The following is a 48,109-nucleotide window of genomic DNA, read 5'->3' on the forward strand; positions in this document are numbered from 1 at the left end:
CCCGGACATGTCCAGGGGCCAGGATCGCAGAAGTCCGCGGGGCGTCACTCGTACTCGCGCAACAGGTCCTCGATGCGGCGGTTCGCGACCTCCTGCCGGCCGTCGATGCACTTGGCGTACCGACTCAGCAGCACTTCCACGCTGTTGCCCGCCCGTTCGGCAACCTCCGTGGCGTCCACGCCCGCGTTCAACCAGGTCGACAGCGCCGAGTGCCGCAGGTCGTACGGCCGCCGGGCGAGCGGCGACGCAGCCACGGCCGGCGGCAGCGCCAGTAGCCGAGCCTCCTGCCAGGCCCGGTAGTAGGAAGACGAGGAGACCACTCCCCCGCCCTCGCTGAAGAACAGGCGCCCGTCGCCGGCGGTCCCGAAGGTGTCGAGGTGTTCCCGGAAGATGCCTACCAGGTGCGGGGGAATCGGGACCCGCCGCACGTCCTCAGCCGGCCGGTTCTTCAGCCTGTGGTCGTCGTGGCTCTCCCCGGAGTCGGTCCACTGCTTTCCGACGCTGGGACGCGTACGGTGCAGCAGTGCGGAGCCCCAACCTGTAGCGGGCAAGGTGAGGTCCGTATCGGCGAGGCCGACCGCTTCGGCCGGACGCAGGCCCCCGAAGTACATCGCGGCGAACAGGCCCACCAGGCGCCGGCCGCGGGCACGCCGGTAGCCGCCGATGTACGACACGGCACACAGCAGGCCGCGCGCCTGGTGAGGGTTGGCGACGACCCGGGGATCTACCTCGCTGGAAACCTTGGGCTTTTGCCACCGGACGCCGGAGAGCGGATTCTCTGGAAACGCGCCCAGGTCGACCGCGTAATGCATGGCGTTGACGAGCGTCCGTCGCTTCCGGCGCACGGTCTCAGCCGCCGCGGCGGTACCGTCCAATTTGAGCTTGAGGGAATCGAGCACGGCACGGCCGATCACCGGGTCACCGAGATCTATTGCGGGCAGGCAAGGAGCCAGCCCGATTCGCGGCCAGCGTACGGGCCCCGATCTCTCGCCCCATGGCAGCTCCCGTGCAAAGCCGCTACACCGACCTTTCGCGCTTTACTGGCGGCCCAAGAATCCGGCGAGCTGAGCGTGACGCTTGAGAGTGACTCGAATTGCATCCTTAATTGACGATGGGCGCGTGTTTTCGGTAGAGAATGCTTTCAACTCCACGATCACCGAGTTTTGCTGACTGTTGGGGCGTGACACGAGCACATCCGCCCTGACCCGGCTACTTGGGGTTTTTACCTCTTGCTCGGACTTCGCCTCAAATCCGATGGATCGCAAACAGAGCGCGATGCGCGCTCCGAGCTGAGTGGGTTTGGTTGTGACACTCTCGTACCACTCCCGCGCCTTCGTGGCACGCTCCGATTCACGCTCGCGGAGTGGACTATAAGCGGAAGGGTCCCAATTCTCGCCGATGATGGAAGCGAAGTGGGACTTCTCGAAGCGCTCCAAGTATGACCTGCTCGGCTCAAATTTGGGGTCTTCGAGGTCCCGGCAGAGCGGATGGAGGTCTGCTGCGGCGATTGGGACGAGCCGAACATCGAAGTAGAGGCGGGCGCGGTTCAGTTCTGATAGGGGTAGCGTCTGCCGATCGTCCTCGTTCAATTCCCGGTAGAAGGCATTCCAGTCGAGCTTATAGCCGTCGCGGGCGTTGGTGAACCCAGCCACACGCGTGATCCGCAGTCCGTCTGTTACTGGCCAGAGCATCACGACCTGATACCGGGAAATATCGTGAAGCTGGGTCGTATATGAGGCCAACTTGTCGCCGACCATTTCGATGGATTTCCCAATGGTCGGCGCTCTGTCGGCGATTGCGTCAACGTCCGACTTGAGCACTTCATAGTCGGCTAGGGGCTGACTTTGATTGTGAAACGCAAATGTCTCTTCAAGAATATCCGCCCAGTCATCCCTGGAAGGGCCGGCGAGCTCGAAGTCTGGTCTTAGCAGTATTCTCTCGTTGCGCGAGGTTGCCTTCGCAAGGTCTTCTTGAAATTCTCGACTTGTGGTCAGCCACAAAAAGAGGATCGGCCGTTGCCGCAATTCTCCCCTATCGAGAAGACTTAGCCTTTCTACGAACTGGGAAGGCAGGGCTGTCTTTTCGGCTACGCGCTCTTCGAATTGGTCTACAACGGCAATGATGAGCTGACTCTTGTCGCGATACCCTTCAACTGCGCGCAGCTCTTCAAGTAGTGTGGCTTCGGATGCGATCGCTGCGCGAGTTAGTTCGATCACCTTGCATTCAGGTAGGTGCGTTGCCAATTCACGGGCTGCCGAACTCTTCCCTGACCCGCTTCGGCCAAATATGGGGAGGAAACGAATGCCGCCCGTGATCTGCATACTGGCGTGGGCCCGCTGCACTTGCTCAAGAAGCGGCCTATCGGGACGCAACCGGCCACGGAAAGCGGGGTCAAGGTCTTCGTAACGTGAGGGAAGGCGAGCCACCATGGCGGAAGTGTAGAGGACGGAGGACTCCATTGCTGGGCCGTCTATGGGCCGTCCGACGGCAACCGACGACGACAGATGAACAGTCGCCGACGCTCCTTCCCTGATCAGGGGAGGTGCTCCGAACGCCGGCGCAGGTGCTCATCCCCGCACATCAGTTGAGGAAGTACACGCGTCGCGTGACGACCGTCACCTACCGACGACATCGACATCCGCCAGGACGACGAAGGCCAGGTCTGGGCTGTCCACGAGCGAGATCAAGGACGCCCGAGGGAAACTGAACTGGAGAGCGCTTCTTCCGCGCGGACGGATGCTCGCGCGTCAGATCCCGAGGCCCTGAAGTGTGGCCTCCACGAGCTTGACCGCCTCGGCGCTCTTCTTCGCGGACGCTGACAGGTCGTCCCATGCGGCCTGGGCCGTCTTCGCGTCGACCGCGTCGAGCGGCGGGATCAGGACCCTCTCGAGGTCGGGCTCGTAGAGCGCGTCGACGACTGACCCGCAGGCCAGCGCAGCGATCTGCTGCTGGACGATATCCGAGGCCATCGAGGTCCAGATCCAGCCGGTGTGACCGCTGTCCTTCGGGATCGCGCGGCCGACGTGACCGGAGGCGAACCAGTCGGCCCGCTCCTCCAGTACCACGGAGGGGTAACCAAGGGATTCTTCAGCCCGACCGTCGGCCTGGAAGGTGATCCACCCCTTCCCTAGGCCGTACCCGGAGCCCTTGTCGACCGATCGAGCGGCGACGTTCTTCGCGCCGACGACGTCGAGCTGCAAAATCTGCCGGCCTGACAGGAACGGCGTTCCCTCATCGGGGCCGACGTAGTAGAGCTTCAGCCGCCCTCCCGGCTTGAGGATGTCGGCCGCCTGGCCAAGCTCGACCCCACCCTCGGCCGCGAGGCGGTCGCGGAGGTCGCCGACGTGCTGAGCGTGGTACGCCGCATCGAGCCGGGTTCCGAGGCCGCTGGCCTTCACCGTCCAGCCTTCCCGGAACGGCTTAGCCGGCTCGCTGGGGTACTTCTCGTTGATGCTCTCGATGACAGCGCGCAGCGCAATGCGGGCGGCCCCACGGGTGTCAACCGCCTCGCGCATCAAGCGAGCGACCTCGTCCCGGATCGAGTCGATGAACGGGATCGGGACGTTGGAGACCTGGTCGGTGGTGATGTGGTCGATGACTGAGCCGTTGAGGTCGCCCCGGAGCAGCGCCTGGCCGGTTGGGGACTGGAGCACAGCCAGCGTGTAATAGCGATCCACCTCATCGGCGATGGTCACTCGGATCATGTCGTGCGATAGGACGAAGCGCGCGAGGTAGTCGTCGGCAATGGTGAGCGGCCCGAGGTTCCGGCCGGAGCATGTCTGGAGCAGATCGCCGGCCTGGATCCGGTAGTCCTCCAGGTCCTCCGTGCGGGTGAGCGAGAGCCGGTCGGCCTCGGGCGGCAGGAACTCGAACACGTCATAGGGGCGCAGGTAGGACACGTACTCCTCGCCCGGCGCGGCGTAGGCCCGCTTGAACCTAGACGGGGCCCGCACGTCGGCGTAGTCGCCGACCGCGCGCAGGTCCACCTCGGACGCGTTCTGCAGCACGACCTTGATGCGTACGGCGGGCGCGGCGAAGTAGCGGGCATCAAGCCGATTTCCCTCGAGGAGGGCGGAGGAGCGGACGGGAGTGAGCTTCATCGCTGCTCCCCCAGCCACTTCCGGTAGGCATCGGCTACCTCGGGCAGCTCGTCGTCGACCTGGCGGTCGGTCAGCTCTACCTCGCGGAGAACTTCGCTGCCGGTCTCCTGGTCGATCTCGGCGATGGTCTCGATCCGCTTGACCAGCGCGTCGGAGCCGTCCGCGGTCCGCCGCCAGATGACGTTGCCGCGCTTGTCGTGACCGATCTTCTCCGCGACGGCCATGAACAGAGGATAGTCGAGGCCGTTGGCCTCCGCCGCAGCCTCCTCCTCGGCCGAAAGGCGGCGCATGAGCACCATTGAGGTCTGCGTGTCGTTGCCCGGTTGGAACAGGTCGCGGTGCATGTCGACTACGGCCAGGATTTGGGCCTTCTTCAGAAGCCAGTTGCGGACGTAGGCGGTGCTCGGGTTGTTGAGGATGCCGTTCGGGATGACCATCGCCATCCGGCCGGTGCCGGGGGCGAGCAGCTGCAGTGCGCGCTCGATGAACAGTATCTCCGGCGGCTGGGACTTCTGCAGGATCCGGTTGCCGTGCTTGTCGAGCCGGATCGACCAGATGCCATTTTCGTCCTGGTCCCACACGGCCGCGAGGTCGTACTGAGAGAGGATGTCTTCATCGTCAATCGGGATTTTCGCACCGAACGGCGGATTGGACACGATGACGTCAATCGAACCCAGGGGCACGGCCTCGCGCAGGTTCCTGGACCACTTGTGGGGGTTCTCGAGGGTGTTGGCCTGGAACAGACCGCCGGAGCCGTCGTTGTTCATGACCATGTTCATCTTCGCGGCACGGACGAGCGCGGGGTTCAAATCGACGCCGAAGACGCACTGGCGGAAGTACTCGTCCCTGCGGCGGTAGAGCTCCTCGCGCTCAAAGTCGGTGCCCTGCGCGGGGTCGTCCCACTGCTCGCGCTCCGTGCGCTCGATGTACTCGAGCGCGTGGTTCATCCCGGTGATCAGGAAGCCGCCGGTGCCGCAGGACGGGTCGAGGATTCGCTCCCCGGGCTGCGGGTCGAGCATGGTGACCGCCATGCGGCAGGCGTTGCGCGGCGTGAAGAATTCCCCTCGGTCACCGCGCAGGTTCGACCCTACGATCTCCTCGTAGGCGACGCCCTTGACGTCGACCGGTGACCGCAGCAGAGAGTAACCCTGCAGCTCGGTGACCACGTACGCGACGACCTCGGGCTTGAGGTCGATGTCGGTGTCTTTGGCATCAAATATCATCGGGTACTTCTTGACGACCCGCTGCTCGAAGAGCCCCTGGATGCGCTTCTTCGCGGCAGATGCGACCGTCGAGCTCCCGCGCTCGGAGGGCGTCGCGAAGAAGTTCAGTTTCGGTGCCCGCTCGTCCTCGATCTTGGTGAAGATCAGCTTGAGCAGCTCCCAGAACGCCTCAGTCTTCTGCTTGCCCTCGTGCGCCGCGATGTAGTTGTGGCAGCGCCGGAACGCGAACAGTAGGTTGTCGGCCGTGGCGACCTTCAGGTCCTTGCGGCTGGGCCGTTGGGCGTCAGCCTCAGTCTGGCCGAATGCGGGGATGTCGATGATCTCCTCGAACGTCCAGCCGCCCTTGCCGTCGCCACGCTTGGCGAAGCAGAACCGGTCGGTGCCGTTCGTCCACATCCCATACTGGGCGTTGAGGCACGAGGCCATGTACGACTGGAGCTGACCGACGCCCTCAGTGCGGTGGGTCGGCTTGACGTCGGCCTTCTTGGTCTCGACCAAGATGTACGCGTTCGCCTGGGTGTGGTCAGCGCCCTTGCCAAAGACTACGATGTCGACGCGCTTGCGCGCCGACCCGACTCTGATGGTGAACTCCGGGGCGCAGTTGGCCGGGGCGTACTTGTACTGCCGGACGAGGGCCTTCTCAATGTTCTGCCGGACATACTCTTCGGGCGTGTCGTTGACGAACTTCCCGGTCAGGAAGTCGGCAACCTTGCCGTCCGGGACGGACCCGACCGGTGTCACTGACGGGGTGGGCACGGGCGTCACGACTGACACGTGTTTCCCTTCTTGGAGTCGCCGGCTGCAAGCTCACATCTTGCCGTACGAAAGAGGTCGTGCGCACGAGGCCCCCCGAGAGCAGGTCGACGAGACCTGGCTCGACCAGCTCTGGGTCATCGTGGACTATGCGCGGACGGCTGAAGGTCGGACGAAGCTTACGAGCCTGCCGACCAGCAGAGATAGGCAAAGCAGAGAGGGCCTCCGGAGCCGTGTGCGAAGGTTCAAATTCTGCCGGTGGCCCCTCGTGCGAGGCGCCACCGGCCTTGAACGCGGTCCGTCGAGTTGACCCCCTGGAGGGAGCGGAGCGCGGCTTCGGTCGTCAGATGGCGACCACGTGGACGTCCGTCGGCGCGAGGGCCGTCAGGTAGGCCTGGATGTCCAACGGGTCGGTGGTGAAGATCAACAGCATCGTAATACGCGTATGACGACAGCGGCGAGTGGCGGTCGGCGGAGGTGCGGCGCGTGCGCCACTTCCGGCGGGGCCATGCACACGGGCGTTCGCCTCCCGCCCACGCAGCGGTTCTGCGGTCCGTCGGCATCTCGGGACTGTCCGTGGCGCCGAGGCTCTGATCAGCACGCGCTCGGCCTCGTCCAGCACCTGCGGGCTGCTGCCGTCCGCATCGACATTGCGCTGCTCACGGCCCACCCTCGCACGGCGCGTTGTTTCCTCCGTCAGTAGCGGATCTCGACGACGCGCCCGTCCGCATCCCGTTCAGGCGCCTCCGGGAGCCGCTTCGCTGCCCCCAGCGCGATCCGGTGGGCCGACCAGGCCGCGGCGGCTGCGTCGAGCACGTCGTCCACGGGGACGCGGTCCGCCTCGCCGAGTTCGTCCGGGAGCACGAGGCCGGCTTCGGCGAGCAGCGCGCGGCGCTGGTTCTGGCCGCGCCAGGTCTTCTTGGCGTACGCCGGCGGCACTCCGCCGGCCAGCGCGGAGAAGGACACCTCGGGGTGCACCTCGTGGATGCGCTCATCGGCGAGCCAGCACGCCCGCGCCTCCAGCAGCTTCGGTTTCAGCGCCCACGCCTGCTGGCTCAGCCGGTTACCGGTGAGCTCCTGGCACCGGCCGGCGGCTGCCCCGTAGTCCTGCTCCTGCCACACCAGCCTTGGCGCTACCGGGAACACGCTGCTGCGCCGCGCTCCGAGCAACGCCCTGGCCGCGCGGTCCGCGGCGCGCCAGCCCTTCTCGACCAGGCCCAACGCCATGTCCACCGCGACCGCGTCCACCTCGGCGGCGCGCTCGATCAGCCTCTCGAGCCGGAGATCCACCAGGCTCCCCGCGTACGCGCCATCCTTGAGCCTGATCCCCACCCACCCCTGCTTGCCGCAGGCGTCGACCCCGAGGACGTGCATCCGATCCCCTCCTGCGTTTCCTACGGTTTTACGCCCTACTGCCAGGCACGCACCAGATCCTCGGGCCCCCAGTGCGCCGCGAGCGGCAGGTCGGCGGCGACGCCGCTGCGGGACACCGCCACCAGCGGGGTGTCCGGGCCGGCGCCTGGTACCGCCAGTACGTCCCGGGCCAGCGCGTCGTACTCGCGCCGGCCGAACCGCCGGGACTCCAGCCACTTGATGGAGCCGACGAAGTACACAGCGCCCGCCGCCGGTGCGCGGTCCGCGCCGACCAGGTCGATCTCGGGGTTGTTCCGGCGGTTCCACCAGCCGCCGACGGCCTCTGTCCCCGGCCATCGCTCATCGGGCAGCAGCCGCAGCAGCGACTCCCGGATAAGCGGCTCGACCGCGCGCCCGCGCCAGGTCGTCCAGGACCGCTCGATGCGCTCCAGGGCCAGATCGCCCCGGCCGCGCTCGATGAGCGGAAACCCCCGTCGCAGGAAAGCCAGCCAGAAGCGCAGATACGGGTCGGCGATGCGGTAGCGCTTGTTCCTGGTGTCGGCCTTCGCGGACAGCGGCAGGTCGGCCGCGAGCACCCGCTTGGCCAGCAGTGTGTTCAGCAGCGGGGACAGCGTTCCCGAGGGCAGGGCATTCGTCCCCCCGGCCGCTGCCGCGATGGCGGAGAAGGTCCGCTCGCCGCTGCCCACCGCCTCCAGCACCGCCCGCGAGTGCGAGGCCTCGGGGAACTCCCCCAGCAGCGACAGCTCGCCCGCCACCAGCAGAGGGGACAGCGGATTCGCCACCGCCTCGCGCAGGAAGTCCGTCCTTCCCATCCCCGGCCGCCACGACTGGACGATCTCCGGGAAGCCTCCGGTGATCAGCAGCGCGTCCACCGCGTCCGCCGCACCGAGCCCGGTCATGGCCCGCACATCGCCCAGGTGCAGCGGCCGTACGGTCATCTTCGTCGCCCGCCCGAAGAACGGACGGCCGTGCGACTGCAGCGCCTCCATCACCGACATGTCGCTGCCGACCAGGATGAGCAGGACCGGCTTGGCGGACAGGTGGCGGTCCCAGACGGTCTGCAGAGCCCCCTCGAACTCCGCGTCCTGCTCGACCAGCCACGGCACCTCGTCGATCACGGCGATGCTGGGGGTGTCGTCCGGAACCGCGACGGCCAGTGAGCGCAGGGCCTGGTTCCAGTCCGCGGCCTGCAGTCCGGCCACCAGCTCAGCACCCGGCAGGGCGGACTGGGCGATCGCGGCGGTGAAGTCCGCCCGCTCGGCCACCGCGTTGCGGCCCCGGGTCGCCTGGAAGACCACGTACGGCACCCGGGACCGGTCGCAGAACTCCTGGACCAGGCGGGACTTCCCCACCCGGCGCCGCCCGGTGATGATCACGGCTCGTCCGCGGGTGGCGCCTGCGCCGTCGACCACTTGGCCGAGCTGCCGCGCCAGCAGATCCAGGTCGGCCGCCCTTCCTCTGAACTCCACGGGCATTCCCTCGTAGGGCAGTTTCGATGTTACGTAGATTGCATCTTACTTAGCTTGCCCGTTTCGGCTGCGGGTCATGCGGCAAGGTCGGCCAGCATCCGTTCCGGGGCCGCGAGGATCGAGAAGTGGCCCTCGCCCGGGTGGATGTGCAGGCGGGCGTCCGGGATCGCCTCCGCGAAGCGGCGGGCGTGCGCCAGCGGGACGGTGGTGTCGGCGTCCCCGTGGTGGATCCAGGTGGGGACGTCGACCGACTGCAGGTCGAAGCCCCACGGCCTGGTCAGCACCCGCAGGTCCTGCCCCACTCCCCCGCTCCCGCGCTCGAACGCCCGCACATAGTTGGCCAGGAGGGACGCACGCGCCTGCGGCCCCGCAAGGGCCCGGCGGTCGACGGCGGGCATGCCACTGGTCGCCAGCCGCACGAACAGCCCCGGCGCGCGGCGCGCCGGCACGGCCAGGCGTCCCAGGAACCAGCCGCCGAAGGCGGGGGCGTGCCGGGCGATCGCCAGCGACACGCGCTGCCCGCCCGTCATCCCCCGGGTCGTCCAGGACGGCGGGCCGAGCGGCGCGACGAGCAGCAGGCCGCGCACGCGGTCGGGCAGCAGGGACGCGCAGGCCGCCGCGAACGCCCCGCCGCCCGAGACGCCGAGCAGCGCCACCGTGCCGACGTCCAACGCGTCCATGACCAGGGCCGCCTCCTCGGCCCAGTCCGCGACCCGCCGCAGCCGGCGGGCGTCGGTGCCGCCGGTCCCCGGACGGTCCGGGGCGATGACGCGCAGGCCCAGCGCCCGGGCCGCGCCCGCGACGTCGTACGCGGACAGCCGGGAATCGGCCAGCCCGTGGCAGTACAGCACCGCGGGCGCGTCCGGCTCGCCCACCACCTCGACCGCGGTCACCCCGCCGTCGGCGCGGCGTACGTCGGTCCTCGTGCCGTCTCGCATGGGCGCCCGTCAGGCGGCCTCCACGATCTGCTCCGCCCAGATCGTCTTGCCGTCCGGCCCGTGGCGGGTCCCCCAGCGCTCCGCGAGCTGGGCGACGATGAACAGGCCGCGCCCGCCCTCGTCGAAGGTGCGGGCCCGGCGCAGGTGCGGAGAGGTGTCGCTGCCGTCCGACACCTCGCAGGTCAGGCTGCCGCGCTCCAGGATGACGCGCAGCCGGACGGGCGGCCTCGCGTAGCGGATGGCGTTGGTGACCAGCTCGCTGACGACGATCTCGGTGGTGAAGGCCGCGTCAGCCACGCCCCAGGCGGCGAGTTGGCGCGCCACGTGGTCGCGGGCCTCCGCGACCACCGAGGGGTCGGCGGGCAGGTTCCAGGTGGCGACGTGGTCCGCGTCCAGGACATGGGTCCGGGCGATGAGCAGCGCCGCGTCGTCGGTGGGCTGCTCGTCGCGCATGGCCTTCACCGCGGCTTCGCAGGTGGCGTCGAGGTACGCCTCGGGCTGTGCGAGCACGCTCAGCAGCCGCTGCAGTCCGCTGTCGAGGTCGCAGCCGTGGGAGCGGACGAGGCCGTCGGTGTAGAGGGCCAGCAGGCTTCCCTCGGGAAGGTCCATCTCGACCGACTCGAACGGCCAGCCGCCGAGGCCCAGGGGAGGGCCGGGCGGAAGGTCGATGATCCTGGTGCTGTGGTCGGGCATGACGACGGCGGGCGGGATGTGCCCGGCGCGGGCGAGCACGCACCGGTGGGCGACGGGGTCGTAGACCGCGTACAGGCAGGTGGCGCCGACCTCCCCCGCGCTGTGGCCGGTGCCCGGCGCGCCCGGGCCGGCTCCGTCGTCCTCGCCCTCGACGCGGAGCCGGAGCACGACGTCGTCGAGGTGGGTGAGGAGTTCGTCGGGCGGCAGGTCCATGTCCGCGAGGGCGCGCACGGCGGCGCGCAGCCGGGCCATGGTGGCCGAGGCCTGCAGCCCGTGGCCGACCACGTCCCCGACGACCAGCGCGACACGGGCTCCGGACAGCGGGATCACGTCGAACCAGTCGCCGCCCACGCCGACGCCGGACCCTGCCGGCAGGTAGCGGCTCACCACGTCCGCCGCCGCGATGTCGGGCAGGTGCCGCGGCAGGCAGCTGTGCTGCAGGGTCAGCGAGGTCTCCCGCTCGAGGGTGTAGCGGCGGGCGTTGTCGACGCACACCGCCGCGCGGGTCGCGATCTCCTCGGCGAGGACCAGGTCGTCGGCGTCGAACTGCTCGGCCCGCTGGTGGCGCAGGAACAACGCCGCTCCGAGAGCGCTGCCCCGGGCGCACAGCGGCACCGCGATCGCCGAGTGGATGCCGTACTCGCGCGCCAGGGCCCTTCGGTGCGCGTCGTGCACGAGCCACTCGTCCACCTCGTCGCCGTCCAGGAGCCGGGCCCGCACCGGCTGGACCGCGGCCAGGCAGCGGGCGGGCAGCGCCACCGGCGGATAGTTCTCTCCCTCCCCCGTCTTCAGCGCGCTCTCCGGACAGCCCTCGAGCACGGACCGCTGTGCGACGCGGCGCAGCGGAACGAAACCCGTCATGGGCGCCCTGGGGGGTTCCTCGCCCCGCAGGACGGCGTCGAACAGATCCACGGCGGCGTAGTCGGCGAACTGGGGGACGGCGACGTCAGCCAGTTCCTCGGCGGTGCGTGCCACGTTCAAGGTGCCGCCGATGCGTTTGCTGGCGTCGCTCACGAGGGCGAGCCGGTCTCGGGCGATCATGACGCGCTTCAGGCGCTCCTCACGGTCCAGCCGGAGCCTGCAGACCTCGAGGCTGACGCCGAAGGACACCGCCACCGCCGAGACGACGACGGCCCGGCCGCCCGCGGAGAGCCCGTCGAGCAGGAATCCGTAGATGACGACGACGGCCGCCAGGCTCAGCGCGCCCACGATCAGCGTGCGCCGGAACGAGAGCAGCGCCGCGGCCACGAGGGGGATCAGCACCGAGTATCCCGACCACCGTACGAGGCCGCGGCCGGCGGTTTCGAACTGCAGGACCGAGATCAGCCCGAGGGAGAGGACGAGAAGCCAGAACACGCCGCGCCCGTCCCGCCACAAGGAAGTCATATCGCCTCCCTTCCAGTTCTCCAGACTCCCACAGGCCGGGACGCCGCGCCTGCGCCGCCGGGCGGAGGCCTCCCAGGTCAGCGGGCGCAAGCGGCGCGGGCGGCGACCGCGACGGCCCCGTCCCGGGTGGGACGGGGCCGTCGGTGGCGGGGGGTCAGCCCGACCTGGGAGGCGGCTGGGCGGGGGACTTGGGGTGGGCGGGGGGCTGCTTGTGCTGGGGCTTTTCGCCCGTGCCGCCGCCCGAGTCGCCGCCCGGTCCGGTGGACTTGGGCTGGGCGGGGGGTTGCTCCGGCTGCTGCTGCTCTGGTTGCTGGGGCTGCTCAGGCTGCCGGGGCGCTTCGGGCTTCTGGGGCTCGGAGGACGGCTTCTGCGGCTGTTCCGGCGAGTCCGGGGACGCGGGCTCCTCCTGCTTCGGGGACTCCTCCTTGTCCGGGGACTTCTCCTTGTCCGGGGACTTCTCCTCGCTCTTGGGGGGCTCGTCCTTCTTCGGCTCCTCGCTCCTCGGGGACTTCTCCTTGTCCTTGGGCGTGTCCTTGTCCGGGGACTTCTGCTCGCTCTTGGGCGGCTCGTCCTTCGGCGACTCCTCCTTGGGCCGCTCCTCCTGCTTCTTCTCCTCCTCCGGCGGCGGCGCCGTCTTGCCGGGGGGCTCCAGCTGCGAGCCCGTGGAGGGCGCCGGCAGCACCGGAACCGCGGAGTCGGAGGGCTGGCCCCTTGGAGGCTCGACCTTGTGGTCGCTCTTGCCCTCGACCGTGCCGCTGGGCCGCTCGAACCAGCGCTTGCCGTCCTGGTCGTAGAGCGTGAGCGTCTTCATCGGCTTCTCGGACGGAACGACCGCCACGAGGCCCGCCGCGCGGAAGGTCTCCCACTGCCGGCCGCTGTACGTCGGCGTGCCGCCCACGGCGTCAGGAGCGCTCATCGGGTTGCCGCAGGTGCAGCGGACCACCGGAACGCCGTGGGCGTCCACCATGACGGGGGTGCCCGCCTGGAGGATGGCCTGGTACTCGGTGACCTCACCGTCCTTGAAGCCGTGGCTGGTGACGCGGGTGTCCCAGTTCAGCTGGACGGGCGTCAGCGAGCGCAGGTGCGAGGGGATGTCCTGCTGCCCGATCTTCAGGGTGTCGGCGAAGGCCTTGCCGCGTTCAGGGTCGCCCGTGAGGTAGGCGATCTGCTTCTCGACGTCGCAGGCGGACTCGTTCTGCTTGCCGCTGTAGAGCCCCGGGTGCGCGCCGCTGACCTTGAGGGTGCCGCCGGGGGCCGAGGACTCGTTGGGGGTGATGGTGGGGGTGACCGCCTTGCCCGGCTCGCCCGCCGTGGACGGTGTGAAGGGATCGGGCCCGGCCGCGGAGGCGTTCTGCAGGAAGATCTCACCGCCGCCCTTGGTGCCGCCGAGGAAGGAGAAGGCGAAGATCACGGCGACCGCGACGACCATCGCCGTGCCCGCGGTGAGGAGGGTGCGGCGCGTCCGCCACCACGGGGAGGGGGGTCCGCGGTGCCGGCCGGGTTCCCCTGGTTCGGCGCCGTGTCCCGTGCCGTCCGGTGGGCCAGGTGGCCCCGGTGGTCCGGCCGGTGGCGGCGGGGCCGGGGGTGGCGCGGCCGGTGGGGGCGGGAGCCCCTGTGCCGCCGGCGGGTGCTCTCCCGACGGCCTGCCGGACAGCGGTCCGGCCGGAGGGCCGGTGGGGCGTTCGGGCGGAGGAGGTATGGAACTCACGGCACTCTCCCCAGAGGTAGGGCTTCGGGAATGGAGACGGATTCCCGTACGCCCTCCCACCCATTATGTGCGGCCTCACCTGGAGAGTGAATCGGCTGCGGGAATTCGGAAGGGCCGATGGTTCACGGGCATTTCGGGAGTGCGGCATCCGCGAAGCGCCTGCTTTCGACCAGCGAACCGGGGACCTGCGCCGCGGCGCAGGTCCCCGTCCTTTCGCAGCGGGACGTCCGCACCGGCGCTGACCTGCTGCGCAGGTGGCTCCGCGGATCCGGGACGAGAATCGGTGCATGGAAGCAGTGGGATACAGCAGCGCGAACACCGGCCTGTTGCTGATCGACCCGTACAACGACCTCCTGTCCGAGGGCGGGAAGCTCTGGCCCCGCGCGAAGGCGGTGGCCGAGCAGGTGGGGCTGCTCGACCACATGCGGCAGGTGCTCGCGGCCACCCGTGCCCGGGGCATCCGGACGTTCTTCGTCGCACACCGCCGTACGGCCCCCGGGGACTACGCGGCGTGGGAACACCTCTCCCCCGCCCAGGAGGCGGCCGTCGAGCAGCAGGTCTTCGCGCTGGGCTCCTGGGGCGGCGAGTTCCATCCGGACTTCCAGCCGGTAGACGGCGAGATCCTGGTGCACGAGCACTGGTCGTCCAGCGGTTTCGCCAATACGGACCTCGACTTCCAGCTGAAGCAGCACCGGGTGTCGCGCATCGTGCTGACCGGCATGCGCGCCAACACCTGCGTCGACACCACGGCGCGCTTCGGGCAGGAACTCGGCTACCACGTCACCTTGGTGCGGGACGCGATCGCCGCCTTCAGCACGGCGGAGATGGAGGCGACCTTCGACGTCAACGCGCCGGCCTACGCGCACGCCGTCCTCACCACGGAGGAGTTCCTCACCGTGCTGCCGCCCTGCGCCGAGGAGTACGGGGCAGGGCGGTAGCGACGCCTGACGTCAGGGCTGCGGGGTGAGCCAGCGGTCGTACCAGGCCAGGCTGCGGCGCAGCAGGTCCAGCAGGTGGCCGCGTCCGCTGATGCCGTGGCCCTCGCCGGGGTAGACGGCGAACTCGTGCGGGACGCCGTGGTGGCGCAGGGCGCGGTGGAGGAAACGGCCCTGGGAGACGGGCACATTGGTGTCCTCCTCGCCGTGGAGGATCAGGACCGGGGTGCGGATGCGGGAGACGTACGAGATCGGGCTGACCCGGTCGTGGAGGTGGGGTCCCGGACCCTCCCAGCCGATGCTGCCGCTGCCCGCCGACTCGACGACGGGTCCCTGCTCGCCGGTCGCGCCCAGCATGCCCCAGTCGCTGATGCCGGCGCCCACGATCGCGGCCTTGAAGCGGTCGGTCTGCGTGACGGCCCAGGCGGCCAGGTAGCCGCCGTGGCTCCAGCCGCCGATGCCGAGGCGGTCGGGATCGGCGACGCCCTGGGCGACGAGGAGGTCGATGCCCTCGGTGATGTCGGTCCATTCGGCGCCGCCGACGGCTCCGTCCACCGCGGTGGCCGCGAAGGCGTGGCCGCGGCCCTCCCCGCCGCGGGGGTTGGGGAGGAAGACGGCGTAACCGGCGGTGGCGAAGAGCTGGCCGGGGGGCAGGTCGATGTGGAACTGCCATTCGTCGGTGTAGCGCCCGTACGGGCCGCCGTGCGCGATGGTGATCATCGGGAAGGGGCCGTCCGCGCGGGTGCGGCCGGGCGGCAGGAGGAGCAGGCCGTCGAGGGCGAGCCCGTCGGAGGCCTTGTAGGAGAGGCGTTCCTGGCTGCCCCAGGGGATGTCGCGGAGCTCGGGGCGGGTGTCGCTGATCCGGGTGAGCGGGCCGTCGGGCGGTCCGGCGTGGACGTTCTTGGGCTCGTACGCGGTGCCCGCGAGCACGGCGACCGTCTCTCCCGTGCGGCTCGCGGTGAGCGCGTGGACGATGCCGGGGCGGGTGTGCAGGCGGCAAAAGCGCCGCTCGCCGGGGTCCAGCCGGAACAGCGCGGTGTCCAGGCCGTCGGCGAAGACGGCCAGGGGCGGGCCGTCTTGGACCTGGAGGAGTTCTCTGGGGCAGACGGTCGTGCCGGCGGTCAGGTCGCGTGCCTCGGGCGGTGCCTGGTGTCCCGGGTCGGCGGGGACCGCGCGGTCCAGGACGGCCGGGGAGCCGACCAGCCCGGGCGGGGTGGTGGCCAGGTGGGCGAGGTGCCAGCCGTCCTCGGCCCGCCACCAGACCGGGCAGCGCGCCGCGTGCCCGGCGGGGCCGAGGTCGTGGACGGCGCCTGCGGCGGTCTCGACGAGATGGAGCCGTGCGGTCAGTGCGCCGGGGTCCTCCTCCGCGCAGTCCCAGCTGAGGACGGCCAGCATGCCGCCGTCCGGGCGCTCGGCCACCTCGACGACGTGCCGGTCGCCGAAGGCGTCGACGGTGCGGACGGCGCCGCTGTCGAGGTCGAGCAGGCGCAGGCGGGCGGAGGGCTCGGGACCCGTCCGCTCGGTCCACACCATCACGTCGTCGCCCCCGTCCTCGGCCTCGTCCGGTTCGCCGGCGGCGATCAGGGCGACGGTGCGGCCGTCGGCGAGCGGCAGGTGGTTCTCGATGCCGCCCGGCCAGGTGGTGAGGGCCTCGGCGGGGCCGTCCGGTCCGCCGTCGGCGGCGAGGCGTACGCGGTGCAGCTGCCCGGCGGTGGTGAAGAAGACGGACGCCGAGTCCGGGGCCCAGCGCGGCGCGCCGATCCAGGTCGTGCCGTCGGTCAGCTGCCGGGGCGGTGCGCCGCCGTCGGCGGGCACCGCCCACAGGACACTGGCCGGGCGGTCCGCGACGGCGAGGGGCCGCGCCGTGTGGACGACCGTGCGGCCGTCCGGGGAGACCGCCGGGAACATCGGTATGACGCTGTCCACGACCGCTCGTGCCACGACGTCGCTCTGCGCCGCCAACACGCCTTGTTCAAGGCTCATGTGATGTGCCGCCCTTTCCGTAGGCGGCCCCATCCTGCCCCAGGTCCCCGGCGCGGGCGGACGGGATCGAGGAACGCGCGTCGCGCCGCACGCCGGCGGGCGGCGCTCGCCGGCGTGCCCTTGCCGAGACGACTCCGGCTGCCGGGGGCGCGCTCGCGCGCGGGGACGCCGGCGGCACCGGACGCGGGTGCGGACGCCGGTGCGGGCATCGGCGGGCAGCCCGCGTGCGGCTTCAACCACGAGCCGGGTCGGCTCCCGAGCGGCTCGCCGGGCTCTCCGCCCAACCCGCTCGAAAATAGCTCGACTGTTCGATTAACGCGTTACCCTGGACGCATGACGGCACCGCTCCAAGGATCGCTCTTCGACCAGACCGACGAGTTGCTGCTCGGTCCGCTGGACGGCCTGCGGCGGACGGAGCTCGGCGGCGGGGCGTGGCTCGACCAGCTGCCCGGATGGCTGCACGGGGCCGACGCCCTGTTCGGGGAACTGGCCGGTTCGGTGCCGTGGCGGGCCGAGCGGCGGCAGATGTACGAGCGGGAGGTCGACGTGCCCCGGCTGCTGGCCTTCTACGGGGAGGGCGACCGGCTGCCGCACCCCGTGCTCGACGAGGCCCGGGCCGCCCTCGACGCCCACTACGCGGACGAACTCGGCGAGCCCTTCGTCACCGCGGGGCTCTGCTTCTACCGGGACGGCCGGGACAGCGTCGCCTGGCACGGGGACCGGACGGGCCGGTCGGCGACGCAGGACACGATGGTCGCCATCCTGTCCGTGGGCGACCCCCGCGACCTGGCGCTGCGCCCCCGCGGCGGCGGCGCGGCCGCGATGCGGCTGCCCCTCGGACACGGCGACCTCGTGGTGATGGGCGGCTCCTGCCAGCGGACGTGGGAGCACGCGATCCCCAAGAGCGCGCGCGCCGTGGGGCCGCGCATCAGCATCCAGTTCCGCACGCGCGGCGTCCGCTGAGGCCCCGACGCGGCCTGGGCCGCGTCGTCACATGAGCGGCGTCCGCCCACGCAGCGCGCCGTCGTCCCCGGTTTCCCCGGTCGCCGTGGCGGCGCCGACCGTCTCCGTGTGCGTGTCCCTGATCGAGCGGGCATGACGTTCCCCTCGGGATGCGGGTTCGCTGGCCGACTCACCACAAGGCAGTACGTTCGGGATGCAAACGGAAACGCGAAACCCGCCCGTCGCCGCGCCCACCACCCCCGACTGCGGGACGGTGACGCAACCAGCCCTTCCCGTCACGGACCGCGAACGGGGGTGGGCAGGGCACGCCTGCGAGCCAGGCATTCCGAGCCGCCCCAGGACGCGGACGCCGGCGGCCGGGCGCTCAGTGCGGCGTCGCGCGCGAGGGGGCGCCGAGGCGCTGATGCCCGCCCGTCGCCAGCATGCGGACTTCGCCGCGGTCGCTGATCTCCGCCTGGACGATGCCCGTGTCGTCGCTGTACACCGGATGCCCTCCGGCTCCCTTGCGCTCGGTGCGCTTGACGACCACGGTGTCGCCGGAGACGGGGAAAGTCAGCTCGTACGTTTCGGCGTGACTCATGAGGGGAACCTCCTGCCTCCGCCCCTATGACGGTTTATGCCCAGAGAATCCGTGGCCAATGACACCGGTCATGACATCCGCTGTGGCGCCGGATCGACTCCTTGGGGGAGCATGGAGCGGTGTCGATCATCAAGGGGGAACGCATGTCCCACCTCACCCACGTCGCCGCTCCCGAGGGCGTTCCCGCGGGCCGGGGCTACAGCCACGTCGTGTGGGGCGAGGGCCGCTTCGTCGCCGTCTCGGGGCAGATCGCGGTGGACGAGCGAGGCGGGATCGTCGGGCCGGACGACCCCGAGGCGCAGGCGCGCCAGGTCTTCGCCAACCTCGACCGCTGTCTGGCGGCCGCGGGGGCGGGCTGGGGCGACGTGGTCAAGTTGACCTTCTTCGTCACCGACACGGCCTTCCTGCCCGCGGTCCGCGAGGCGCGCGACGCCTACGTCGACACCTCGCGGCCCCCGGCCAGCTCCGCGGTGCAGGTGGCCGCGCTCATCCGGCCCGAACTGCTGGTGGAGGTCGAGGCGTTCGCGATCGTCCCGGTCCTGCCCACGACTGCGGCGGCCGGGTCGTGACGCTGGTCCCGGAGCGGTTCACCGTGGCGGCGGCCCGGCCGCTCACCCCGCCGGGGCCCGGCGACCCGCCGCGGCTGTGCCTGGTGGACACGGCGGCGAACGCGGCCGCCGCCGTCCACCTCGCGCCCGGGCTGCTGGACCGGCAGGAGCGCGAGCGTGCCTCGGCCTTCCACTTCGACCGCGACCGCGTCAGCTACATCACCGCGCATGTGGCGCTGCGCCTGCTGCTGGCGGCCTATCTGGGGACCCGTCCCGGCGCGGTGCCGCTGACCCGGGAGACGTGCCCGATGTGCGGCGGCCCGCACGGCCGGCCCGCGGTGGAGGGCGGCGCCCCGCACTTCTCGCTCTCCCACTGCCGGGAGATGACGCTGCTGGCCTTCGCCGCAAGCCCGGTGGGAGTGGACGTGGAGGCGCTGCCGGGCCGGGAGGCCGTGGACGGCGTGTGGCGTTCGCTGCACCCGGCCGAGGTGGACGAGCTCGCAGTGCTGCCCCTGGAGGAGCGCCGGGTGGCCTTCGCACGGACCTGGGCACGCAAGGAGGCGTACCTGAAGGGCCTGGGGACGGGCTTGGCCAGGGAACTGTCGGAGGACTACGTGGGCTCCGGTCCCGCCCCCGCCGGCGGCCCGAAGGGCTGGTCGCTCACCGATGTCGCGGTCGGCGACGGCCACCGCGCGGCTGTCGCCGTACGGCTGGGCTGAGGCCGTCGCCGGCCGGGGCGAGCGGGGACGCGGGGCGGACACGGCGGCAGCCCTCGGCGACCCGCGCGGTCCGCGGCGTGCGCGCGGGCGTGGACGCGGACCCGTACAACCCCCGGCGGCGGGGCGTGGGCCGCACCCCGCCGCGCCGCCGGACGCTTCGCCGCTGTTGCCGCTGTTGCCGCTCAGCGACGGCAGCGGCGGTACTGGCGGTACTGGCGCATCGCCGCGACGAGGGCCGCGCCGGCCACGAGGGCGAGGCTCGCGACGCCGCCCACGCTGGTGAGGAGCTTGTCCCGGGGGCCGGTGTCGGCGAGCGAGGGGCGTTCCCCGGTGCCGGAGGCGGTGCCGCCGGACGCGGCGTCCGAGGCAGTGCTGTCGGCGGCCTCGCGGATCATCCGGGCGACGGTGTCGGGGTGGGAGAGCATCGCGACGTGCGAGGAGGCGACCTCGGTGGTGTGCGAGCCCGCGCGCTTGGCCTGGAAGCGCTCCAGCGCCGGGTTGATGGCATGGTCGTCGGCGGCGACCAGCGCCCACGAGGGGATCGTCCGCCACGCCGCGCCGGGCGCCTTGTCGGTGAACGCCCGCAGCGCGATGGGTCGTTGCTCGGCAGCCATCAGCCGGGTCCGTGCCGCGGGCAGGTCGGCGGCGAAGACCTTCCGGAAGACGGAGTCGCGGATGTAGACGTCGGTGCCGCTGCCCGAACCGTCCTGGTACGGGACCAGGCGCTGCGCCGAGCCGAGGTCGCTCGGCGCGAACCGGGCCTGGAGCCCCTGCAGGGTCTCCCCCGCCTCGGGCATGAACGCGGAGACGTAGACCAGCGCTCTGACGTTCGGGTTGCCCGCCGCCGCGGCGCTGATCACCGCGCCGCCGTAGGAGTGGCCCGCGAGCACGACCGGGCCGTCGATGCTCTTGAGCACACTGGCCGTGTAGAGGGAGTCGCTGACGAGCCCGCGCAGCGGGTTCGCGGGGGCGACGACCTTGTAACCGGCGCCTTCCAGGCGCTCGATGACCGGGCTCCAGCTCGACGCGTCGGCGAAGGCACCGTGGACCAGCACCACGGTCGGCCGGGCCCCGCCGGCGGCGGAGCCGTCGCCGACTGCCGACGCGAGGGCCGGGCCGGCGGCGAAGCCCGTCGCGGCGAGCGCCGCGGCGAGGGCGCCCGCGCTGACTATGCGGCGCCGGTTCTGCGGACCGGGGGAGGACGCTTCAGCCATGCTGCTCTCTCTTCGGCAGGAGGGACTGCTGTCGCCTCCCACCCTTGGCCCGGCACAGCCCTCCTGCCTGCTCCCGGGGGACGTACGGGTGACGGCGGGCCGTCCACAGCTCCCCCCGCGCTGCGCGGCGTCGGACCGCGGGCGTCGGACCGCGGGCGTCGGACCGCGGGCGTGAAACACCGGCGTCATCGAACACGGATATGATCCGCCTCACATTCGATCCGGACGGCCGGACGGTGTGCGCTCGCGCACGCCCTCCTGCCGCGCCCCATGCATGAGGGGAGCGTCCGATAGCCCTCCGAATATGGCTCAGCAGCGCGGGGGTGGCCTCCACCCAGGTCATGCGGATGCTGCGCGGCAACCCCGACTCCGTGGACGTCCGTGTCTACGGGACCAACGTCGACCCCTCGGCGCCGGCCCTGGCCGCGTGCGACGTGGCCGAGGTCGAGCCCCGCCGCGTCGGCGACGACGCCTACGCCGAGTTCGCCCTCGACTTCTGCCGCAGGCACCGGATCGACGTGCTGGTGCCGCCACGCCGGCTGACCGCGCTGGCCGGGCGGGCCGAGGCGTTCGCCGCCGCGGGCACCCGGCTGATGTGCTCGCCCGCCGCCTCGGTGAAGGTGCTGACCAGCAAGCGCCGTACGTACGAGGAGGCGCTCGCCGCCGGCATCCCCGTGCCGCCGTGGCGGGTGGTGCGGGACGCCGACGGGCTGCGGGCCGCGGTGGACGAACTCGCGGCGACCGGCGAGACGCTGTGCATCAAACCCGCCGGCGAGTACTCGGCCTTCGGCTTCCGCATCCTGGAGGACCGGCCGATGGGCATCCGCGACCTGCTCGCCCCCGCCCGCCCCATGGCCTCCGTCGACGCCGTCGCCCAGGCGATGAAGCGCGCCGCGGACGAGGGAGAGCACGTCCCGAGCATGATCGTCATGCCGTATCTGGAGGGCCCCGAGATCAGCGTCGACTGCCTGTCCGCGCCGGGCGGCCGGTTGCTGACCGCCATCCCCCGGGCGAAGGAGGGCCGTTACCGGCGGCTGCTGGACGACCCCGGGATCACGGACATCGCGCGGCGCCTGGTCGAACACTTCGGCCTCGCCTACCTGTCCAACGTCCAACTGCGCCACCGCGGCGGCGAACCCGTGCTCCTGGAGGCGAATCCGCGCCCCTCCGCCGGGATCTTCCAGACCGCCTTCACCGGCGTGAACCTGCCTTGGGCCGCCGTCCGTCTGCTCACCCGCGGCGACGCCGGGCTGCTCACCGCCCCCCGCCTCGGCGGCCGCGTCGCCGTGACGGAAGCGGCGACCGAGGTGCCGGAGACTGCTGCCGTCCAGGAGGCCAGCGTGGCGTGAGCGCGGGGCAGGGGGCACGCTGGAAGGAGGAAGGCAGGTGGCAGCTCATGAGCAGACTCGAAGAGCAGATCGACCTGAACGTTCCGACCGAGGTGGCGTGGCAGCACCTGCATCGCCTGGACGACTACCCGCAGTTCGTCGAGGGCGTCCGGGAGGCGAGCGCCGCCGGGGGCGGCAAGGCCAGGCTCGGCGTGTCGGGGACCGGCGGCGGCTCCCTGGAGGCGGAGTTCTCCGACCGCACCAAGGCGCACAGCGACACCCGCGAGATGACCTGGCGCACCCGCGGCGGCGCCGAGATCACCGGAACGTGCTCGGTCCTCCCGATCGACGAGCAGCACAGCCGCGTCCAGGTGCGCATGGAGTACGACCCCGCCGAAGTCCATGACGCCTTCGGCGGGCCCAAGGGCTTCGCCCAGGTCAGCGCGATCGAGCGCACGGTCCGTCACGACCTCGAACGTTTCAAGGACTTCGTCGAGCGCGAGCACTAGCCCGGTGGATCGGTCACGGGAGCCGACGTGAACGAGGGCGGCGCCCACCGCGCGGTCAGGCGTGCGGCGCGCCGCCACCCGCTGCGAGGCGGGTGAGCCACTCCCGCAGCAGGAGCCGCTCGCCGTCGCTCAGGGCGACGGCGTCGCCGAGGGCGTCTTCGCCCTCCGGAAGGGCCGCGCGCAGGGCGCGTGCCGCCGAGGCGAGGCCGGACTCCGCGGCGGGGACCGTCGGTTGGGCGCGGGTGACGGCGGCGATCATGGACTCCCGGAGGACGGCCAGCAGCGCCGGGTCGCGGCGTCCCGGCGGGGTGGAGTTCCAGGTGGCGACCGCGCCGAGGCCGGTCGCCCGGATGATCTGCCCGGCCAGCTCCTCGTCGACGCGCAGCCACCCCCCGGCCGCCAGCCGGCGCACCCGGCCGCGGAGGATCTCCAGGCCCGCGCGGTGCGCGAGGTCCGAACCGCGGCCGGTGGCCCGGTTCATCACCGCGAACAGCTCGGGGCGCGAGATCCCGAACTCCACCACCATGTCCCAGCCGCGGCGCAGCTCCTCCACCGGATCCTCCGGCGCGGGATCGAGCTGCGCGCGCTTGCTCTCCAGGAACTGCGCGTAGCCGTGCTCGGCGACCGCCTCCAGCAGTCCCTCCTTGTCGCCGAAGAAGCGGTAGATCGCCGGGGGCTGCAGGCCCGCCGCGGCGGCGACCGCGCGGGTGCTGACCGCGCTCGGGCCGCCGCTCTCCAGCAGCTCGACGGCCGCCTCGACGATGCGGCGGCGTGGGTTGTCCGGGGTCTCTGAGGTAGGCATGAACCGATGATACCCAACGAATAGTTCCATCGTTATTTCCGGTGTTACCATCGCGTCGATATCATCGATACCCGGATGGGGAGAGCCCCGTGATCATCGTTACCGGAGCCACCGGAAAGCTCGGCCGCCGCATCGTCGAACGCCTGCTGGAGCGCGTCCCCGCCCAGCGCGTCGGCGTCAGCGTCCGCGACCCCCGCAAGGCCCAGGACCTCGCCGACCGCGGCGTCCGCGTCCGGCAGGGCGACTTCGACGACCCGGCCTCGCTCGTGCACGCCTTCGAGGGCGCCGAACAACTGCTCCTGGTCTCCCTCGACCGCACGGGCGAGGAGTGCGTGGCCGGGCACCGCGCCGCCGTCGACGCCGCCGTGAAGGCCGGCGTCGGCCGCATCCTCTACACGAGCCAGATGGGGGCCGCCCACGACTCCCGCTTCGCGGCGTGCCGCGACCACGCCAGAACCGAGGACCTGCTGCGCGCCACCGGCCTGCCCTGGACCGCGCTGCGCAACGGCTTCTACACCGCCAGCGCCGTGCAGTTCCTGCAGTCCGCCCGCCGCACCGGCGACATCGCCCTCCCCGCGGACGGCCCCGTCGCCTGGACCGGTCATGACGACCTCGCCGAGGCCACCGCCGCGATCCTCACCGACGAGGGCCGCTTCGAGGGGCCCACCCCGCCGCTCACCGGCCCGGCGGCGCTCGACTTCGACGCCGTCGCCGAGCTCGCCTCCCAGGTCGCCGGACGGCCCTTCACCCGCACCGTCGTCCCGGACGGCGCGTTCCACGAGCAGACCCTGGCGCACGGCGCCCCCGCGCCGATCGCCGACCTGCTGCTGAGCATCTTCGCGGCGGCGCGGGGCGGTGAGTTCGCCGCCCTCGACCCGACGCTGGCCGAACTGCTCGGCCGGCAGCCCGCCGACTTCGGCACGCTGCTGGAGCGCGCCTGGGCCGAGTAGTCCCGGCGCGGGCGCGCCCACCCGTCGTGCGCAGCGCTCACCGCCCTGCCGCCGCCCGTCCCGGCCCCGCCGGAACGGGCGGCGGCGCTGCGCGGCGGCGACGGCGCCGTCAGCCCATGCGCGGGGCCGTCGCGGTTCTCTGCGCGACAGCAAGCGCATCCGGGGCCTATGGCGCCGACTCGCCCACGGTTCCGGGCCACATGAGGTGTGCCCGAGCGGGACGGCGGCCGGGCCGGTCCAGGCGGTGGGCCGCGGAACGCGGCTCCGCACGGCCCGCCACCCCGCTGATCGCGGCCTCAGCGGATCGCGGCCGGTCTCGGCACCGGCTGGATGCCCTTCGCCGCCGCGGGCCGGGTGAGAGCGCGTGCCGAACTCCCACACGCGCTCCCGGACACGGTTCGGTCAGAGCCGCACGCCGTGCCGCCGCAGCCAGGCGACCGGGTCGACGTCGGAGCCGTACCCCTCGCCGGTGCGGACCTCGAAGTGCAGGTGCGGGCCGGTCGTGTTGCCCGTGGAGCCCGAGCGGCCGACCTGGCGGCCCGCGGCCACGAACTGGCCGGCCCGCACGGTCAGTGAGGACAGATGGCCGTACTGCGTGTACATGCCGTCCGGGTGACGGATCACCACCTGGTAGCCGTAGGCGCCGCCCCAGCCGGCCTCGACGACGGTGCCCGCCGCGACGGCCTTGACGGAGGTGCCGGTGGGCACGGTGAAGTCCTGGCCGGTGTGGTAGCCGCTGGCCCAGTGGGATCCGCTGCGGCGGTAGGGGGTGCCGAGCCCGCCGCTGACCGGTGCGACGAACGCCTGGGCGGCGGAGGCAGGTGCGGCGCGCCGCTCCGCCTGCTTCGCGGGCTTCGACGGCTTGGCGGGCTTCGACGGCTTCGCCGCGTTCACGGGCTTCGCGGACTTCGTGCCGGGCACGGACAGTTCCTGCCCCGGCAGGATGAGGTCCGGGTCGGCTCCGACGACGTGGCGGTTCGCGGCGTAGAGCCGCTGCCAGCCGCCGTTCACACCTCGTTCGTCGGCGATGCCGGAGAGCGTGTCTCCGCTGACGACCGTGTAGTCGTCCGCCTTCCCCGGGCGGTCTGGATTTTCCGGGCGGTGACGGTCCGTGCGCTGCCTCGTCCTCCGCTCGCCCTCGGCCGCGGCCTTCTGCCCGGCTTTCGTCCCGGTCTTCTGCCCGGTCTTCTGCCCGGTCTTCTTCCCGTCCCCCTTCGCGGCGTCCTTCGCGTGGGACGCCGCCTCGCCCCGGGTGAGCCCGGCCCGCTGCGAGCACACCGGCCAGGCCCCGGGTCCTTGGGCCTCCAGTACGCGTTCTGCTATCGCTATCTGCTCGGATCTCGTCGCCAGGTCGGCCCGTGCGGCGAACTTCGTGCCGCCGTACGCCTTCCACGTCGACTGGGCGAACTGCAGCCCGCCGTAGTAGCCGTTGCCGGTGTTGATGTGCCACGTGCCGCTGCTCTCGCACGCGGCGACCTTGTCCCACGTCCCGGCCGTCGCGGCGCCCGCTCCGGGGGCGGTGACGAAGGGCAGCGCGAGCCCCGCGCCCGAGGCGGCGGTGACGGCGACGGACACCGGCGAGAGCCGGCTCGGCGGCTGGGGTCTGCGGTGGCGACCGCGCGCGGCGCGTACGGGCATGGGGGACCGCCTCTCGGTTCCGGGCACACGGCCGTACAAGTACGACAGATGGATCTTGTCGCCGCAAGGGTGCTTTCAGGACTCTGTCGTCCCAAAACACGCGCCCCGGTGCCGGGTTGCCCTTCCTCCGCCCCTCAGGAGGTGCGGGGCGGCAGCGGAAGCGGCAGCCCGGGCAGACCATCGAGGCTGGTCCCGACGTGCGGCTTGCCCGCGCAGTAGTCGCTGAGAGGTCGCACGGATAGGCGGGGTGGAGAAAGGAGCGGGTCGAGGGCCGAGTCCGGCAAGGCGGAGAAGGGAGACGCAGCGGAGCTGCGGCGACCGACGACAACGCCGCCAGGCGAGAGCCCTCGACCCGCGACGCCGGCCCGCCTATCCGCGCGGCCTCTGAAGGACTCCTCCGTCTCCCGGGAGAAGCGCTGGGTGTGCAGCGGCCGTTCTGCCCGGAAGTCCATCTCGGGGACGGCGAACCCGCAGCTGTCGCTGATGCGTTCGGCGGTGACGACGATGACGGCGCGCAGGTCGGTGCGCCTGCGGATGTCCTCGGAGAAGTACGGAAGGAGGTCGCGCCAGCGCGGGTCGTCGCGGAAGACGGGCTCCCCCCGCCCGTGCACCCGCACCACGGTGGGCGGTCCGGTGAAGGCGCACCACATCAGGGCGATGCGGCCGTTCTCCCGCGGGTGGGCAATGGTCTCCGCACCGCTGCCCCCGAGGTCGGCGTAGGCGAAGGTGCGGTCGTCGAGGAGGGCGGAGGAACCGTCGAGCCCCTTGGGCGACACATTGACGTGCCCGTCGCCGACGAGCGGAGCGGTGGCCGTGAAGAAGACCTTCTGCTCCTCGATGAAGGCGCGCAGGCGCCCGTCGATGCGTTCGTACGTCTTTTTTCCCTTGCGGCCATTCTCCGTGCGGCCCCGCCGCCGCCCAAGGGTCAGGAAGCGGATCAGCCCCGCCGGGGACGGACCGCGCGGTCGTCCTCGCCGTCCCGGACGGCGATGCCCAGCGCGGCGGCGAGTGCCGGGGCCAGGTCGAGCAGCTGGGCGCTGCCGATGACGGCGCCGCGCAGCGAGTCGTGGCCGTCGGCGAGGTCGAGCCGGGTGGCACCGCGCAGATCCGTCGCGTCGAGTTCGGCGCGGCCGAGGCGCAGGCGCTCCAGTTGCGTGCCGGGGAAGGAGACGTCCTTCAGACGGGCGCCGCCGAGGTCGACGTCACGCAGCACGCAGTCCTCGAAGACGACCTGGTGCAGCCGGGCGCCGCGCAGGTTGACGGAGTCGAACTTGCAGCGCCGGAAGACGGCCCGGCGCAGCACCGCGCCGAAGGCCTCGACCCCGGCGAGCACACAGGAGTCGGCGGTAACGTCCATCCAGTTCGTCTCGGCGGCCGAGGTGCCGACGAGGCGGTCGCCCTGCAGCCAGACGTCGTTGAAGCGGGCCCGGCGCAGGCTGCCGCCCTCCAGGACGGTGTCGGTGATCGCGCACTCCAGGAAGACGGCGCCGCCCGCGTCCTGTCCGCCGAGGGTCAGGCCGTCGAAGTGGAGGGTGTCGTAGCGCTCCTCGACACCCAGCCCGGGCGCGTCGAAGGGCTCCAGCGCCTGCGCGTAGGGCAGCTCCGACAGGGACCGCGGTGCCGGGAAGGTCATGGCGGCCACGCTAGCGGCCCCCTGTGACAGCCGCCTTCCCGAAGATGAGCGATTTGTCCGTGATGTCTTGCTACGTTGCGTCCCATGACCGCCCCGGCCCCCGCCCCCCGGACCGCGCAGCCGGCCCTCGCCGTGCCCGCCGTCCCGGTGCCCCGGCGCCGGGGCGTCGAGCTGGCGCTGCTGGTCGGCGCGGTGCTGATCCCGGTGTACGGCTACTGCGCCGTGGGCCTGGCGCACGACGGCGCCGTGCCGCGGGGTACGGCCGGCTTCGGCGGGGCCCTCGGCGGTCTGGCGCTCGCCGCCCATCTGGCGGTCCGCCTGCGCGCCCCGTGCGCGGACCCGCTGCTGCTGCCGATCGGGGTGCTGCTCAACGGCCTGGGCCTGGTCCTGATCCACCGCCTCGACCTGGAGACCCCCGACGCCGCCGCCCCGGCGCAGCTGGTCTGGTCCGGGCTGGGCGTGGCCCTGTTCACCGCCGTCGTCCTGCTGCTGCGCGACTACCGCGCCCTCGCCCGGTACGCGTATCTCGGGGTCGTGGCGGCCCTGGTGCTGATGATCGTGCCGAGCCTGTTCCCCTCCGTGAACGGCGCGAGGATCTGGATCCGGGTCGCGGGCCTGTCCTTCCAGCCCGGCGAGTTCGCGAAGGTGCTGCTGGCGGTGTTCTTCGCTGCGTACCTCGCGGACAACCGCGCCGCGCTCGCGTACACCGGGCGGCACGTCCTGCGCTTCCGCCGGCTGCAGATGCCGACCGGCCGGGTGCTCGGCCCGGTGCTGGCGGTCTGGACGATCAGCCTGGGCGTGCTGGTCGTGGAACGGGACCTGGGGACCTCGCTGCTGTTCTTCGGTCTCTTCGTGATCCTTCTCTACGTCGCCTCGGGCCGCACCGGCTGGATCGCGGTCGGGCTGCTGCTGTCGGCGGCCGGGGCCTTCCTGGTCGGCTCCCTCGAGCCGCACGTCCACTCACGGGTGGCGGACTGGCTCCATCCCTTCGCCGGCGCCGGGACGGGGCAGGGGCCGGGCCAGCTGGCGCAGTCGCTGTTCGCGTTCTCCGCCGGCGGGCTGCTCGGCACGGGCCTGGGCGAGGGGCACTCGGTCCTGATCGGTTTCGCGGCCAAGTCCGACTTCATCCTGGCCACGGCCGGCGAGGAGCTGGGGCTGACGGGGCTGACCGCGCTGCTCCTGCTGTACGGGCTGCTGGTCGCCCGGGGCTACCGGGCCGGACTGGCGGTCCGCGAGCCGTTCGGCCGGCTGCTGGCCGTGGGACTCGCCTCGATCGTGGCGCTGCAGGTCTTCGTGATCGCGGGCGGGGTGACGGACCTGATCCCGCTGACCGGGATGGCGATGCCCTTCCTGGCGCAGGGCGGTTCCTCGGTCGTCACCAACTGGGTGATCGTGGCACTGCTGATCCTGCTCAGCGACGCCGCCCGCCGTCCGCTGCCCGCGGCGGACGCGGGCCGGGCCGCAAGCCCGACAGGCCGGGCCGCCCCCGGCCGGGCGGGCACCCCGTGATCCCGTACGCCCGCCGGGCCGCGGCGCTCTGCCTGCTGCTCCTGGCGGCCCTGCTGGTGAACGCCGTCCGCATCCAGGTCGTGCGGGCCCCGGCCTACGACGGCAACCCCGCCAACCGTCGGCTGCTGATCGACCGCTATGGGCAGCCGCGCGGCGACATCCTCGTGGGGAACCGGCCCGTGACAGGTTCGAGGTCCACCGGCGCCCAGCTGGACTTCGTCCGCACCTACGCCGACGGCCCGGTCTACGCCCCGGTGACCGGCTTCTCCTCGCAGACCTACGGCACGGCCCTGCTGGAGGCCGCCGAGGACGAGGTGCTCTCCGGCACCTCCCCCGGCCTGTCCGGGCTCGCGCTGTGGAACGCGGTCAGCCGGCAGCCGCAGCGCCCCGGCCACGTCCGCACCACCATCGACCCGGCCGTGCAGAAGGCCGCGTACAGGGCAATGAACGGCCGGAAGGGCGCGGTCGCCGCCCTCGACCCGGCGACCGGCCGGATCCTGGCCCTGGTGAGCACGCCCTCCTACGACCCGGGGACGATCGCCGGCACCGGCCCTGCGGCGCTCGGCGCCTGGCGCCGGCTGGTCGCCGCCGAGGACCAGCCGATGCTCAACCGGGCGCTGCGCCAGACGTACCCGCCGGGTTCGACCTTCAAGACGGTGACGGCGGTCGCGGCGCTGGTCTCCGGGGTGGTCGACGACGTCGACGAGCCCACCGACTCCCCGGACCCCTTCCCGCTGCCGGGTTCCACGACGGCGCTGCGCAACGAGTCGGCGTCCGCGGGCTGCGAGGACGCGCCGCTGCGGCACGCGTTCGTCGTCTCGTGCAACACCGTCTTCGGCAAGCTCGGGGACGACGTGGGGCTGCGGGCGATGCGGGAGACGGCCGAGGCCTTCGGCTTCAACGACCCTTCCCTCGCCGTGCCCTCGCGTCCCGCGGTGAGCGTCTTCGACCGCCGTATGGACCGGGCGCAGCTCGCGCTGTCGTCCATCGGGCAGTACGACACCCGGGCCACCCCGCTGCAGATGGCGATGGTGGCCGCGGCCGTGGCCAACGACGGCACGCTGATGTACCCGCACCTGGTCGACCGGACGACCGACGCGGCCGGCCTGCCGCTGGAGGTCACCGCGGAGCGGGCCTACCGGCAGGTGATGGACGGGGCCGTGGCGCACGTGATGCAGGATCTGATGGTCGCCGCGGTGCGGCACGGCACGGGCCGCGACGCGGACCTGCCCGGCGTGGTGGTGGGCGGCAAGACGGGCACGGCGCAGCACGGCGAGGACAACCGCGAGAACCCCTTCGCCTGGTTCATCGCCTGGGCGAAGGAGAGCCGGGGGGCCCCGGCGAAGGTCGCCGTCGCCGTCGTCGTGGAGGACGCCGCAGCCGACCGCGCCGACATCAGCGGCGGCGGCAAGGCGGCCCCCGTGGCCCGCGCCGTCATGCGGGCGGTGCTGGGGCGCTGACCCCGGGCCGGGCGGGGCCGCCGCCGTCGCCGCGGCCCCCTCCCCGCGTGGTCCCCCGAGGTCAGTCCTCGGCGCCCAGCGCGATGGCCGCCTCGACCTCGGCCGCCCGCTCGGTCTCCTCCCTCGCGAAGCGCTCGGCGTCGAGCTTCTCGGCGATCTCCTCGTCCTGCGCCATCAGGAGGTCGAGGTCGCTGTCGCCCATCTCCAGGACGCCCATGTCGACGTATGCGCGCTGCAGCCGCTCGCCCCACAGCCCGATGTCCTTCACACACGGCACGATGCGGCTGAACAGCAGCTTGCGGAAGAGCCGCAGATACTCCGAGCGCTCGCTGAGCTCCTCGGCCTCCTGCCGCGGGATGCCGAAGTCCTCCAGCACCTCGCTGCCGCGCAGCCGGTCGCGCATCAGGTAGCAGCCCTCGATGACGAACTCCTCGCGCTCGCGCAGTTCGGCGTCGGACAGCTGCTTGTAGTGGTCGCGCAGCGCCATCCGCCCGAAGGCGACGTGCCGGGCCTCGTCCTGCATGACGTAGGTGAGGATCTGCTTGGGCAGCGGCTTGTCGGTGGTGTCGCGGAGCATGCCGAAGGCGGCCAGCGCCAGCCCCTCGATGAGCACCTGCATGCCGAGGTAGGGCATGTCCCAGCGGGAGTCGCGCAGGGTGTCGCCGAGCAGGGCCTGCAGCGAGTCGTTGATCGGGTGGACCATGCCGACCTTCTCGCGCAGGAAGCGGGAGTAGATCTCGGCGTGCCGGGCCTCGTCCATGGTCTGGGTCGCGGAGTAGAACTTGGCGTCGAGGTCGGGCGCCGACTCCACGATGCGGGCGGCGCACACCATGGCGCCCTGCTCCCCGTGGAGGAACTGGCTGAACTGCCAGGAGGCGTAGGCGCGGCGCATGTCGCGCCGGTTCTGCTCGGACATCTTGTCCCAGTAGGGCGTGCCGTGGACGGTCATGTTCTGGTCGGGCACGCCGAGCGGGTCGTAGGGGTCGACCTCGATGTCCCAGTCGATGCGGGTGACCGCGTCCCACTGCTTGTCCTTGCCCTTCTGGTAGAGGGCGAGCAGCCGGTCGCGCCCGTCGTCGTACTCCCAGGAGAAGCGGGCGGCTCCGGAAGCCGGGATCTCCCACGCGGTGTCATGCGACGGCATCGGCGCCTCCTCGGCTCGTGACGGACGTGCTGACACACCGTCTCACAACACCGTGACCGCCGGTAACCCACGCGCGGCGCGCGAGAACGCGGCGGCGCGGCTGCCGGACGCCTGCGCGACGCACTCCTTCGATCCCGCGTCCGCGGGGTGGAGCAGGCCCGGCACATCCGCCGCGCCCGAAGGAGCCGCGCCGCCGGGCGGCTTCGGCGGGCGCCGGAGCCCGCCCTGACCCGGGGCTCCCCCGCCGACGCCGCCCGGGTGGGCGTTCGTCGCCGATCAGCCCGCGGGTCCACGCCCCCGCAGCCTCGCCTTCGTGGACGAGCGCGACGCCGCGTACTCCGCGCTGCCGCGCGGCGGCAGCGCGGCCGGGACCAGCCGGACCGACGCCAACGTGGACGGCGTCCGGCGCGGCGCGGCCGAGCAGATCCCGCGGCACCCGGGCGCCCCGCGCCCCGGACCGCGGCCGGCGATGACGGCGCGCTCCTGGATCGCCGGCGCCGAGGCCATGTCGCCGACCTGGCTGGACGAGGGGAAGCGGACTCCCGCCGAGGAGGTGCGCACCTGGCTGGTGGACCACTTCGCCGCCTTGCTGCCGGTCAGCTCCACCACCGGCCCCAAGACCGCCGGGGCGGCGCCGGCCGCGCTGGAGCGGGAGAGTGGCGGCGGCCCCGCCGGCGGGCCTGGCCCGCCGGGTGGCCCCGCCGGCTCGGACCGTCGCACATCTGCTCCCACCTGCCGTTTCGTGAACCGCCCGCCGTGGCAGGGCCTACCCTGAGTTCGTGAGGCATGAGGACACGGAATTTGTCGGGGGGCCGCTGGACGGCCGCGTGCTGGGGGTGCTGACCGGCATCACCGGGCAGCCCCCGAAGGTGTACGAGGTGCCGGTGCCGCAGGAGGACGGCGCGCCCCCCGTCGTGCACGTCTATCATCGCGAACCCAGTCCCGGCCCGCGCGCGCAGCGCCGTACGCGCTTCGTCTTCGTCTACGACCCGGAGGGGAACCGGCCGGACGGGCCCCGCTGGCCCTGGTCCAAGCCGCGGCGGTGACCGCCGGCGGGCAGGACGGCAGGCAGGCCCGGGCGGGCCGCCGCGACCCAAAGGGCAGGGCCGTAGCGCGGGGGGCTTGACGACGGCGTCGCCGGGGTGGCGGACGACCGGTTCTACCGGCGGGGCCTTCGCGGCGCGGCCGCGTGCCGTGCGCGGGGGCCTCGCGCCCCTCGCCGCGTTTCGTGCGTGGCCGTCGCCGCTGGGCCGTACCGGGGCACGAGGCGCGCTGACACCCCGTCATCTCGGGAGCAGTGCCTTCGGGGCGGTCCCGGAAGCGGAGGCAGAGCCCGCGCCGACCGAGGCGGCGGACCGCGATCCCTGACGGCCTGCGGGCGACTGCGCCGCCAAAGCACCCGTTTCTCCCGCGTGTTGCGACGGCCGGTCGGTGAGCCGGGACCGCCCGGCGCGGGCCAGTCCCAGGACAACACAGGCCGTCCCTTCGGCCGACCCCGGGCGAACGGGTGGCGCCGCGACCGGCGGAGCCCGTCGTTCCGGCCCGCCCCTCTGTCGCAGCCGACCCGATCATGTAAGGATCTACCCGCAGGTGTCGGCCGATCAGCAGGAGGTGACGGGATGTCAGCAGCACACCGGCCCAAGGAATGGGTGCGCAGGGCACTCGTCTGCGGGGCGCTGCTGGCCGCCGCGGCCCTGGGGATCCCCGGCCAGGCCTACGCCGCACCCGCCGACCCCCCGCCGGACAACCAGACGCTCGTGGTGCTGCTGGAGCAGCTGCAGGACCTCTACCAGAAGGCCGAACAGGCCACCGAGACCTACGTCCAGGCCAAGGTCGACCTCGAGGAGAACCAGAGCAAGGCCGAGCGCCTCGACCGGCAGCTCGCCGAGGAGCGCACCGCGCTGAGCGACGCCCGCAGCCTGGCCGGGCAACTGGCGCGCGAGCAGTACAAGTCCGGCGGTGTCTCCCCCTATCTCAGCCTGCTGCTCAGCCGCGACCCACAGGACGCCTTCACCCAAGGCCACGTGCTCGACCGCGCCGCGGGCAGCCAGGCCGACCTCGTCGCCCAGCTGGAGAACGGCGAGAAGCGCATCGCCGCGCTCAACCGGGCACAGCAGCACGCGCTGGACGGGTCCGCGCAGCTGGAGGAGAAGCAGCGCGAGGCCAAGGAGGACATCGAGCGGCAGCTCGCCGACGTCGAGCGGATCCTCGCCGGCCTGACCGGCTCCCAGATCGAGGACCTCCAGGAGCTCGAGCAGCAGGGCATCGACCGGGCGCAGGCGGCGTTCCTGCGCTCCGGGCGGCTCGGCAGCTCCGCGCTCGCGCCGTCGCTGGCCGGAAACCGGGCGCTGAGCTTCGCCTACGCCCAGCTCGGCAAGCCCTATGTGTGGGGCGCCGAGGGCCCGAAGGCGTACGACTGCTCGGGGCTGACCTCGCGGGCCTGGGAGCACGCGGGCACCACCATCCCGCGCACCAGCCAGGAGCAGTGGAAGCAGCTGCCGCGTGTCCCGCTGGACCAGCTGCGCCCCGGCGACCTGGTGGTCTACTTCCCAGGCGCCACCCATGTGGCGATGTACATCGGCAACGGCATGGTCATCCAGGCTCCGCGCCCGGGCGCCGTGGTCAAGATCTCCCCGATCGCGTCCAACCCGGTGCTGGGCGCCGTGCGACCGGACTCCGGCGCCCCGTCGATGACGCACTACGTCTCCCCGCCCGTCCCCCGCTCGGCCACCGACCCGACCCCGCTCGGCACCGCGCCGCGGCCCTGAGGCCGCGCCCGCGCCGTGGCCGACGCCGGGGCCCTGCGACCGCTGGTCGACCCGCGCCGCCTCGCGCCGCCTCGCGCCGGCCACGGTCGCCGAGGTCCACGGCGTGGTCGCGCGCGGCGAGGGCCGGGGCAGGGTCGTCGCGGACGTCACGGCCATCGCGGCGGCCATCGCGGCGGCCATCGCGGCGGCCATCCCGGCCATCCCGGCCATCGCGAACGTCACGGCCATCGCGGCCATCGCGGCCGCCACCGGGTGAGGGAGAGCCCGGCGGGAGACCGCGGGAGGCGGCCGGAGGCCTCGGTCCGCGCAGCTCAGCGGCGGTAGCAGTACGAGTCCGAGGAGGCGTCGCCGCCCTGCAGGCGCGTCTGGTGCACCCGCAGGCCCCGGAAGTCGGGCCCGTGCGGGAAGAAGCCGCCGTCGACGCCGAGCCCGCCGCCGGAGGTGTCCGCGTCGAGCTTGATCATCCACGGGTCGATGCCTCCGGGATAGAACTGCTCGTCCCAGGCGGCGTACAGGGAGTTCGTCACATAGACGCGCCGTCCGTCGCGGCTGAGCTCGACCATCTGCGATCCCCCGGACAGCGGGACGTCCGGGGCCGCGGGGTGCGCCTGCCGGCCGGCGATGCCGCCCAGCCGCACGGACGCGGTCAGCCTCGGCCGCAGGGGGTCGCCCACGTCGTACTGGAGGAGGTCGCCGGTCCCCCACGCGGACACGTACAGCCACCGGTCGTCGACCGACAGGTCGATGTCGGTGATCAGCGGCGGCACCGCGCCGAACGGCCGCAGCGCCGGGGGCAGGTCCTCCGCCGGGGCGGGCTCGGCGGGCAGGGTGATGACCTTGCGGACCGTGAACTCGCCGTCCTCCGCCGTCCACAGCCACACGGACGCCGACAGGTCCTCGACGTCGACGACGGTGTTCACGAAACCCCAGGTCGCCTCGGGGTCGTGGGAGGGGCGCAGCTCCAGCGCCATCTGGTTCCGGTCGCCCAGGTCGACGCGTTGCAGGTGCCGGCCGGTCCCCAGCTCCCAGAAGTGGATCGCGTGGCCGTAGCGGCGGTCCAGCAGCAGGTCGGGCACGAGCCCGTCCTCGATCATCGAGGGGCTGCCCCACTCGCTCGTCACGGCGATGTCCTGGCGCAGGTGCCACCAGACGTCGTAGGCGAGGTGCTGCGGACCCCGCTCGCTCTCCCACGCGCGCAGCACCTCGAAGGTCTCGTGGTCCAGCAGCGCCACGCCGCCGGGGCCGTCCGCGCCGTTCGAGCCGTTCGCTCCGTTCGCGCCGCCCAGGCAGGACAGGAACACCCCGTCGGGGCCGCAGTGGAGGGTGTGCGGCCGCGAGTAGCCGGCCCTGGCGGCCAGTTCCCCGGCCTGCACCACCTTGACCAGGCGGGGGCGGACCGGGTCGGGGGTGGTGTCGAGGATGTGCAGCCGGGAGGAGCGCAGTCCCGGGACGATGAGATAGCGCCGCTCGGCGTGGTGGTGGCCAGGGTGTGCCAGGGCGCTGGAGCAGGCGTTCCAGCCGAAGTGGTGGAGTTCGTTGCCCCGGTCGGGCAGCTCGACATGGGCGGCCACCCGGCCGTACTGCGGGGACCGCGGATCGGTGACGACGGTGAACAGGGCGTCCGGGCGCTCGCCGGCCGGGTCGAACCCGACGACGTAGGCGAGCTCCTCCGGTGGCGCGGCGACCGCGTCCGCCGGGGTGCGGTACAGGGTGGGGTCCAGGTGGCCGTCGCGGTCGTGCTCGGTCGTCGTCATGGCCGTCCCCTTTGCGGACGCCGGACAGATGCCCCGTACCACGAGCGTTTCACAGCCCCGCGGACCTGCCAAGGCGGGACGGCGCGTGCCCGGTCGCCGGGACGCGGACCGGGCACGGCGGGCTGGCCGGCGCCGGCGGTGTGCACCGCCGGCGCCCGCTGCCGTCAGGCTCCGGCGGCCGAGGCCAGGTAGGCGGCGGTCGCCTCGGGGTCGTAGAAGTACGCCTCATAGTCCGACGGGTCGTCGAAGCCGTTGGCGAAGCGGTTCGCCACGGCCGGCAGCTGCCCGGCGGCGCCGATCAGGCCCAGGATGTGCTCCGGCGGCGGGCCGAGCAGGGCGTTGGTCCACTTGGTGACCGGCTCCGCGGTGGCCCAGAAGCGGGCGAAGGCGGACTCCATCCAGTCCCGGTCGAAGACCTTGTCGCCGTGCTCGACGATGGCGTCGAGGTAGGCGGCCGCGCACTTGGAGGCGCTGTTGGAGCCCTGGCCGGTGATCGGGTCGTTGGCCACGACGACGTCGGCGACGCCCAGCACCAGTCCGCCGGAGGGCAGTTCCGCGACGGGGTGCCGGACGACCGGCGCGAACCGCCCGGCCAGGGTGCCGCCGGCGTCCGCCAGCTCGACGTCACGTGCGCGCTCGTACTCCCATGGAAGGTGCTGCTTCATCAGTTCCAGGGTGATCCGCAGGTGTTCGCGCGGGTCCTTCACCCCGTCGAAGACGTCGAGCGGACCGCCCGGCAGCCCCTCCCAGAAGAGGATGTCGCAGGGTCCGGAGACGGTGAGGGCCGGGATCACGATCAGCTCGCCCGCACCGGGCACCATGTTGAGCCGCACCGCGTGCACATCGGGGTGCTCCGGTCGCGGGGCGAGGCCGTGCACATAGGCGACGGCCAGCGCGCGCTGCGGGCGGTCGTAGGGGGAGCGTTCCGCGTTCCGTCCGAACAGGGAGACCAGCTCGCCCTTCCCGGCCGCGACCAGCACCAGGTCGTAGGCACGGGCGAAGTAGTCCAGGTCCCCGACCGTGACACCGTGCACGACGAGCCGGCCGCCGCGCTCGACGAAGGTCTCCAGCCAGCCGGCCATCTTCACCCGCTGGTCGACGGACTGCGCGTACGCGTCCAGCCGTCCCATCCAGTCGATCGGCCGTGATCCGTCGGGCGCGGCGACGGAGACGCCCAGACCCTCGATCCGGGGGGTCTGCTCCTCCCAGAAGTTCAGGCCCAGGTCGCGCTCGTGCGCCAGCGCCGTGCCGAACATGCACTGGGTGGACATGACACGCCCATGGCGTATCTCGTCCGCCGTGCGGTTGGACATGACGGTGACCTCGTATCCCCGGGACTGCAGGCCCAGGGCCAGTTGGAGCCCGGACTGTCCGGCTCCCACGATCAGTATCTTGGGCAAGGCGGCATGCTCTCTCGTACGGTGCGGCATGGTTGCGTCCGGCGGGCGTCCCCACGACTCCCCCGGAGGACTGCTACTCCGGCTGGCCCACGAGCGCCTGCTTGACCAGGGCCAGCAGCACCTGGATCACCGACTGGCGGTCGCGGGCGTCGCATATCACCACCGGGACCTCGTCGGGCACGGCGAGCGCCTCGCGGACGTCGAACTCCTCGTAGGCGGTGGTCCCCTCGAAGTGGTTGACCGCCACGGCGTAGGGCAGGCCGCTGCTCTCGAAGTAGTCCAGCGCCGGAAAGGCGTCGGCCAGCCGGCGGGTGTCGGCGAGGACGACCGCGCCGATCGCCCCGCGCACCAGGTCGTCCCACATGAACCAGAAGCGCTGCTGGCCGGGGGTGCCGAACAGGTAGAGCACCAGCTCACGGTCGAGGGTGATGCGGCCGAAGTCCATCGCCACCGTGGTGGTGGTCTTGTCCGGGGTGGAGCCGAGGTCGTCGATGTCCTCGCTGGCCCGGGTCATCACCGCCTCGGTGGTGAGCGGGGTGATCTCCGAGACCGCGCCGACGAAGGTGGTCTTGCCCACGCCGAAGCCGCCCGCCACCACGATCTTGGTCGACGTGGGGGCGCGGCTCACGTCGAGCTGCCACTCCTGCAGGCCGTCTTCTTCCGCGAGGGACGACATGTCAGAGCCTGCGAAGTCCACTGAGCACCCTCTCCAGCAGCGCGTGATCGGGGGCCCCGGGCCCGTGCCCGGTCCCGAACACGCGGATTCTCCCCTGATCGGCCAAGTCGCTGAGCAGCACCCGGACCACGCCGAGCGGCATGCGCAGCAGCGCCGAGATCTCCGCCACCGAGCGCATCCGGCGGCACAGTTCCACGATGGCCAGCATCTCCGGCATGACGCGCTCGGCCCAGCTGCCCGCGGTCAGCTCCCGGCGCTCGGTGGGGCCGTCGATCGTCGCGACGAAGGTCTCCACCAGCAGCACATGGCCGAACGAGGTACGTCCACCGGTCAGCGCGTACGGCCGGACGCGGGCGGCCCGGCGCCCGGCACCGCGCACCGGGAGGGCGGCGGCTGCCTGGGCGGCGGGGATCACCGGAGCGCTCATCAGTGGCCCTCCTCACTCGCGTGCCGCAGCTCCGTGCGGAGCGCGGGGGTGAGCGCGTGGCCGGCCCGGCCCACGAACAGGGCCATGTGGTAGGCCACGACGCTCATGTCGCAGTCGGCGTCCGCGTGGACGCCGAGCAGCGAACCGTCCCCGATCGTCATGACGAACACGCTGCCGTTCTCCATCGACACGCCCGTCTGGCGCACACCGCCGCCGTCCATCAGACGCGCGACGCCGTCGGTCAGCGAGGCGATGCCGGAGACCACCGTGGCCAGGTCGGCGGAGGTGCCCGCCGGGCCCCTGGGCCGGCCGGCCGCGCGCTTCACCGCCGCCGGCCCGGCCGCGCCCTCGTCCGCCGGCGTCTCGTCCGCCGTGCCGGCCGCGTCCTCAGGGTCGGCCGCGTCCTCAGGGTCGGCCGCGTCCTCGGGGTCCGAGGACAGCAGCAGCAGTCCGTCCGAGGAGACGACGGCCACGGAGCGGATTCCGGGCACGTCCTCCACGAAATTGGTCAGCAGCCACTGGAGGTTGCGTGCCTCGCGGCTCAGGCCCCGTTCACTCTCTGTGTCCGTACCGGCAGACATCAACTGCGTGCCTCCTCGACGCCTTCGGCTTCGACTTGTCGGTGCCCCCCTGGACCACTGCCTTCTTCTGCGGCCGTGTCGGCGGCCTTCCTCGGCGCGGGCAGGCCGCGCCGGATCTCCTGCGTCTCGGCCTGGGCGTCCGCCCGGCCCTCGCGCAGGCCCTGGGCGAAGCCGCCGAGCTTGCGCCGCAGCTCCTCCGGGTCCACCCCGCCGCCTTGCCGGGCCCGCGCCCTGACCTGCGGTTCACCCGAGAGACCCGTGGACCGCGGCACCCGCTGCGGAAGCCCCTTGGCGGTGAGCGCGACGCCGTCCGGCGCCTCCGCCGGGGCCGGACCCGGAGCCGCTGCCGGAGCAGCGGCCGGCGTGGCTTCGTGCTGCGGCGCCACGGCGGGGGCGGGCTGGTCGGCGCGGGCGTGCTCGACGGCCTCGTCGGGCTCTGGTTCCGCCTCGGACGCCGCCTCAGGCGCTTCCCCGGACGACGCCGTCGCCGGCTCCGCGACCGCCGGCGTCGTCCGCGCCTCCTTCGCGGGCTGCTCCCCCGCCCGCTCCTCCCCCTCCTGCTCCTCGCGCGCCCGCCGCAGCGTCGTGCGCGGCTGCCACGGCTCGCCCGCGACGGCCGCCTCCACCGGGGTCTGCGGTCCGTCCGGGTCCTCCGCGGGCGCGGTGAGCGCCGCGGGGACGAGCACCACGGCGGTGGTGCCGCCGCGCTTGGCGTCGCGGAGCTGCACACGGATGCCGTGCCGGGCGGCGAGCCGCGCGACGACGTACAGGCCCAGGCCGGCGGCCTCCGCGGAGACGGAGAAGTGCTCCGCGGCGTCGGCCTGCGTCAGCAGCGCGTTGAGCTCGTCCAGCCGGGCCGTGGGCACTCCTATCCCCTGGTCCTCCACCGACAGCATGAGTTCGCCGCTCTCCAGCGCCCAGCCGGACAGCTGCACCTCGGACTGCGGCGGGGAGAACGCGGCCGCATTGTCGAGGAGTTCGGCGATCAGATGGCTGAGGTCGTCGGCGGCGAAACCCGCGATGCGCCCCGCGGGCAGCTGTTCGATGCGGACCCGCTCGTACGTCTCGATCTCGGAGACCGCCGCGCGCGCCACGTCGACCAGCGGGACGGGCCTGGGGTGCCCGTGGCCGTGCTCCGCACCCGCGAGCAGCAGCAGGTTCTCGCTGTTGCGGCGCATACGGGTGGCCAGGTGGTCGAGCTTGAACAGCTGGGCGAGCTCGTCCGGGTCGTGGACGAGCTCCTCCAGCCGCTCGATCAGCGTCAGCTGGCGTTCGACCAGGCCGAGGGTGCGCAGCGTCAGGTTGACGTAGGTGCCGTGCACATTGCCCTGCAGTGCGCCCAGGCGTGTGGTGAGCTCCTCCTGCCGGGCGTGCAGCTCGTCGCGCTCCGCGGCGAGGGCCTCGCGCACGCCGTGCAGCCTGGTGTGCTCCGCGTCCTGCTCGGCCACGCGCCCGCGCAGCCCGGCGACCTCGGCGCGGAGCGCGTTGATCGCGCGGGCCGTCGCCGCGAACTCGTCGGAGCCGACGACGTCGACCGGCTCGCCCGTGGGCACGTCCCCGCGGGCGAAGCGGCGCAGGGCGGCGGCCGGACGGGTGATGGAACGGGCCGTGGACACTCCGGTGCCGAGGACGAGGAGGAAGCACACCGAGGCGAGGGCGACGCGCAGTTCGAGCGCCGTCACGTCATCGTCGCGCAGCGCGGCGAGCCGGTCGGCGGCCGCGGCCGCGAGGGAGGACTCGACGCCGCGCATCATGTCGATCCGCGCGGAGAGCGCCGCCTGGACGGACGCCGGCTTCAGCGCGCGGTCGGCGGCGGAGAGCGAGGAGCCCTTCAGCAGCTGCTTCAGCCGCTTCTCGGCGGTGCTGACGTCGGAGCCGGTGACCGTCTGGTCGTACTGCTCGACCGCGGCCCGCGTGGCCGTGGCGCGGAAGTCGGCGAGCGCGGACCGCTCGCCGACCGCGGCGGTCTGCGCGGCGGCGACCAGCCGGGACTGCCGGCCGTCCGCGGTGAGCGCGCCCACCAGCAGGCCGCGCTGGACGGAGGCCTCGTCGACGGCGCGGGCGAGTTCGGGCAGCGCGGCGGTGTCGGCGGAGGCGCCGCGGGCGGGCAGCGAGCGGGCGACCGCGCCGGTGACCCCGTTCAGCGCCCGGATCACCGGGTCGTAGGCGGCGACGACGGCCTCGGCGGAGCCGGGTCCGGCATCGGCCTTGCGCCGGAGGGCGGGGAGTTCGCCGAGCTGCCGGACGACCTCGGCGGTCGCGTCGGCGAGGGCGGGGGCGTCGTCGGTGTCGGCGTCGGCCACCGCCGCCAGCACCTCCGCGACCTGGCGGTCGACCCGCTCGCGCCGGCTCGCCGGAACGCCGGTGCCGTCCTCGGCGGAGCGGTCCCCCGCCACGAAGGCGGTCATGGCGTCCCGCTCGTCGGCCAGGGCATGCGACAACGCCACCGCCTGGGTCCCCAGTCGCGCCATGCCGACCAGTCGCTGCGACTCGGCCAGATCCCGCACGCCCGCGGCAACGCCCGGAGCGGAGGCCGCCAGAACCGTGACGGCGCAGATCAACAGGGCGACCAGCAGTCTCTGCCGGACGCGCTTGGTCCGCGGGTTACGTCGTGTTCGCACCGGTGCTCGCTATCCCGTCTCGCCTGATCCACTGGTCCCGAGATGACGACACATCGGCCGAGCGCCGAGCACGGCAACGACTGGCCTCATCCCGGCATCGTCCCGACCTTCTCAGGCCGACCCGGACTGCAGATGTGCGTCCCCCGACCCGACACCTGAACGAGTGAATCGCACCCGCAAGTTGGCGTTCAACTCGCCCGCCGGACCGCCCCACGCGCGTCCCCCCGCCGCCCGGTCCCGGAGGTGGCATGACGGCCGCCGCCCTGGCAGTATGCGCACCTTCACTCGCCGGTAATCGGCGCCGGGACTCGAACAGGGTCCCGGGGCGGCTGCTGCAGACTGGGCGCATGCGCATCGAGACGGCGACCGAGTCCGGAAGCCCGGGCCGCCCCAACGAGGACTTCGCGGCGGTGGCCATGCCCGCGTCAGGCGGCGGCGGTGCACTGGTGCTCCTGGACGGCGTCACCCCTCCCGACGGCCCCACGGGATGCCGTCACGACGTGCCCTGGTATGTCGCCCGGCTGGGCGGATCCATGATCGAACTGTCCGTTTCCCCCACCGGCCGGAGCCTGGCGGAGTGTCTAGCGGAATCCGTCCGCCGCACCGCCGACGCGCACCGCGACACGTGTGACCTTTATCACCGGCACACCCCTCAGGCGACCGTGGTGGCGGTCCGGTGGAATGCGGACACCGTGGAACATCTGGTGCTGTCCGACTCGGTGCTGCTCATCGAGGACACCGCAGGCCAGGTGTCCGCCGTACGCGACGACCGGCTGGACCGGCTGCCCGCGCCGCTGCTCGCGCGGCGGGCCGAGGTACGCGCGCTGCCGCGCGGTACGGCCGCCCGCGCCGCGGCCGCCGCGGAGTACGGACGGGCGGTGGAGGCCCTGCGCAACGCCGAGGGAGGCTTCTTCACCGCGGCGGCGGACCCCGCGGTCGCGGCCCGCGCCGTCACCGGCACCCGGCCGCGGTCGCGGGTCCGCGCGGTGGCGGCCCTGACGGACGGCGCCGCCCGGCTGGTCGAGGTCTTCCACGAGCTGGACTGGCAGGGCGTGTTCACCCTGCTGGACGAGGCGGGACCGGAGGAACTGCTGCGCCGGGTGCGCGCGGCGGAGTCCGCGGACCCGGAGGGCGCCCGCTTCCCGCGCGGCAAGGTGCGCGACGACGCGACCGCGGTGATCGCGCGCTGGTGAGCGCGACCGGCACACAGGAGCGCTCGCGGCCAGCACGCGGTGACGCGCCGTCAGGCGCGGCCGCGCACCTGTTCCGCGCGCGGTGTGCGGGCGCGGCGCTGACGGCCGCTCCCGGCGTACCCGGCCCTTAAGGCCCGCGCGGCTACGCGCCGTCCTGCTCCTGCGACGCGTTGAGCTGACCGAGCAGACGGGCCAGTTCGCGCAGCTCGTCGCGGTCCCACCCCCTGAGCCGGCTGACGTAGCGCGCGCGACGTGCCTGCCGGACGCGCGAGAAGCGAGCGGCGCCCTCGTCGGTCAGCTGGATGAGGAAGGCCCGCCCGTCGGCGGGGTCGGGCTCGCGCCGGATGAGCCCGAGCTCCTCGAGCGCGCGCAGTTGACGACTCATCGTCGCCTTGCCGACGCCGAAGTAGCCGGCGAGCACGGTGGCCCGTTCGGGACCGGTCTCGGCCAGCCGGGCGAGGATCGCGTACGCCGCGGGCTCCAGGTCCGGGTGCACCTCGCGGGCCATCTCGCCGGAGGACGCGCGGGCGCGCCGCAGAAGGACGGTGAGCTCGCGTTCGAGCGCCTCCATGACCGGGTCTTCCTCCCTGGGGGAGCCGGCGGTTCCGGCCACCTGGTCACCCGCTTTCCGTCGTGAACGTCTCGTCTCCGGCTGTCGCGTGAGCGGCGGTTCCAGTATTTCGCAGCGGTGCGCCGACGGCGTGACCAGGGGCCCTGCCCGTCGTGTCCCGCTTCGCCGTCCGCCCGACCCGCACGGCCGCGCGTGCGGCAGGTACGGAGTGCGAGGACGTCCCGTGTGGCCGCCGCCGGAGCCGGACGCACAGGGGCGGCCCCTCCCCGCCCGTTCTCGGGCCGGGAAGGGGCCGCTCGGCGTGCACCCGGTGGCGTCCCGCCGTCAGGCCGCGACCGTGGGCTCCTGCGCCGGGGAGCCGGGCTCCAGGCCGGAGTCCGCGCCGGTGACGGCGGGCTCCAGCGCCAGCTTCAGCACCTGCCGGACGTCGGAGACCGCGTGCACCTCCAGCTTCTCCAGGACCTCGGCCGGGACGTCGTCCAGGTCCGCCTCGTTCCGCTTGGGGATCACCACGGTGGTGATCCCGGCGCGGTGCGCCGCCAGCAGCTTCTGCTTGACGCCGCCGATCGGCAGCACCCGCCCGGTCAGCGACACCTCGCCGGTCATCGCCACGTCGGCGCGGACCCGGCGCCCCGACAGGAGCGAGGCCAGGGCGGTCGTCATGGTGACGCCCGCGCTCGGGCCGTCCTTCGGGACGGCGCCCGCCGGGACGTGCAGGTGGACGCCGCGCTCCTTCAGGTCGCCGACCGGCAGCTCCAACTCGGCCCCGTGCGAGCGCAGGAAGGAGAGCGCGATCTGCGCGGACTCCTTCATCACGTCGCCCAGCTGCCCGGTGAGCTGCAGCCCGCTGCCGCCGGTCTCCGGGTCGGCGAGCGACGCCTCGATGTAGAGCACATCGCCGCCGGCGCCGGTCACCGCCAGGCCCGTGGACACGCCCGGCACCGCCGTGCGCCGCTCCTGCGGGTCCTGCGCGGACTCCGGCACATGGTGCGGGCGTCCGATCAGCTCCCGCAGGTCCTCCGGCGTCACGGTGTACGGCAGTTCGCGCTCCCCCAGCTCGTGCTGGGCGGCGACCTTCCGCAGGATGCGGGCGAGCGACCGCTCCAGGGTGCGCACGCCGGCCTCGCGGGTGTACTCCCCGGCCAGCTTGCGCAGGGCCGCCTCGTCCACCACCACCTCGTCCTCACCGAGTCCGGCCAGCTCGCGCTGGCGCGGCAGCAGGTGGTCGCGGGCGATGACGACCTTCTCGTCCTCGGTGTAGCCGTCCAGCCGCACCAGCTCCATGCGGTCCAGCAGCGGCTCCGGGATGGCCTCCAGGACGTTGGCGGTGGCGAGGAACACCACGTCGCTCAGGTCCAGCTCGACCTCCAGGTAGTGGTCCCGGAAGGTGTGGTTCTGCGCCGGGTCCAGCACCTCCAGCAGGGCGGCGGCGGGGTCGCCCCGGTAGTCGGAGCCGACCTTGTCGATCTCGTCCAGCAGCACCACCGGGTTCATCGACCCGGCTTCCTTGACGGCGCGGACGACGCGGCCGGGCAGCGCCCCGACGTAGGTGCGCCGGTGGCCGCGGATCTCCGCCTCGTCGCGGACGCCGCCGAGCGCGACGCGCACGAACTTCCGCCCCATCGCGCGGGCCACGGACTCGCCCAGCGAGGTCTTGCCGACGCCCGGCGGGCCCACCAGGGCCAGCACCGCGCCTCCGCGGCGGCCGCCGACGACCCCGAGGCCGCGGTCGGCGCGGCGCTTGCGCACGGCCAGGTACTCGGTGATGCGTTCCTTCACGTCCTCCAGGCCCGCGTGGTCGGCGTCCAGCACCGCCCGCGCGCCGGGGATGTCGTAGGAGTCCTGGGTGGTGTTGTTCCACGGCAGCTCCAGGACGGTGTCCAGCCAGGTGCGGATCCAGCTGCCCTCGGGGGACGCGTCGCTGGACCGCTCCAGCTTCTCGACCTCCTTCAGGGCGGCCTCGCGCACCTTCTCGGGCAGGTCGGCGGCCTCGACGCGCGAGCGGTAGTCGTCCGCCTCGTCCTCCGGGTCGCCGTTCAGCTCGGCCAGCTCCTTGCGGACGGCCTGCAGCTGCTGCCGCAGCAGGAACTCGCGCTGCTGCTTCTCCATGCCCTCCTGGACGTCCTTGCGGATGCTCTCGGCGACGTCCTGCTCGGCGAGGTGGTCGCGCAGCCACTGCGTGGCCAGCCGCAGGCGGGCGGCCGGGTCCAGGGTCTCCAGCAGCTCGACGCGCTGGCTGGTCGTGAGGAAGCCGGAGTAGCCGGCGTTGTCCGCGAGCTGCGAGACGTCCTCGATCTGCTGGACGCGGTCCACGATCTGCCAGGCGCCGCGCTTGCGCAGCCAGCTGGTGGCGAGGGCCTTGTACTCCTTCATGAGCTCCGCGACGCTGCCGGGGGCCTCGGCCGGCGCGGGCTCGGCGAGCTCGGTGCCCTCCACCCACAGGGCGCGGCCGGGGCCGGCCGTGCCGGCGCCGATGCGCACGCGGCTGACACCGCGGATGACGGCGCCGGGATCGCCGTCCGACAGGCGTCCCACCTGCTCGACGGTGCCCAGCGTGCCCACGCCGGCGTAGTCGCCGTCCACCCGGGGAACGAGCAGCACCCGCGGCTTGTTGCCGGAACCGGGCTGCGGCTGCCCGGACCGGTGCGCGGCCTGCGCCGCCTCGACCGCGGCGCGCGCTTCGGCGTCGGTCAGGTCCACCGGCACGACCATGCCGGGCAGGACCACCGCGTCGTCGAGGGGCAGCACGGGCAGGGTGAGCGGCGCGAACGCCGACGAAGACGACTGAGCCATTATCTCTCCCTAAGCAATGAAGTTGAGCTACGCAGGCTCAATGCATCTGAGGCCCCTCGTGTTCCCCGCGGTGTGTTCGCTGTGAGCGATCGGCCGCGGCGCACCGTGGGGGAGACGCGGCGCCCACTGAGCGGCGACTTCGGGGTCCGCTCCGAAAAGCCCCGCCGCGGACCCGCCCTCCCGTGAACCGCGCGCGGCAGCGGCGGCGATAGAGGGGTGTGAGACTCTTCCGGCCCATGACCCACGAGCCGCCCGGGGACGACGCGCTGCTGCGCGCGGTCGCCCGGGGCGACACCCAGGCCCTCGCGGATCTCTACGACCGCCACTCCGGCTGGCTGCACGCCCGGCTCACCCGGCGCTGCGCCGACCCCGAGACCGTGCGTGAGGTGCTGCAGGACACCTTCGTCACGGCCTGGCGCTCGGCAGGCGCCCACAGCGGCGGCGGCGCGGGCGGCTGGCTGTGGGTGATCGCGGTCCGGCGGCTGGCGGACGCGCGTCGCGCCGCCGCGCGGGCCGGCACCCGTGACCTGCTCGCCACCCAGGAACCCGGCACCGTCCCGTCCGCCGAGGAGGACGTCCTCGCGGGGCTGGCGTACGGCGACGTGGGGGCCGCGCTCGACCGGATCTCCCCCGAGCTGCGTGACGTGCTGCGGGCCACCGTGGTCGACGGCCTCACCACCCGTGAGACCGCGCGCCTGCTCGGCATCCCCGAAGGCACCGTCAAGACCCGGGCCCAGCGGGCGCGGCGCGAGCTGCGCTCGATGCTGGCCGCCCTCGATCCCGCGGGAGGCACCGCATGACCGGTTCCGTGCGAGGGCGCCTTCGGCGCCTCCCGCTGATCCGCCGCCCCGACCCGGCCGCCTGGCACGTGCCGGACGCGGTGGCCGCCGCCTACGCGGACGGCACACTGCCGGAGACCACCGCCTGGTCCGTGGACAAGCATCTGGAGCAGTGCGCGGCCTGCGCCGACCGGGTGTCCACGCGGGCCCGTACGGGCCCGCATGGAGCGACACTGGCGCAGGTACGCCAGGTGGTGCTGGCGCAGGTGGCGAGTGCCCCTGTCCGAGGCGCCGCGGCCCTCCCGGCCGTACGGTCGCGCCCGTGGCCGGCGGCGCTGCGGTCCGCGTACGCGCCGCGCGCGCCCTGGATGGCGTCGTTGCTGCTCGCGGTGGTGGCGGCCGTGGCGCTCACCCGTTTCGTCGCCGTCCCGGGCGCCGATCCGTGGCTGCTGCTGCTCGCGCCGCTGCTGCCGCCGACCGGGGTGGCGCTCGCATACGGGAGGCATGCCGACCCGGTGTACGAGCTGGCCGCCTCGACACCGTCCGGGGGGCTGCGTCTGCTGCTGGTGCGCACGGGTGTCGTGCTGGCCGCCTGCGTACCGCTGCTCACAGCCGCCGGAGGGCTGCTGGCGGGGGCGGGCGCCGCCGTCGCCTGGCTGCTGCCGGGACTCACACTCACCGCGGCCACCCTCGTCCTCGGCAGTTGGACCGGCTGCCACCGGGCCGCCGCGATCGTGGCGACCGGGTGGGTGACGGCGGTGGTCCTGTGCGGGCCGCCGGCCACCGCCAGGAACCTGCTGTTCTCCGGTGCCGCACAGCAGGCGTGGGCGGCGGCGGGCGCCTCCTGCGTCCTCCTGCTCGCCCTGCGCCGTACCGCCTTCGACCACATGGAGCGCCTTTGACACCTCCCCTCCCTGAAGGGAGGGGATTCCTGGCTCAGGCTGCCTCCGGGAGCAGCGCCCCCGGAGGTCTTACGCCCTCGACACC

40 protein-coding genes and 1 pseudogene are annotated in these 48,109 nt (G+C 72.8%); 16 read left to right on the forward strand and 25 right to left on the reverse strand.

Annotated elements, in window-relative coordinates; translation table 11 throughout:
• Positions 1 to 44: 44 nt before the first annotated feature.
• The 9 genes and pseudogenes from AC3ET4_RS19080 to AC3ET4_RS19120 form a co-directional block, all read right to left on the reverse strand.
• Positions 45 to 938 (reverse strand): annotated as a pseudogene (locus AC3ET4_RS19080) (tyrosine-type recombinase/integrase); the annotation flags it as partial.
• 99 nt (positions 939 to 1,037) lie between these two features.
• Positions 1,038 to 2,429, reverse strand: a complete 1,392-nt coding sequence (locus AC3ET4_RS19085; RefSeq protein ID WP_431950904.1) for a P-loop NTPase family protein — start codon at positions 2,427 to 2,429, stop codon at positions 1,038 to 1,040.
• A 318-nt stretch (positions 2,430 to 2,747) separates the two neighbouring features.
• Positions 2,748 to 4,100 (reverse strand): restriction endonuclease subunit S domain-containing protein, encoded by a 1,353-nt coding sequence (locus AC3ET4_RS19090; protein WP_431950906.1) that lies wholly within the window; start codon positions 4,098 to 4,100, stop codon positions 2,748 to 2,750.
• On the reverse strand, positions 4,097 to 6,097 hold the full coding sequence (locus AC3ET4_RS19095; RefSeq protein WP_431950908.1) for a type I restriction-modification system subunit M: 2,001 nt from the start codon (positions 6,095 to 6,097) through the stop codon (positions 4,097 to 4,099). Before AC3ET4_RS19095 ends, AC3ET4_RS19090 begins: the two co-directional genes overlap by 4 nt.
• A 675-nt stretch (positions 6,098 to 6,772) precedes the next feature.
• Positions 6,773 to 7,450: a DUF429 domain-containing protein gene (locus AC3ET4_RS19100; protein ID WP_431950910.1), complete on the reverse strand. Its 678-nt coding sequence runs from the start codon at positions 7,448 to 7,450 to the stop codon at positions 6,773 to 6,775.
• A 35-nt stretch (positions 7,451 to 7,485) separates the two neighbouring features.
• The gene (locus tag AC3ET4_RS19105; RefSeq protein WP_431950912.1) at positions 7,486 to 8,919 is read right to left on the reverse strand and encodes an ATP-binding protein; all 1,434 of its coding nucleotides are present in this window, start codon (positions 8,917 to 8,919) and stop codon (positions 7,486 to 7,488) included.
• A 74-nt stretch (positions 8,920 to 8,993) separates the two neighbouring features.
• Positions 8,994 to 9,857, reverse strand: coding sequence for an alpha/beta fold hydrolase (locus AC3ET4_RS19110; protein ID WP_431950914.1), 864 nt, complete (start codon positions 9,855 to 9,857; stop codon positions 8,994 to 8,996).
• A gap of 9 nt (positions 9,858 to 9,866) precedes the next feature.
• Positions 9,867 to 11,936: an ATP-binding SpoIIE family protein phosphatase gene (locus tag AC3ET4_RS19115; protein ID WP_431950916.1), complete on the reverse strand. Its 2,070-nt coding sequence runs from the start codon at positions 11,934 to 11,936 to the stop codon at positions 9,867 to 9,869.
• A 154-nt stretch (positions 11,937 to 12,090) separates the two neighbouring features.
• Positions 12,091 to 13,365, reverse strand: coding sequence for a DUF6777 domain-containing protein (locus AC3ET4_RS19120; protein WP_431950918.1), 1,275 nt, complete (start codon positions 13,363 to 13,365; stop codon positions 12,091 to 12,093).
• 566 nt (positions 13,366 to 13,931) lie between these two features.
• Here AC3ET4_RS19120 and AC3ET4_RS19125 point away from each other — a divergent pair.
• Positions 13,932 to 14,582, forward strand: coding sequence for a cysteine hydrolase family protein (locus AC3ET4_RS19125; protein ID WP_431950920.1), 651 nt, complete (start codon positions 13,932 to 13,934; stop codon positions 14,580 to 14,582).
• A 12-nt stretch (positions 14,583 to 14,594) separates the two neighbouring features.
• Here AC3ET4_RS19125 and AC3ET4_RS19130 read toward each other — a convergent pair whose 3' ends face one another.
• Positions 14,595 to 16,562: a S9 family peptidase gene (locus AC3ET4_RS19130; protein WP_431950922.1), complete on the reverse strand. Its 1,968-nt coding sequence runs from the start codon at positions 16,560 to 16,562 to the stop codon at positions 14,595 to 14,597.
• A 333-nt stretch (positions 16,563 to 16,895) separates the two neighbouring features.
• On the opposite strand from AC3ET4_RS19130, the gene AC3ET4_RS19135 reads away from it, so the two are divergent.
• On the forward strand, positions 16,896 to 17,525 hold the full coding sequence (locus AC3ET4_RS19135; protein ID WP_431950924.1) for an alpha-ketoglutarate-dependent dioxygenase AlkB: 630 nt from the start codon (positions 16,896 to 16,898) through the stop codon (positions 17,523 to 17,525).
• 364 nt (positions 17,526 to 17,889) lie between these two features.
• On the opposite strand, the gene AC3ET4_RS19140 is transcribed toward AC3ET4_RS19135, so the two are convergent.
• Complete coding sequence (locus AC3ET4_RS19140) at positions 17,890 to 18,105, reverse strand: DUF6296 family protein (protein ID WP_431950926.1); 216 nt, start codon at positions 18,103 to 18,105, stop codon at positions 17,890 to 17,892.
• Positions 18,106 to 18,248: 143 nt separating this feature from the next.
• Here AC3ET4_RS19140 and AC3ET4_RS19145 point away from each other — a divergent pair, with 143 nt between their 5' ends.
• Positions 18,249 to 18,674, forward strand: coding sequence for a RidA family protein (locus AC3ET4_RS19145; RefSeq protein ID WP_431950978.1), 426 nt, complete (start codon positions 18,249 to 18,251; stop codon positions 18,672 to 18,674).
• The gene (locus tag AC3ET4_RS19150; protein WP_431950928.1) at positions 18,671 to 19,372 is read left to right on the forward strand and encodes a 4'-phosphopantetheinyl transferase family protein; all 702 of its coding nucleotides are present in this window, start codon (positions 18,671 to 18,673) and stop codon (positions 19,370 to 19,372) included. Before AC3ET4_RS19145 ends, AC3ET4_RS19150 begins: the two co-directional genes overlap by 4 nt.
• A gap of 182 nt (positions 19,373 to 19,554) precedes the next feature.
• Here AC3ET4_RS19150 and AC3ET4_RS19155 read toward each other — a convergent pair whose 3' ends face one another.
• Positions 19,555 to 20,586: an alpha/beta fold hydrolase gene (locus tag AC3ET4_RS19155; RefSeq protein ID WP_431950930.1), complete on the reverse strand. Its 1,032-nt coding sequence runs from the start codon at positions 20,584 to 20,586 to the stop codon at positions 19,555 to 19,557.
• Positions 20,587 to 20,909: 323 nt separating this feature from the next.
• Here AC3ET4_RS19155 and AC3ET4_RS19160 point away from each other — a divergent pair, with 323 nt between their 5' ends.
• Together AC3ET4_RS19160 and AC3ET4_RS19165 are read left to right on the forward strand one after the other, a co-directional pair.
• Positions 20,910 to 21,935 (forward strand): ATP-grasp domain-containing protein, encoded by a 1,026-nt coding sequence (locus tag AC3ET4_RS19160; RefSeq protein WP_431950932.1) that lies wholly within the window; start codon positions 20,910 to 20,912, stop codon positions 21,933 to 21,935.
• Between the two features lie 47 nt (positions 21,936 to 21,982).
• Positions 21,983 to 22,423 (forward strand): SRPBCC family protein, encoded by a 441-nt coding sequence (locus AC3ET4_RS19165; RefSeq protein WP_431950934.1) that lies wholly within the window; start codon positions 21,983 to 21,985, stop codon positions 22,421 to 22,423.
• A gap of 55 nt (positions 22,424 to 22,478) precedes the next feature.
• Here AC3ET4_RS19165 and AC3ET4_RS19170 read toward each other — a convergent pair whose 3' ends face one another.
• Positions 22,479 to 23,255: a TetR/AcrR family transcriptional regulator gene (locus tag AC3ET4_RS19170; protein ID WP_431950936.1), complete on the reverse strand. Its 777-nt coding sequence runs from the start codon at positions 23,253 to 23,255 to the stop codon at positions 22,479 to 22,481.
• Between the two features lie 59 nt (positions 23,256 to 23,314).
• Here AC3ET4_RS19170 and AC3ET4_RS19175 point away from each other — a divergent pair, with 59 nt between their 5' ends.
• Entirely contained in the window at positions 23,315 to 24,175 is an 861-nt protein-coding gene (locus AC3ET4_RS19175; protein WP_431950938.1) for an SDR family oxidoreductase, read from the forward strand.
• Between the two features lie 402 nt (positions 24,176 to 24,577).
• Here AC3ET4_RS19175 and AC3ET4_RS19180 read toward each other — a convergent pair whose 3' ends face one another.
• From AC3ET4_RS19180 to AC3ET4_RS19190, 3 genes are all read right to left on the reverse strand, one after another.
• On the reverse strand, positions 24,578 to 25,813 hold the full coding sequence (locus AC3ET4_RS19180; protein WP_431950940.1) for a transglycosylase family protein: 1,236 nt from the start codon (positions 25,811 to 25,813) through the stop codon (positions 24,578 to 24,580).
• A 134-nt stretch (positions 25,814 to 25,947) separates the two neighbouring features.
• The gene (locus AC3ET4_RS19185; RefSeq protein WP_431950980.1) at positions 25,948 to 26,754 is read right to left on the reverse strand and encodes a pyridoxamine 5'-phosphate oxidase family protein; all 807 of its coding nucleotides are present in this window, start codon (positions 26,752 to 26,754) and stop codon (positions 25,948 to 25,950) included.
• Positions 26,751 to 27,446 carry a pentapeptide repeat-containing protein gene (locus AC3ET4_RS19190; RefSeq protein ID WP_431950942.1) on the reverse strand — a complete coding sequence of 232 codons (696 nt, stop codon included), beginning with the start codon at positions 27,444 to 27,446 and terminating at the stop codon, positions 26,751 to 26,753. Before AC3ET4_RS19190 ends, AC3ET4_RS19185 begins: the two co-directional genes overlap by 4 nt.
• Before the next feature lie 84 nt (positions 27,447 to 27,530).
• Between AC3ET4_RS19190 and AC3ET4_RS19195 the strand changes: the two genes are divergently transcribed.
• Positions 27,531 to 28,955: an FtsW/RodA/SpoVE family cell cycle protein gene (locus AC3ET4_RS19195; RefSeq protein ID WP_431950944.1), complete on the forward strand. Its 1,425-nt coding sequence runs from the start codon at positions 27,531 to 27,533 to the stop codon at positions 28,953 to 28,955.
• Complete coding sequence (locus tag AC3ET4_RS19200) at positions 28,952 to 30,415, forward strand: penicillin-binding transpeptidase domain-containing protein (RefSeq protein ID WP_431950946.1); 1,464 nt, start codon at positions 28,952 to 28,954, stop codon at positions 30,413 to 30,415. Before AC3ET4_RS19195 ends, AC3ET4_RS19200 begins: the two co-directional genes overlap by 4 nt.
• A 61-nt stretch (positions 30,416 to 30,476) precedes the next feature.
• On the opposite strand, the gene AC3ET4_RS19205 is transcribed toward AC3ET4_RS19200, so the two are convergent.
• Positions 30,477 to 31,559, reverse strand: a complete 1,083-nt coding sequence (locus AC3ET4_RS19205; RefSeq protein WP_431950948.1) for a ferritin-like domain-containing protein — start codon at positions 31,557 to 31,559, stop codon at positions 30,477 to 30,479.
• A gap of 313 nt (positions 31,560 to 31,872) precedes the next feature.
• Between AC3ET4_RS19205 and AC3ET4_RS19210 the strand changes: the two genes are divergently transcribed.
• From AC3ET4_RS19210 to AC3ET4_RS19225, 4 genes are all read left to right on the forward strand, one after another.
• Complete coding sequence (locus AC3ET4_RS19210) at positions 31,873 to 32,334, forward strand: hypothetical protein (protein WP_431950950.1); 462 nt, start codon at positions 31,873 to 31,875, stop codon at positions 32,332 to 32,334.
• Positions 32,335 to 32,338: 4 nt separating this feature from the next.
• On the forward strand, positions 32,339 to 32,605 hold the full coding sequence (locus tag AC3ET4_RS19215) for a hypothetical protein (RefSeq protein WP_431950952.1): 267 nt from the start codon (positions 32,339 to 32,341) through the stop codon (positions 32,603 to 32,605).
• A gap of 573 nt (positions 32,606 to 33,178) precedes the next feature.
• Complete coding sequence (locus AC3ET4_RS19220) at positions 33,179 to 34,327, forward strand: C40 family peptidase (RefSeq protein WP_431950954.1); 1,149 nt, start codon at positions 33,179 to 33,181, stop codon at positions 34,325 to 34,327.
• Positions 34,328 to 34,430: 103 nt separating this feature from the next.
• The gene (locus tag AC3ET4_RS19225; protein WP_431950956.1) at positions 34,431 to 34,583 is read left to right on the forward strand and encodes a hypothetical protein; all 153 of its coding nucleotides are present in this window, start codon (positions 34,431 to 34,433) and stop codon (positions 34,581 to 34,583) included.
• Positions 34,584 to 34,638: 55 nt separating this feature from the next.
• On the opposite strand, the gene AC3ET4_RS19230 is transcribed toward AC3ET4_RS19225, so the two are convergent.
• The 6 genes from AC3ET4_RS19230 to AC3ET4_RS19255 all read right to left on the reverse strand — a co-directional run bounded on the left by AC3ET4_RS19230 (position 34,639) and on the right by AC3ET4_RS19255 (position 41,786).
• The gene (locus AC3ET4_RS19230; RefSeq protein WP_431950958.1) at positions 34,639 to 36,081 is read right to left on the reverse strand and encodes a selenium-binding protein SBP56-related protein; all 1,443 of its coding nucleotides are present in this window, start codon (positions 36,079 to 36,081) and stop codon (positions 34,639 to 34,641) included.
• 164 nt (positions 36,082 to 36,245) lie between these two features.
• On the reverse strand, positions 36,246 to 37,481 hold the full coding sequence (locus AC3ET4_RS19235; RefSeq protein WP_431950960.1) for a styrene monooxygenase/indole monooxygenase family protein: 1,236 nt from the start codon (positions 37,479 to 37,481) through the stop codon (positions 36,246 to 36,248).
• A 73-nt stretch (positions 37,482 to 37,554) separates the two neighbouring features.
• Positions 37,555 to 38,157 (reverse strand): GTP-binding protein, encoded by a 603-nt coding sequence (locus tag AC3ET4_RS19240; protein ID WP_431950962.1) that lies wholly within the window; start codon positions 38,155 to 38,157, stop codon positions 37,555 to 37,557.
• 1 nt (position 38,158) lies between these two features.
• Positions 38,159 to 38,584, reverse strand: a complete 426-nt coding sequence (locus AC3ET4_RS19245) for a DUF742 domain-containing protein (RefSeq protein WP_431950964.1) — start codon at positions 38,582 to 38,584, stop codon at positions 38,159 to 38,161.
• Positions 38,584 to 39,165, reverse strand: coding sequence for a roadblock/LC7 domain-containing protein (locus AC3ET4_RS19250; protein ID WP_431950965.1), 582 nt, complete (start codon positions 39,163 to 39,165; stop codon positions 38,584 to 38,586). Before AC3ET4_RS19250 ends, AC3ET4_RS19245 begins: the two co-directional genes overlap by 1 nt.
• Positions 39,165 to 41,786, reverse strand: coding sequence for a sensor histidine kinase (locus tag AC3ET4_RS19255; RefSeq protein WP_431950966.1), 2,622 nt, complete (start codon positions 41,784 to 41,786; stop codon positions 39,165 to 39,167). The genes AC3ET4_RS19250 and AC3ET4_RS19255 overlap by 1 nt, the downstream gene beginning before the upstream one ends.
• 347 nt (positions 41,787 to 42,133) lie before the next feature.
• On the opposite strand from AC3ET4_RS19255, the gene AC3ET4_RS19260 reads away from it, so the two are divergent.
• Positions 42,134 to 42,979: a hypothetical protein gene (locus AC3ET4_RS19260; RefSeq protein WP_431950968.1), complete on the forward strand. Its 846-nt coding sequence runs from the start codon at positions 42,134 to 42,136 to the stop codon at positions 42,977 to 42,979.
• 142 nt (positions 42,980 to 43,121) lie between these two features.
• On the opposite strand, the gene AC3ET4_RS19265 is transcribed toward AC3ET4_RS19260, so the two are convergent.
• Together AC3ET4_RS19265 and lon are read right to left on the reverse strand one after the other, a co-directional pair.
• Positions 43,122 to 43,550, reverse strand: a complete 429-nt coding sequence (locus AC3ET4_RS19265) for a MarR family winged helix-turn-helix transcriptional regulator (RefSeq protein WP_431950970.1) — start codon at positions 43,548 to 43,550, stop codon at positions 43,122 to 43,124.
• Positions 43,551 to 43,874: 324 nt separating this feature from the next.
• Positions 43,875 to 46,343: an endopeptidase La gene (gene lon, locus AC3ET4_RS19270; RefSeq protein WP_431950972.1), complete on the reverse strand. Its 2,469-nt coding sequence runs from the start codon at positions 46,341 to 46,343 to the stop codon at positions 43,875 to 43,877.
• A 236-nt stretch (positions 46,344 to 46,579) separates the two neighbouring features.
• On the opposite strand from lon, the gene AC3ET4_RS19275 reads away from it, so the two are divergent.
• On the forward strand, positions 46,580 to 47,143 hold the full coding sequence (locus AC3ET4_RS19275; RefSeq protein ID WP_431950974.1) for an RNA polymerase sigma factor: 564 nt from the start codon (positions 46,580 to 46,582) through the stop codon (positions 47,141 to 47,143).
• The gene (locus AC3ET4_RS19280) at positions 47,140 to 48,024 is read left to right on the forward strand and encodes a zf-HC2 domain-containing protein (protein ID WP_431950976.1); all 885 of its coding nucleotides are present in this window, start codon (positions 47,140 to 47,142) and stop codon (positions 48,022 to 48,024) included. Before AC3ET4_RS19275 ends, AC3ET4_RS19280 begins: the two co-directional genes overlap by 4 nt.
• Positions 48,025 to 48,109: the final 85 nt, after the last annotated feature.

The sequence above is a fragment of the Actinacidiphila sp. bgisy167 genome (genome assembly GCF_057707665.1).

Coding starts and splice junctions, on each gene's coding strand:
- AC3ET4_RS19265 (WP_431950970.1), bottom strand. CDS start 43,550: ATGGAGGCGCTCGAACGCGAGCTCACCGTCCTTCTGCGGCGCGCCCGC.
- AC3ET4_RS19090 (WP_431950906.1), bottom strand. CDS start 4,100: ATGAAGCTCACTCCCGTCCGCTCCTCCGCCCTCCTCGAGGGAAATCGG.
- AC3ET4_RS19230 (WP_431950958.1), bottom strand. CDS start 36,081: ATGACGACGACCGAGCACGACCGCGACGGCCACCTGGACCCCACCCTG.
- AC3ET4_RS19275 (WP_431950974.1), top strand. CDS start 46,580: ATGACCCACGAGCCGCCCGGGGACGACGCGCTGCTGCGCGCGGTCGCC.
- AC3ET4_RS19125 (WP_431950920.1), top strand. CDS start 13,932: ATGGAAGCAGTGGGATACAGCAGCGCGAACACCGGCCTGTTGCTGATC.
- AC3ET4_RS19155 (WP_431950930.1), bottom strand. CDS start 20,586: ATGGCTGAAGCGTCCTCCCCCGGTCCGCAGAACCGGCGCCGCATAGTC.
- AC3ET4_RS19220 (WP_431950954.1), top strand. CDS start 33,179: ATGTCAGCAGCACACCGGCCCAAGGAATGGGTGCGCAGGGCACTCGTC.
- AC3ET4_RS19135 (WP_431950924.1), top strand. CDS start 16,896: ATGACGGCACCGCTCCAAGGATCGCTCTTCGACCAGACCGACGAGTTG.
- AC3ET4_RS19260 (WP_431950968.1), top strand. CDS start 42,134: ATGCGCATCGAGACGGCGACCGAGTCCGGAAGCCCGGGCCGCCCCAAC.
- AC3ET4_RS19195 (WP_431950944.1), top strand. CDS start 27,531: ATGACCGCCCCGGCCCCCGCCCCCCGGACCGCGCAGCCGGCCCTCGCC.
- AC3ET4_RS19100 (WP_431950910.1), bottom strand. CDS start 7,450: ATGCACGTCCTCGGGGTCGACGCCTGCGGCAAGCAGGGGTGGGTGGGG.
- AC3ET4_RS19085 (WP_431950904.1), bottom strand. CDS start 2,429: ATGGTGGCTCGCCTTCCCTCACGTTACGAAGACCTTGACCCCGCTTTC.
- AC3ET4_RS19250 (WP_431950965.1), bottom strand. CDS start 39,165: ATGTCTGCCGGTACGGACACAGAGAGTGAACGGGGCCTGAGCCGCGAG.
- AC3ET4_RS19120 (WP_431950918.1), bottom strand. CDS start 13,365: ATGGTCGTCGCGGTCGCCGTGATCTTCGCCTTCTCCTTCCTCGGCGGC.
- AC3ET4_RS19115 (WP_431950916.1), bottom strand. CDS start 11,936: ATGACTTCCTTGTGGCGGGACGGGCGCGGCGTGTTCTGGCTTCTCGTC.
- AC3ET4_RS19190 (WP_431950942.1), bottom strand. CDS start 27,446: ATGACCTTCCCGGCACCGCGGTCCCTGTCGGAGCTGCCCTACGCGCAG.
- AC3ET4_RS19245 (WP_431950964.1), bottom strand. CDS start 38,584: ATGAGCGCTCCGGTGATCCCCGCCGCCCAGGCAGCCGCCGCCCTCCCG.
- AC3ET4_RS19165 (WP_431950934.1), top strand. CDS start 21,983: ATGAGCAGACTCGAAGAGCAGATCGACCTGAACGTTCCGACCGAGGTG.
- AC3ET4_RS19140 (WP_431950926.1), bottom strand. CDS start 18,105: ATGAGTCACGCCGAAACGTACGAGCTGACTTTCCCCGTCTCCGGCGAC.
- AC3ET4_RS19240 (WP_431950962.1), bottom strand. CDS start 38,157: ATGTCGTCCCTCGCGGAAGAAGACGGCCTGCAGGAGTGGCAGCTCGAC.
- AC3ET4_RS19170 (WP_431950936.1), bottom strand. CDS start 23,255: ATGGAACTATTCGTTGGGTATCATCGGTTCATGCCTACCTCAGAGACC.
- AC3ET4_RS19205 (WP_431950948.1), bottom strand. CDS start 31,559: ATGCCGTCGCATGACACCGCGTGGGAGATCCCGGCTTCCGGAGCCGCC.
- AC3ET4_RS19110 (WP_431950914.1), bottom strand. CDS start 9,857: ATGCGAGACGGCACGAGGACCGACGTACGCCGCGCCGACGGCGGGGTG.
- AC3ET4_RS19180 (WP_431950940.1), bottom strand. CDS start 25,813: ATGCCCGTACGCGCCGCGCGCGGTCGCCACCGCAGACCCCAGCCGCCG.
- AC3ET4_RS19145 (WP_431950978.1), top strand. CDS start 18,249: ATGTCCCACCTCACCCACGTCGCCGCTCCCGAGGGCGTTCCCGCGGGC.
- AC3ET4_RS19280 (WP_431950976.1), top strand. CDS start 47,140: ATGACCGGTTCCGTGCGAGGGCGCCTTCGGCGCCTCCCGCTGATCCGC.
- AC3ET4_RS19130 (WP_431950922.1), bottom strand. CDS start 16,562: ATGAGCCTTGAACAAGGCGTGTTGGCGGCGCAGAGCGACGTCGTGGCA.
- lon (WP_431950972.1), bottom strand. CDS start 46,343: ATGGCTCAGTCGTCTTCGTCGGCGTTCGCGCCGCTCACCCTGCCCGTG.